The following is a 57,671-nucleotide window of genomic DNA, read 5'->3' as shown; positions in this document are numbered from 1 at the left end:
ACATTGTTTTATAAATCGATCAGCATTCGCTTTTTCTAAAAGAATACAACCTTGGTCAAGTAGATCTATAAGGCCGGCTTGCTGAAATAAAGGGAGTGATGATGCGACGTAACCAATAAACTTGTGATGATAGAATGCATCTACGATAAAATCGCGTGTTGAAGGAAATTGTAAAAGTGCATCGATGCCTTTCTTTGCAACAATTAAAACCACTGCATCATACAATACAGATGGTCCACCATTAATTTGTTGATTGACTTCAATTTCAGTACCATCACTTGCTCGTATGCCACTAATTTTTGGGGCAATCACTTCAAATGAAGCTTTAATTTTTTTAAGGACTTTTTTAATATCAGTTAAAACCTTGATATCCGCTCCTTCTGACACAAGAATGCCTAATTTTCTTCCTGTAAAGGTATGAGGGGCATTTGCAAGTATGCTAAGCGCAGGTGACTTTTTCAATTGGGTGTTAGTAACCCTTAAGCTTTGTGCAGGTTTCGGCAACTTTGCTAACCCTAAATTTTGTGCAACTGCTGTAGCAAGCTCATTATCTATATTCATTAAGTGAGACACCATGCGCTCGCGAATGATCGGTCTTTCAACTTTACTTAATTCGAACACCAGTGCATTGATAATGTGTTGTTGTTCCCGTGTCGTTTGGCTAATGAAAAATTGACGAGCTTGACTGTAGTGATCGGCAAATGTTTCAGAACGAATGCGTTGCTTTTCACCCTGCTCTTCGGCTGGATAAGAATGGAAACCTCGCAGAGGATTTTCACGCGGTCCGCCTTCTTTACCCCAAGAATTAGGTTCATAGTTTGCTCGACCTTTAGGGTTTGTCATTGCCATATGCCCATCTTGCTGAAAAAGGTGCATAGGACATTTGGGTGCATTAATGGGAATATGGGTAAAATTGGGGCTTCCCAATCGTTTTAATTGCGTATCAAGGTAAGAAAAGTTACGTCCCTGCAAGAGTGGATCGTTAGTAAAATCAATACCAGGAACAATATTTTGGGTACAAAAAGCAACTTGCTCGGTTTCTGCAAAAAAATTATCAACACGGCGATTTAAAACTAAACGCCCAACTTTACGAATGGGCACTTCTTCTTCAGGAATGAATTTCGTCGCATCTAAGACATCAAAAGCAAATCGTTTCGTAAAAGACTCATCAAATAATTGTAAGCCAAGTTCCCATTCGGGAAATTCCCCTTTAGCAATGGCATCCCAAAGATCACGACGATGAAAATCAGGATCAGCACCATTGATTTTTACCGCTTCATTCCATAAAACAGATTGCATACCTAAAAGTGGTTTCCAATGGAATTTGACGAAAGTCGATTTACCATTTTGATTAACAAAGCGAAAAGTGTGCACTCCAAAGCCTTCCATGAATCGAAAAGAACGAGGAATAGCACGGTCAGACATAATCCACATCACCATATTCATGCTTTCAGGCATCAATGAAATGAAATCCCAAAAATTATCATGCGCAGTTTGAGCTTGTGGAAAATCAGAATCAGGCTCTGCTTTTGCTGCATGGATGAGATCAGGAAATTTCATCGCATCTTGGATGAAAAAAACAGGTATATTGTTTCCAACTAAATCCCAATTTCCTTCTTTGGTATAAAATTTTACGGCAAAACCACGGACATCGCGCGCAAGATCAGGCGATCCTTTATTGCCAGCTACAGTTGAGAAACGCACGAATACTGGTGTTTTTTCATTTTTTCTTTGGAAGAGATCAGCGGCTGTAATATCAGTAAGGGAATCATACGTTTGAAAATATCCATGCGCACCATACCCCCGCGCATGGACGACACGTTCAGGAATACGCTCATGATCAAAGTGAAATATTTTTTCGCGGAAATGAAAATCTTCTAATGTGCTTGGACCTCGGGAACCGATTTTAAGGGTATTTTGATCATCGGAAACCGGCACACCTTGTTGTGTCGTGAGTGTAGGAATGCCAGATTGAACAATTTGATGGGTTTCATCTCCTTCCCCAACCTGAACGACTTGATCCACAAATTGAAGTGTTTTATTATTTTTTGTTGGTTTGGTTAAGACTCTGGATTTAGCTGATTGTGATTTTTTCTTCATGACTTATCCCTATTTCTGGTATTCAATAAAGCAGCTCTTCCGGAGCCTAAGTAGTGTAAATTTTAACATAATTAAACAGAGAATAGCGACCGGACAAATAGGGCCTCACTGTTTATGGAAGCGGTTAATGTTATTGAGTGAGGATCACCTTCATTAACCCTCACTATGCGCCTAAACGGTTCACTTCCTTATGTGAACCTTATTTATTTAAAACAAAAGCTTGTTTGAAAGATTCATCACTTGCAAACTTATCAAAATATTTTTCGGTAGACGTTTTATTAATGGAAAAATATTTTAAATTAGCAGTGATGCCTTTTAACTTTTCACTTTCCTGTTGACCGATTTTTTTAATTTGGTTAAGTGCTTCAGTATGTGATTTGGTTTTGTCAGAAACCTCAAAAATCTCATGAATTTGTTTCGATACACCTTGCGGAACGAAAAACACTTCTGAGCCTAACTTCATGTTAACACGGCTTTCAAACAAGCCAAATGACCACTGTGTTTTTTTGATTGCATCTTTAATATTTCTTAAAGCGCCTTTTGCTGCAAGGTCATCTGGAGTGAATATTAACTTTTCTAACGCTACTCTTTCGTCACTGTTTAATTGCGACTTAATGGTTCGCCAATAAGCAGAATAATTACTTCGCAATTCTTTTAATTGCCTTTCATTCAATATATCGGTAATAAATAAAAACCGGTCTTTCGGGGGTAACTGAGTAAGAACGTAAGAGACGTAGCATCCTGAAGCAGTGTCCATATCCTTATGTGAAACCAGATCATAAAAGGGCGTCGCCAAAGCAGGATTGTTAATTAAAACTTCAAACCAATGCGTAAGATTTTTCTCTTTAAGCAAAGCAATAGTTTGATAAAAATAATATGAATCGTTAAATGATGCATAGGCTTGCTTATCGAGCCGTCCGTTTTCATATAAAATGATAAAGCCTTGAAAGCGTTGTTGATTATTACCAAGCGCATATAACACAGCTCTAAGCGTGTCGTCAGCCAGCATTTCTTCAGTAAGTCCATCCTTAAATTTATAATTCATGATTTGTGACAGTTGATAAAAGAAAATATTATTTGATAAAATTTGGGTATAAAATTTTTCCATTTTCAGTGAATGTAATTGCAAAATGATATCACGCATCTCAGCATTAAATATAATTTTACCTAATTCCTTTTTATGATTGACGCCTGCTTTAAGCAAAATATTAATCGCCTTACATAAAACAGGGGAGGCAATTATCTCGGCTAATTTAAAATCATCCATATTGATGTGATAACAGTTAATAATTGCATCTGCACTATCGGGATAATCGATGAGAATCTTATAAGATAAATTATTATATAAAATTGATAATGTTGAAATAATAGTAACTGCTTCAACCAGTTTTTTACTTTCACAGACTTTCAGCAAATCATGGTAGGAATATGTATTTGACCGCACCAAGTCAATCAGCGTTTTAAGTGTATCTTGATTCTGGATGGTAGCAAGCGCAGAACATAAGATGGGGTTCATGATAAGCGACAAGTAATAGTTTTCTATATAATTGCTTTCTAAAAGTAAAGTCATTTTAACGAGACTTTCATTTTTATCATCAAGTAACGACAGGATGTATTCATTTAAATTCTGTGCGCCAAATATGGTAATTGCTTTCGCTAAAGAAGGATCTTTAATGACCCTTTGGTAATATTGTTCTAAATGTAAATCTTTCAGATAGAGCATGGCACACACCATCTCATGTGTAGAAGCTACTTTAATAACTGCCTTAAGCGCTTCATCATCTTTATAAGCATCCAACAAGAAAATTTTGTTTGTCGTATTAAGGGCTGCTATTAATTTAATGGCGTTAGTGTCGCGCAAATATTTTTCTATCTCCTTTTGTCGTCCGGCAAAATACAAAGCGGTGATTGCAAGTGTTATTTCTTTGTCATTTCGTATTTGCTCATATGACATACTAAGATTAAGTTTCGCTGCAATTAATAAGGCACAAAGCATGACCGCATTAGTTTCATCCGTGCTTGAGTCTGGTGGTGAATTAAGAATGGCATAGGTATTAATGTAGGGATCGAGTTTTGTCTTGATTAATTGCGCTTCAGTCAAGATACTTGCTGGCCTTAAAATTGCAGGTAAACGTATAAAACCACTTTTACAATAAAATGCTTCTGGCATGTATAATATACGCTTTAGGGCAATGATATCGTACTGCTCTAAAGTTAAGGGATGACCACTTATTTCATTTGCCACGTAGGCCGTCGCACCCGTTGCACTTTTCCCTAATTTTTTGGGAAATTTCTTAGAGAATCCAAAGTCAATGAGATGAACATGACCTGCTTCATCAATCGTTACATTATCTAACTTTAAATCCAAATGCGCATAAGGCGTATGCGTTACAGAGGCAAGTCCCGTATGTAATCGATAAAGTTGCCAACAGATTTGAATGGCTATTTCTAATCGTCGTTCAGCAGTTAAATTGTATGGATGAATATTAATAAATTGATTAATATTCGAGCCTAAATATTCAATAGTTGTGTAAAATTTCGAATCAAATAGTGAGTTATTGTCCCCACCGGTTGAAGACAAATTATATATTCGCTTATTCGCGCCTGCAGAAAGATATAAATCATTTAATATTTCTGCTTCGACCCGATCCTCGCTTTCCCGCTTACCCACTTTGATAATTAAAGATGTGTTATCTTCACTTTTTGCATACTTAACTTTTCCAATGCTACCAAAATGGATGGTTGAATCACTCCCCTGCGCTAGGGCATAAATAGTGCCGTTTATTTTAATAAAAGAATGCGTTGTTTGGTACGAAGTAGAAGGTATTGACTCCATTCTAGCGGTTAGGCTGTTATTTTTATCTTGATAAAATGAATAGGGTAATTTACTTCCATCTGGGCGATGGTCTAAATAACGGTGAGCGATCTTCCATTCATCAAGGGGCACATTAAATTGCAGCATTCGAATACTCCTGGTTTTAATTTTACAGCACAGGCATAAGATGAAATTGAATAGCGATTAATCAGCTTATCCAGTTCACACTTTTATATTTTTAAGTATTTTCTAACTACTATAACGTTTGAGTCAATGAACATCTAATAAAGATGTAGCTAAGCTTTCCGCAGCTTTTTAAATTTTTAAAAAGGTTATCCAGACTAAGTAATAAGCGTAAAATAATGTATTATTTGTCCCTTCAATTATTTTTGGTAAAGACTTTTATGTTAAAACCGGTTTTTTGCATAGGGGGGGCGACAATCGATTACAAATTGCAATCAAAGAATGATCTTGTTGCGTCGACTTCAAACCCCGTCAAGTCCTACGCCACGTTTGGCGGCGTTGCACGAAATGTAGCCGAAAATCTTGCTCGCTTTAGTCAACATGTTTATCTCCAGTGTGCTGTGGGAAATGATTTAGAAGGCCATCAACTTTTCGCATTAATGAGCAAATTAGGAGCCAATATCGAAAGCTCTATAATCCTCGAAAATACTAGTACTGCTCGCTACTATGCGATTTTAAATCCCAATGGACATTTGCATATTGCTCTTGCTGACATGGATATTTTTTCTCATCTATCCGTATCATTATTGGCGAAACACTGGACACAGTGGGATGCTCATACGCTTGTTTTTATCGATACCAATATGCCTTCTGAAGTCATCGAATTTGCTCTAACAAAGTGTCAAAATACAGGCGCTTTGTTATGCATCGATCCCGTATCCGTTGCTAAAACAACTAGATTGCCCAACTCTTTCAAAAATATTTTTCTCATTAAACCAAACCAAGATGAGGCAAGTGAACTTTCTGGCATACTGATTGAAACGCCAGAAGATGCGATTAAAGCAGGGAAATTATTGCTTAGACGCGGCGCTATGAATGTGGTTATTACCTTAGGTCACTTAGGTTACATCCTTGTTAATGAAGAAGTACAAATCCATTATAGCATTCAATTGCCAAAGCGAATTAAGGATGTAAGCGGTGCTGGAGATGCCTTTATGGCAGGCATTTTATTTGGTTTACAGCGCAACTTTAGCATGAGCCAAGCCTGTCGATTTGGTGAAGTAGCGGCTTACTATACTTTACAATCCACGCAAACCGTCTGCGAAAATATTACAGAAGCGTGTCTTCATCAACCCATTTATGAATATTGATTTCTTCTTATCGATAAGTTTTTTTTTATTTTTTAACGCCCGAATTTAATGCAATAAATTCTTTGATTCCCGAAAGGACAGCTTGAATGGCTGCAACCTCTTTATCTTCATGACGATAAATTAAACATAAATCATTACCATAAAAAGGTGCATCGTTTATTCGTTGCAAACTTTCCGCATAGAATGCTTGCGCAAAACACGAAGGTAAGATACCGACACCGTAGCCATTCATTACAAAATGGGCAATCGCTTCTAAGCTATTTGAATGACTTACATGGGCATAGCCATGATAATCTTTTTCTAATTTTTTTAACAAAGCTTTAGTTTGTAAGATAGTTGGATCGCAGATAATCACGGCTTGCCCTGATAATAGATTTTGCTGATTGGACGTGTTTGTACTTGACCAGAAAGACAAGTCTGTTGTACTAATTTTACGAATAATTAAATCAGGCTGTGCAACAGGATTTAAGACAATACCAATATCAACAGTTGCATCAGTCACCCACTCTGTAATTTTTTGCGATCTTTCATTTTGCATGTGAACTTCAAGAGCAGGAAATTGGCGTAATAAATTTGAAAAAATTGTTCCAACAAATGGAATGAGAGTTGCGTTACAACCAATCGTAACGCTACCTTTAATTTCCTGATGAGAAGAAACGACATGGGATCTAATATCTTCCCACTTATGTAGTAAATCTTTTACATATTGGAATAATTCAATACCAGCTCGGGTAAGGATTAAGCCCTGCTTTCGTCGATAAAATAATGTGGTGTTGAGGGTAGTTTCTAAGCGTTTGATAGCCATACTTAAAGAGGGCTGACTCGTATGAAGTTTGATTGCAGCACGAGAGAAATTAGCAACTTTTGCTACTTCATAAAAATAAGTTAATTCAGTTACAGGGGGAAGCACCATAATTTCTGTAGTCTCCTAATATTTACACTTTTGAGCAATTATTCAGTAAAGACATTCTTAATATTTTTATCGCATGCCTTTTTTATTGACACAATATTCATCCGAGTGATGTTGCTGATTTGTATGGGAATGTCGATCTTGCTTCCTATTAAAAAATTGTTTCCAGCGTAGTACACTTACGTTGACATTTTTATTTACCACAGATTGTTGTGTTGACACATTGGATGGAGTGATGACAGCAAAAATTTCTTTAGTTGAGCTCGCAAACATAGGATCACTAAAATTGTATTTTGCTAAGACACGCTCTAACGCATGCCTGCCTTGATATGCTTCAACTTGATCTTTTACTTTTGAAATGGGTAACATAATCATTGCAGCAACTGTAAGGCCGATCAATGCAACAGTTCCACCAATAATTCCTGCTGTAACTAAATGCATAAAACTAAATGCGATGCGACCCCGACTTAACCATGGTGAGCTTGCATCAAATTCAGAAATGGACTGGTATACCTCTCCTACTGTCCAACGCGCTATGTTTTTAAAACCGGTTTCAAACAATTTTTTAAATTCATCATAGGAAGGGATGTGGCAGACTGCCATGAACTTTTCCTTCAAGTCATCAGCTTGTCTTGGCATTGTCATTCCTTTGTTAAATAAATAATTTTTCGACTAAGTTAGTGAGAGAATAATATTTTAATTAATTTAATTTTTACGATGAACTACACTATCTTAATTGCGTATCTAAAGTAAGTTAATATCGACTAAAGTCAAGTCCCAGGGTATCCAACGATTAACTTCTCCATTCCCAATTTTATTGATAGCCTCCTTCCTTCGCATGACAATGAGGTAATGTAAAGCCATCAATATTAGTGTAGAAATTGGGTCTGCTTTTTAGGCAGCTTACTTGGTAGTAGATAAGAAGGTGGAGGTTAAGTGACCAAAGGGGGAATGTATATCTTTTCCTGGGTTACACGCTTTGCGTTCCACCCTGGGTACCGCTCCACACAGACTGCTACCGACAATGTGGAGCGTGTTAAGTGGGAACAACAGCTTACTCTGCTAAGGCTTATGATTGAGTAGGTGGAATGAGATAAATTTTTTTAACCATTAGTCTTGCAAATTTTTAAATTGTTTTATTTACTTTTACTTGTTTTTTTCTTTTTTGCACCACCACCGGTTTGCTTGTTTACAGTTGCCCACGCAATTCGCTTTGCGGTTTTGCTTGATCTACCTTCTTTTTTCTCAGAATCTTCGATATGTTTGGCTTGACGCTTTTGTTTCGAACTATAAGATGATTTATCTCCACGAGGCATCACTCATTCTCCTGAAATGATTTTATTCTGTATTTTATCGTATTTTTATAGATTTAAATCTTAGGAATTACCCCTAATCATACGCTCATGTGACAAGTTAATAAATTTTCCAATATTTGGCATTAGCTACTGAATATGGGTATTATAAAAACAATTTACCCCATTAATTTATTAACCAGTCGAGACATTTCTTGGATGAGGAAATTACAATGAAACATAGAATCATACCCATTTGGATGAGGCTAACTTTTGGCATTTTATTAATTATTTTGCTTACACTTTTTTGTCTTAATCAAATTAAGCAACTCGGTCCGGCCGCTCAAATCATGCGCGTTTCGGCTGAAGGCAAAATAATGTCTATCCCTGACTTGGCAACAGTAACGTTGGGTGTGGTTTCTCAAGGCGTTAATTCAATTGACATTAAAAATCAAAATAGTGAAAAAATAAATAAAATAATCGCGTTAATTAAGCAACAAGGCATTGATCCTCAATATATTAAAACTAGCGGATTTTATGCTTCTCCTACCTATAATACGATTAACGGTCAAAATACAATAACGGGATATCAAGTCGATCAAACTATCACTATACAGGTTTATAATATTGATAAGTCCCAAGAAAGATTAGAAAAAATTCTCGATAGTTCTGTCAATAATGGCGCAAATGAAATTCGCGGAATTTATTTTAGTTTTGCAGATGTTGATAAATTGAAAATATTAGCGAGAAAACAAGCCATCGCAAAAGCAAAAGAAAAAGCGCTTCAATTAACGAGTGAAGCGGGTCTTAAATTAGGACGAATTTTAAATGTGGTTGAATCATCTAATGAGTTTTCTCCTGCCCCCTATAGCGCTGTTGCAATGAGTGCACGGACTGGTTCAAACATAGCAAATATTGAACCGGGGAATAAAGAAGTAACAGATAATATAACTTTAATTTTTGAAGTCTATTAATAGAGAAACACCATTGGAAAATTCCCGACATGATTTACATTCGTAAAAGTAATGCGCGTGGCAGAAGCCAATTAACTTGGCTTGATAGTTTTCATACTTTTTCTTTTGGTGAATACTACGATGAAAGTTTTATGGGTTTCGGAAGTTTACGTGTCATCAATGAAGATACAGTTAAACCGAGCATGGGGTTTGGTAAACATCCGCACAATAATATGGAAATTATTTCATATGTTATTGAAGGTGCTTTAGAACATCAAGATAGCATGGGAACAGGTTCTGTTATCAAGCCCGGCGAAATTCAACGGATGTCAGCGGGGACTGGTGTTGAACATAGTGAATTTAATCATTCCAAATCAAATGCATTACATTTTTTACAAATTTGGATTATTCCAGAGAAGCAAGGATTAAAACCAAGTTATGAACAAATTACTATTCCTAAAGAAAATAATAAATTAATTCTAATTGGTTCGCGTCATGCACAAAATGGATCAATGACGATCAACCAAGACATAGCTCTATATGTTGCCTATCTTTCTCCCCCTCATCGTATTGACTACGAAATAAAGAAAAAACGTGGGGTGTGGATTCAACTTGTTAAAGGGGATCTTATTTTAAACGGACAATCCTTATCAGCCGGGGACGGCGCAACTGTTTTTGATGAAAATATGATAGAAATTGAAGCTTTGACCGATTCAGAATTATTGTTATTTGATCTAAAAATAATTAATGAAAGTGTTGATTAAAGTAACCACTAGCTTTTCGGCACCCTCTTCATACCGGTCTAGTTTAAACTTATTGCTAGTTAGCTTAATATACGCTCAGCTCATCTCCACCAGAATGTAACTTACTGGCGCAATTGTAATTTTATAATAATAATTAAGAGCTTACGGTGTAAATGATGAAAAAGGCCATTATTCTATTTTCAGGAGGGTTGGATTCTACAACCTGTTTAGCTTATGCAAAGTCGCAAGGTTTTAACTGTTATGCCTTAAGCTTCAATTATGGTCAACGCCATGCTGCCGAATTAAATGCAGCCAAACGAATTTGCACTCATATGGGTGTACAACACATCATCATTCCTTTACCGCTATCCCAAATGGGTGGGTCTGCTTTAACAGATGTGAAGATAGAGGTTCCAGATTTTAAAGGGGGTCAGCAAATCCCTGTAACATACGTACCTGCTAGAAATACAATTTTCTTATCATTTGCCTTAGGATGGGCTGAAGTACTGAAAGCTAAGGATATTTTTATTGGTGTCAGCGCCATAGATTATTCCAGTTACCCAGATTGCCGACCGGAATACATCCAAACTTTTCAAACGCTCGCCAACCTTGCCACTAAAATCGGCGTAGAAGAAGGAGAAGTCAGACTGCATGCCCCTCTCATTTACCTATCGAAAGCCGACACGATTAAGCTTGGCTTATCGCTAGGCATTGACTATCAAATGACAATTTCCTGTTACCAAGCAACCGATGACGGTCGAGCTTGCGGAAAATGTGATAGCTGTGTGTTAAGAATGAAAGGATTTAGAGAAGCACAAGTCAGCGATCTCACATGTTATGTGTAAATGGCTCCTGAGGTTTAAAAAATAAGTTTAGCAGTATTTCTAGATGGTCGATTACGCGATAATAGACCAATACCACACAGCCCAGCTGAGAAACCTCAACAAATATAAACCGCATCTTCTTCAACTTCGCTATAGTTACCACCCGCATCTCGACGACCGTTTATAATTCTACCGCACGATGTTCTAACATTGACAAACCTGTTTACCCATACCATTATGGTGAAATTTTAACCTCCTTATTCACCAGGGTTACGAAAAAGAAGTCAAGGATACCAACGCTTTAATTAAGGATGAATATAGAAATGATAAATAAATTTTCACGTGTGCAGCTATCTGCAAAACTATTGATTTCGGGAACCATCATGCTGCTTCCCTTCCCTCTTCTTGCAGCTTCCCATTCAACTTGCTCAACATGCATTCCGACTGAACGGGCTTATCAAGTCCAGGCGGAGCAACTTTGGACTGCAATAGCGGATTATGACCGAAGTAATACACCAAAGCACTCCGCACAAGCCAAACAAATGCGAGAACAAATCACTGCATTAAAATATAAAAGAGAAAGAGCATTAAAAAATTTGCGCCATTGTGAAATGCGATGCCAAGCACAGAAATCTTATAGCCCGCCAAGACAAGCGCAACCCATTACGGTACAACCTGTACAACCAACCATGATTTACACTCCCACTTATCGAAGTGCGGGTGGCTTGCATGGCTTTGCAGGTGCGGTTTACCAGCAGTTTACCGATAATTCAAGCATCACAACCCATACTAATTATCATACTGGCTACCAAGTTGGCCTGGGCTATAAAATTAAACAAAATGATGCCGACATTAATTTAATTTATACCAATCTGCGCGCCAACGATTCTAGAAACATCAATTCATCTGCGCTAAGCTTATTCCCCGGCGCACCTGGTTTGATTGATTTTGGGCAAAGTACGATAGGCTATACTTACGATTCCCTCGCTCTGACCTTAGGCCAAAAAACTAACCTTACTGATAAATTTAAATTGAATTTTTATGGGGGCGTAAACTTTACCGAATTTAGAAAAAATATCACGCTTAATGGAAATATTTCATCAATCATTTTCTTGAATGGCCAGATGAAAACTTCGTATCGCGGTGTAGGACCCACTTTGGGTCTTGATGGATATTACAGTCCCTTTGATACCATGCCCGGCTTTAGTCTCTATGGTAGCTTTGAACCCACCATGTTGTATGGAACGATGACTAATAATGTTAGCGTTAGTTTTAATGGGGTGACAGTCGCTGCAAGCGCACCCAATGAAAACTTAGTCGTTCCCGTACTCAGTTCAAAATTAGGTTTAATGTTTAGCACGCCTTATAAGAATGCGAATATTAATTTAAAATTAGGTTATCAAATTACGCAATTCTTTGGCATTACGCGTGACACAGTTTATAACAGTCCAACCAATGCAGGGTTACAAGGTGCTTATTTGATCGTTGGCGCAACTTGCTAAAAATACAAGACATTACACATCGCCCCGCAGAGCGGGGCTGATGGTTGCAACGGATAAACCTTTTCCTAAAATTTTATAATCTATTTTACCCTTCTAACATTCATTATCGCTGATGTTATTTCCATTTTATCATCTTTTATTTTATTCATTTCACTTAAAAATTTATTAGCATTTTTTTTGAATGAATAACTTATCGAGATTCAGAATATCTCCTCGACCTATTTGATTTAGCTTCCTATCACTTTCAAGGGTTGCGCTATTTTACGAAGACAAAGCATAAATTTCTAAGATCGGTTACACTGCATCCAAAGGATTACGCAGTATAACCGAAATCTTTTAACAATTAGGCCCGGTTCCCTGAACTTACAATCGAACGATTCGTGTTTTCATTCAACGTTGATTCGTTAACAGTTGTCGGAAGATTAAAGAGACGAATTTTATTCTGATAACCAATTTTAATCATTTCTTCCGGAACAAATCCCGTCATAACTTTTTCAATTTCTTCAGCTTTTTTGGGCAAATGTTTGCTGAGAACTTCGCATCCTTCAGGGGTTACCAAGACATTATCTTCAATACGGATACCAATGTTATGCCATCGTGGATCAACATCTGTGTGTTTGTCATTAATATAGATACCCGGCTCTACAGTAAGCGTCATGCCTGCTTCAAGTGGCGTTGCATGTGAGCCCACATCATGCACATCTAATCCTAGTGCATGGCCTATACCATGCATGTAAAAGGAACGATAAGCTTTCTTTTCAACTAATTCATCGAGCTCACCTTTGAGCAATCCAATATTGATTAAACCCAGCGTAATTTCTTTAGCTGCTAAGGTATTCATTTCCTTCCAAGTTACGCCAGGCTTGATTAATTTAATAACCGCTTCCTGAGCTTTTAAAACGATATCGTAAATTGTGCGTTGCTCAAGAGAATATTTTCCATTTGCAGGAAAAGTCCGTGTAATATCAGAGGAATAATTTTTATATTCAACACCAGCATCAATTAATACCAAGTCACCCTCTTTTACTTGTGAAGCATTTTTCCCATAATGTAGCGTACAACTATTAGCCCCAGCACCAACTACATTGGGGTAAGCAACTTCCTGACTTCCATGATCCATGAAGACATCGATAATTTTACGTGAGAGTTTCATTTCGTTTATACCGGGTTTGCAAATTTGCATCGCCTTTAAATGAGCTTGCTCAGAAATTTCGATGGCATGCTTAATCAAAGCCAATTCATTGGGATCTTTGATTGATCGCATTGAATGAATTATTGGATTTGAATCTAAAATCTTAATCGATTCTCTAACGCCATAATCAAATTCATCCCGTTGACTGCCTAAAATTTTTAGAATTTTCTTATCCAGCTCAAGCGATTTGTTTTGCGCTATCGGGTAATAGATTTTCGTAATGCCATCAAATAAATTTGGTAATTGCGTATCGAAATCTTCACGCGGATAAGATTCGTTTGCACCATAAATTTTCACGGCATTCTCTTGACCGATAAATTCACCCAAAAATGCTTCGGAAATAGGATCCGGTTTTTTATTAAATAAAATATATTCACCCTCTCTCCGTCCTGGAATAAAAACAGCTATCGCATCATCTTCTTCAATCCCCGTTAAATAATAAAAGCTGCTTTCTTGACGAAAAGAATATTCATTATCACGATTTCGGTTTTGTAATGATGCGCCCGGAATAATTACTAAACTATGAGGACCAATTTCTTGAATTAATTTTGTACGTCGTTGGGCGAAAACAGCCGGGTCTTGACTAGGTGCAACAGTTTCGTTTGGTTGATTTCTTAACATGAAATTCCTCTTCTTATTGAGCTTAACAAATTATGAGCAGATAATTGATCAAGTTTTATCATATCTAGAGCTTTAGGCCGCTCTTTCGACAACGCAGCATAGTATAACGACACAGGCTGCGTCTCAACATGACATTTTTAACTGATTTTCACTTCCCTTCAGGCGGAAAGGCTTTTAAATACTGCGCTATCAAGGGGTCTTTGAGTCATCATAAAGAAGAAATTTTCAAAAAATGCTTTCACTTATAAGTTTAAATTATAAAAATCACTTAGAAATTGAAAAACTAAGGCAATCCTTTTAAAGTTGCTGCGTGAAACACGCTTTGCGTTGTATCTAAATTTGATATGCATACATAACTACCGTCTTTTTCAGGAGAATTATGAAGACATCACCTTGGGCAATCACAATCGCTTTATTTATTTCAGCCACACCCGTACTTGCTGATATTCTTATTTCCAACAACACCAATGCTTATGGCACAGCTTTTATTCGAAATCGTCTCAAAACAAGTCCTTGCTCATCATCGCTAGGCAAGGGTGGTATCGCTAACCCGCATCAATCACTTAAAGTACCCGATTCTCTTCTTAATATGTTTTGTAAAGTTTTTGCCTGTGAAGCTCATATTTTTGCAACAAATCATTGTAATAAAAAAATTGCGATTGTAAAAATTAATACGAAAAAACACATTACATCGATTCGCAATTTGGACAGAAAACACTATTTAGTTACTGGCAGCGGCTCCACCATCCAAGTCAACCAACAAAATTAAATTTGGATAAGTTACTTAAGTCACTTAATTGTGCAACGCTGTAGATTCAATAATGATGCTAACAAATACCGCAAATTTGTTTTAAGGTAAGTAGTATTTTAATTTATAAGATGAATAAAACCTTACTTGTTTGACAAGTGACGATTGAATGATCGAAAATGAATTCCCTGTGTAGTGACTAACAAAAGGATTTTGCGATGAGTTACGTAACGGTTGGAAAAGAAAATTTCGAAAATATCACGCTGTACTATAAAGACTGGGGCAAAGGACAACCGATTGTTTTTAGCCATGGGTGGCCATTAAACGCGGATGCTTGGGAAGATCAAATGCTTTTCTTGTCATCCAAAGGCTATCGATGTATTGCACATGATCGCCGTGGGCATGGCCGCTCAAGTCAAACAAGAGAGGGAAATAATTTAGATACCTATGCCGATGATTTAGCCAAACTCGTGATAGAGCTTGATTTAAAAAATGTGATCCATGTCGGTCATTCAACAGGTGGTGGGGAAGTGGCACGTTACATTGGCCGTCATGGAACAACACGTGTAGGAGGCGCTGTTTTAATCGGTGCAATTGCGCCACTTATGTTGAAGACGGTTTCCAACCCAAAAGGCTTGCCGCTCGAAGTATTTGATAAATTACGCGCAAATGTGCTTGCTGATCGTTCTCAATTTATGAAAGATCTTAGCGAACCTTTCTATGGTGCAAATAGAACCGGCGCCAAAGTCTCTCAAGGTTTACGTGACTTTTTTTGGTTGCAAGCAATGCTTGCTAGCATGCCTGCAACTTACGAATGCATAAAAGCATTTTCTGAAACTGACCTCACTGAAGATTTAAAAAAGTTTAACGTACCAACACTAATCATTCACGGCGATGATGATCAGATTGTTCCTATAGAAGCATCTGCCCTACTTTCATCAAAACTTATTAAGAATGCCCAACTTAAAATTTATGAAGGTGCGCCGCACGGCTTAACCGCGACCCTCAAAGATCGCGTTAATAAAGATTTACTAAACTTCATTGAAATGAACGAGAAAGCTTTAAGTGACAGTGCATTAAGCTAATTCGTTAATTGTTAACTCGCATTATTACCTTGTTGCGATGATGCGAGTGAAGGAGACACCTCCTCTACTTACCTTTATTTGATACACCGAAAATTATAAATAAGAGTGATGTTTAGCATTAAGTAAGATTCCTAACTTGAAATGAAAGGCGAATAAAAAAGAATGAAGATTACTTAGAACCCTAACCCCCTAACAAATCAACCAGTATTTTTGATGGGTAAAATCTTGTCTTAAATGAACTTTCAAACCAGAGGCACTCTACTTGGATTAAAGGATAGATGGCCAAATTACATGGCCACCTTTTAAAGTTATTTATTTTAAGGATGGATAAAGTGACGGTGGTGGTATTTCTGTAGAGGCTTGAATATTTTGGTCTTCGACTTGAGATTGACCCGGAGTCGTACTCACCGGATGAAAAAATCGCATGGCATTAACTTTATCTTTGGTTAATTCAAAGAATTTCTGATGAATGTTTTTGTTTCTATCATTAACAACTTGCTCATTAATTTTTTCTTTAACTTTCTCTGGCGCTGATCTGAACTGATGATCTAAAACGAGCGAACATAGTTGAGTTAATAAACTGTCAAGTGCGCTAACCATGACGCTGGCGGCAAGAAAAATAGGGCTAATGCCAAAAATCAAAGTGGAAGATGCCAGAACCAAATCTATACAAATATAACTGCCTACTCGACTGACATAACTGTCATGATTAATTTGACACTGTTCCAGTATCCTTTGCTGCTCGCATTTAACTTCAATGTTATACCTTTGTTGCAAAGGGGGATAAAAAAGATGGGTCAAGCCATAGGTTGAATTAACATCTTTTTCCATCAGTGCAATATCATCAGCAGAAATTACTTTTAAATCGATGAGGGTTTGTTTGATTTGATTATAATCATCAAAATAAACGGCTAAAGGTGGGTTTAAATCACTATCCTTTAACTTCTTTTTTAAATCCGCAATGGCTTTTATTTGCTCATTCCATTGTTGATCGATTTGTTCTTGCGAAAGCTCGCTAACACTATTGTTATTATTTAAATTTCCCACAGTTATGTTCCTAACAGTTAATAAATTTAAGGGTATTAAAACATAAAAAAATTGGGTAATCAAAATGCCTTTGCGGCAAGCTGCTTAGGGTGTACAGCATTGCTACAAATGGCATAAATCTTGCTTAAGGACGATAAGTTTTTTCCTCTTCAGATTCATGCATTTCTGTGCATACAGCTTTATCAATTAAAGCATCTCGATACTGCAACCTTAAACTAAAAAAACCATCGTAACATTTGCCAATGCAATCATTATATTGATCTGGAGACAATTCAACATGGGTATAGATTTCATTATCGTCTATTTTTAAACTTTGAATAATTTCATTTTTATATCTTTCAAGCAGCTTATCTTTATTTTGCGCAACAAATTTTAAGGAAATTTCCACCTTATTACTAAGTTTATTAATCACACAGTTAATGTTATTTCTAACCATTTGATGCAATTTTTTAAATAATACATCTTCTAGCTCATTGTCTTTAAAGATAATGCGATTTAAAGCACTTTCATTTAAGCCGGCGCGATGTTCTTGCAATTTCTCCAATTTTTGCCTTAATTCATTTTCTAATTTAAAAAGATCATCATCTACACTAGCAACATTCTTGAGATACCCAATGTCTTCCTGAGATATAATAAACTGTGGTGCAACATTGCTACGAGGTTGATATTGTGCTACATATTCCTTCCAATTATTATTTTCTTCGGGATTATAAATTTTATTCAACCCCAAAAAATCGGCTAATTTGTTTGCTTCTTTATCTTCTATATACCAATTACCAAGGTGTTTCATAACTCGGGTTCTCAGAATCATGTGAACTTAATTTTTTAAATATTCTAGGTGAAGACATATTTTTCCTATTTATTGTTATCAGTAGACTAAGGTGATCATAATATATATGGTTTTTTATACCAGGAATAAAATGATAAATTTGAATGCAACTTAAACTACTGGAAAGGTTAAGATAATAGTAGTTCCTTTCTTTAATTTTGTTTCCAAACTAAGCTTGCCATTTAACTGCTCCATGTATTGTTTCGCCTGGGATAAACCAATACCACTACCTAGTGTTTTATAACTAGCGCCCCGAAGCACCTTTTCAATTTTGTCTGCGGGAATACCACCCCGCAATCCCTGATATAAAGTCTTAACTCTTTATTAAAAGAGGATAACTTGATACTGATATTACGTTTGTTATTTAAAGCTTCATATGCATTATTTAGCAAATTAGACAACATCCTTTTAATGTCAATCTCTGAAGCTTTAATATAACTTTGGTTATTTTTCTGATTAACAATAACTTTAATTTTACAAGGATTTCTCCACCACTCTAACTTTTTCTGCTCAACGACAGATATAATTATAGTAGGTAAAAATAAATGCTTTATCTCATTTGATTGGCGAGGAGGTATAGCTAACGCATGGGGATTTTTATATTTATCTAACAGTTTTCTAGCAATATCCCGCACATTATGTATGGATTCCTTTAAAAGCATACCTTCCTCTTTAGGAATATTTAGAGCACAGGATGCTAAGGCAATCTCCATAACTGCTAAGGGGGATCTAATATCATGCGCAACTTGAGCAGCTAAATCAATTTTTGATTTGATCCTTTCAATAGTGATTAATTCCTTCTGAGCTCGATTTAAACTTTTAATCATAGAATTAAAAGTGGTCGCGAGCTTATAAATTTCATCTCCCCCTGAAATGTTTACCTGCAATTCTAAATTGTTAGATTGAATGATATTATTAGCAATAGTGTTAATCCGATTTAAACGCGCGACCATCTTTCTAGCTAAAAAATTAGCTACAATAAAGTTCATCAGCATTGTGAAAATGAATATTGTAAGCATTGTGTACTTAATTTCTTGAACTTTAGACAAAAGATTAGTCAAAGAAACTTCTATAATAAAATTGTAAAAATACTTTCCATCTTTAGAGACGCCTTTCTGAATACACTCTGGACAGTCTTCCACCATTGTCGGAATTTTATGATTAAATATCATTTTATTTTCTGAGCAATAACTAGGTGATAAATTTTTAATGATATTTCGTCTCCCTTGGGAAAATTGTCCAGAAGAGGTTAAAGAACCTAATTCATAGCCGGTGGGAGTGTAAAGTCCTAACGATAAAATATTTTTATCATTAGCTATCATTTGATGTAGAATTTTGCTTATATATTCTAAATGAATGCTGGATTCTAAAATCAACGTTTTATTATAGTTAGGTATCATTGTAAGTTTGGCAGGTATATCGTAAGGATAGCTTGGAATTATTGGGGTTTTAGCAATTTTGCTGTTCCCTTCAAGTAATAAACGATAATCATTGTTATACGAGAAAAGTGAGTTTTTCTGTAAATGAATGGAAAGGTCTGAAGATCGAATAAACTTTCCTTTCTTATCTATTACGTAAAATCCACTTATACCAAGTTCTTTAGCCAATACACCTAATGCATCATCATTAGGGATTCCATTTGTTTCTTCGATTTTTGAAAGTAACAGTACAGCATTTTTATTAATAAGATCAGTCGCCACTTCTAATTGATGGAAAATACTTCCTATTGTTTCTCCATATGATTTATATTTACTAAAAAATTCTGTTTCAATTTCATTTTTAAAAAAAGAAAATACCTCTAGACTAATTCCCGCACATGCAATTACAGAAAGTAAAAATATTGCAGAGAAAATTTTGGTAGAAAAATTCATTTAGATACCAACGTGGCAGGTTAATCCACCATCAATAGGGATAATTGAGCCATTAATAAAAGCAGACTCATCTTTAATCAGATGAATTACTAAATCTGCTATTTCGTCAGGTAGGGCTATTCTGGCAAGTGGAGTTTTTGCAATAATTTTTTTCTCATGATCGGAAATACTATTTTGCACTCCCATTGAAGTATCGACGTATCCTGGACATACTGCATTACATGTTATTCCATATGCTCCCCATTCAGCAGCAATAGCTCTGGTATATCCAACAACACCATGTTTACTAGCCACGTAGGTCGAGGATAACGCTGCGCCTAGATAGCCTTGAGTCGAGGCAATATTAACAATTCTTCCATAATGCATTTCCTTCATTAAGGGAAGCAAAAATCTACATAAGTTAAATAATCCTTTTAGATTTGTATTGATAATTTTAATCCATTCTTTGTCAGTTACTTGATCGACACGATGAAAGGGTCCACCAATTCCTGCATTATTTATTAAAATATTAGGAATTCCGAACTTTTCGATTACAGCTTCTAACATTTTATTTACTTGTCTACTTGAACCAATATCACATTGTTTAATAATGATAGGTTTAGAAGACATTAAACTTATTTTTAATTCTGTCATAAGTTTTCTATCTAGATCGATCAAAATAAGACGATCTACATGAGCTATTATTTTCCTAGCAATAGCAGAGCCAATACCTCTTGCAGCTCCTGTGACAAGGCCTATACGTTGAATATTATTTCTCATAAAATTTATAGAACACCTTTTTCAGGGTAAATTTCCACGGAGTCTAGCCTTATATCAAGAGGCAACAAGGCAATGTTAATGATATGCTTTGCGACAATATTAGCATCTAACATTTCTGACTTAGAAAATTCAGGGCGTTCATCCCATATTTCTGTAGCCACAGCACCTAGCGTAACGTGTGTACATCTAATTTTATCAAATTTTCCTTCTTCATTTATGACACCCGATAGTCCTCTTAATCCCCATTTGGAAGCGCCATAAGCACCATTATTGGATAAAGGTATTTTATTTGCCACCGATCCAATATTTATTATTCTTCCTCCACCATCATCTTTCATTAAACTATAAGCCTCACGAGAACAAAGAAAAGCCCCATTTAAATTTGTGCTAATTACTAATTCCCATTCAGATAATGAAATCTTTGTAATGGGCTTAAAAATACCAATACCAGAATTATTAATTAATATAGATAATTTAATTTTATTTTTTTTTACCCACTCAAATAATTGAATTACAGACTCTTCATCAGTAACATCTAAATGATGTTTAACGAGACTTTCATTATTAAAATTAATATCTACACGAGAGTAAGTCCTTGAAGTAGCTATAACATTTACTCCACAGTTAATGAATTCATCACACATTACTTTTCCTAATCCTTGATTTGCACCTGTAATAAGAGCATATTTTGGCAGTGGATTCATAAGTTACCTTCTAATTTTAAAATTGCCCAGTAATAACATTCACGCCCTTCTAACAGCTGTGGCTTAAAGAAGAACTTAAACCACTCTCTAGGCTCAAATTTCCAACATTCTTCGCCAATTCCGAAGAATGGTATAAGGCTTTTTTGATCTACATGAAACAAGTATTCTTTAACTTCCGGCACATCATCATTAATCTCAATAAATAAATTAAGTGAATGATTTGTATGTACTATCAAACAAAAGTATTCGTTTTGATCATTAACAATAATTAAACTTCCACTTTTATCAATAAGGGAATAACTTTTAATTTGATATTGAACTATTAATGCATTAAAAAATTTTATAAAAACAGGATCAGTAAGAGGAGATTCAGTATCAACTGAAATATGAGATAACATAGGTTGGGTAAAATCATAATAAAATTTCTCAGCCATTTTACGTGTATAAAATTGAATCTCTTGGGCTAAGTTAGGACTATCTTTTTGAATAAAACAATCTATAACATTATCATTAAAAGCTGTAATAGCTTGGCTATGATCAGCTTGGCCAGTTAATAAGATTTTTTTAATTGGTAGATGTCGTAAAGTTTGACACAATTGAATTCCATTCATTTCCTGCATATGATAGTCAACAATTATAACGCTAATCTCATTTTCAATTTCTCGATGTTTGCTCAATTCATACAAACAGGGCAGATCAAAGTCTACTAACATGTGTTTAGATGTGGAATAAAAATCATAATCTGTGTAACTTTTCAAAAAATTAATCCGAGTCAAGGGAGAATGATAATTATTAAAAAAATTTAGCACTTCTTTAGGTTTGCAAAATTGTTGAAGAGTAAATTGCGGAAGCAATAGATTTAATGATTTTAAAAACAATAGGTCATCATCAATTGTTATAATAGTTGAGGGAAAGAAAAAAACTGGCATAGTTAACATCGACTGCACTCTTAATTAATATAACAAATTTATAATTTTGTTATTTATTATTTATTATTTTAAATTGTTTTCTCACTTCCATTACCACACCCAAAAATGTATGTTGGGCGGAAGCTGGAATAATTCGGTATCCTTCATTCATATGCTTCAAATAAATATGATCATCTTCATAAAATATTTGTCTTAATGTAGCCTCTTCTTGTCCGCACTTATAAACAATTACATAATCTTTATGTGAAATAGCAATAGTTGGGTCGACAATTAATATAGAATCTTTAGCAAATCCGCTCCAACTAACGTCTTCTATACAAAGAGCATAAGCTTGATCACTATAATGATGGTAAATTGGAATTAAAGGTGCATTAAAAAGAAGATCGCTTTTCCAATTAATTATTTGTTGCCATGTTAACTTAGGTAATTCTCTTTTTGGCAATAATGAGTCACTTCTACTTTTATATGAAATATTCAAGTCATTATCTCCAATCAATTGACTAACCGTGATTGAAAAAAAAGCAGCTAAAGGTAGAAGCGTACTAAGGGTTGGATTTGGATTATCACTGTTTCGTATTTTTTTGATAGTACTCGCCGGCAGACCTGTTCTACGTGCTAATTCGCTAGCGTTAACCCTAGCTTTAGCCATTAAGATGTTTAAGTTGTCACTTAACTTTTCGAACATAGGCTGTCCTTAAAAATTCATGGAATCTTAGCTCGTTATCACTTTCATGTCTATAAATTGTCGATATGTAGTCAATTAGTTATATTTACTTATCATAAGGGATAAAATATACACATTAACTTTTTATCAATCTTTCTTTCGACATTTTATTGACAAAAAATCAATATAATGACATATTTCCCAAAATTACTAAGGAATGATTTGAGGAGAGTTCTGCAATGGGCATGCAAAAAAAGCTTCGTCAGCAAATAATAATTTTTTATATTAAAAACACTTCTTTTAATACTTCACTATATATTCGTTACCATATGAAATCTTCAATACCTATTTTTTCTTCCACTCTCATAAAATAATTATTTTGTAGAGCTTACAATTCAAATTCACTACATTTAAAGGAGTCTAAATGTCTGCAACTCAACCTTTCTATACCCTCTTTAAAGATACTTACAGAAAATTTAATCGCATTGAAATTTTTATATTGGAAGCTGAAATTTTTATCAATATCTGTAAAGAGATTAACTTATTTTTTAAAAATGAATATAAAGAATATCTTTACGTAATGAAAACAATCCCAGAAAAAGAGGAATCTATGTTGAGTCATTTTCATATTTGCTTAATCATTAATGACATTCTTGCTTCTACGCATTATAACTTAATGGGAATAGCAGTTTATACTAATACACCCGAGGAAGTGATTACAGATATTATTATCGGTTGCAATACACAACCATCTGCCATCTTCTTACAACGTATTATAGATTTACACAGAACCATACGTGGCGAACTTTATCAATCTATTGCTGCTAGAATAATTCATTCTGCACCTTAGTCCAAAATGTGTATATATATAAACTATAACGACAGAATTATTTATTTTTTTATTCAGGCGGCTTAGTCTAGAAATTGTGAAAAAGAAGCGGTATTCAACCAATATCGCTTAATTCCGCTTAAACGATCAAAATATTTTTCAGTTAAGCTACTAACGTTTACTCATACAACAATGATTTATATTATCTGTTTAAAATTTATAATATTTATTTTATTAACAAAGTATCTTCCACGTGCACAAAATTTAATTTAAATAAGGATCAAAAGATATTTAATAACTAAATCTCTGCCTCATTCCAACACAGGGATAAATTTGGGGCAAGGCTATGCAAAGACCACTCGCCCAAATATTAGGGCTATGCGGACCATCAAGAATTTTCAACGGGATGTTGAAATCTTTTGCTAGTGTTTTTGTTGCTTGGGTTAATGGTTCTTTGCCTACGATTGGATGAATCGTGCCGGTTTCATTGCGGCCTACTTGGAGTAAAATTTCGATATTACCCTTTGGAACACTTTCTCCAGTGCGATAATCTTTTTGCGTGGCAAACATGTCGTAGATAAAACCTTCATAACTTTCTGCTTCCATTTTCATTTTTTGTTCATTTGACAATGAATTAAAATCAATATGAAACTTTTCATTTGGATCTTTTCGCCACGTGTCAGCATGATCATATTTAACATGGTATTTGTCGCCTGATAATGTGACTGGAGGCTCCCACCACAATGCAGGGGATTGAGCGATAACTTTGTCAAATACTTCGGGATACATGCGCGCTGTGTAGATTGCTTGAATTCCACCCATGCTGGCACCACTGATACCGGCTCCTTTGTCCATAACAGATAATCCTGCCTGTCCTACCGCATGCGGCAATTTAGCTAAGCGTAATGCAGTTTCTGCATTACAACCATACTCTCTAAGTCTCGGTGTACCTTGATCAGTTGGTGGTGTAGGTGCAGAGAATATGACGAGGGATGGCTCCATTTTTCCCTTTGCGATTAAGTTATCCAATATATTCGGAGTGGCCAGGCTATTGCCATATGCATCAGTTCCTATATGCATATCACCATCTAACATAACAATTACTGGATATTGATGTCTCGCAGTTGTACTCTTATCATATTCATGAGGAAGATAGATATGTACTATTTCTTCGCCTTCAGAAAGTTTCGGATTTTCATCTTCACCGAGTGGATCACTTAACACATTATCTCTTCTGTATATTCGTCGTTGTAAGGAGCCAGTTTTTTCTTTTTTTGAAAGTGTTGGGTTAGCGAAGACTTCAGCAACGATCTCGCCCTCAATGAGCGGAATTTGTGTTTTAAAATGGTCGGGGCCAGTAAAGTCTGGCGGGGCACTTAAGTTTCTCGGGTCTACTCTATGTATTCCAAGTTCGCTACTCTCATTTGGAAGCATTTGTCTAGTTGCGACCCAATTCCCCTTCTCCAATGGTTTCATTTCTATGATATTGCCAAAACCTTTGTCATCTCTATAGCTAAGATAAAGCGGTCCCTCTTCAACTAAATTTTTTTCTGGGAAGTAAATAATTTCTATAGAGACGTGACTTGGAATAGATTTTTCAGCGTTATCTTCTATCGGATAAACATTGATTTTGATCATACCGTTGTTTTGGAGCTTAACAGGAATTTCAATTGAATCCAGAAGTATTAATGAATTGTGTTTTGCATGCTCAGCGTTTGAATGTTGATTTGTAATAACGTTTGAATGTTTTGAATGGTCAGACTGGTTAATTAAATTAACTTCGACATCGGATGTTTGAATAGATAAACCATCCTGTATTTTTACCGTGCTAGATACTTTAGCCGCTTTATTTTTATCCTCCTTACCTCTATCACCATTCATACATTCACCTCATTTTCACGCTAACCCTCTTACTATTATAATAAAAAACGGGCTGATGTATTTCATTGTTTTTAATTAAAAAAATCTTAAGATCATAGTTTTAGCAGGGCTTAAATAATCTAAGCATCAGCAGTTAAGCTGGTGTAGGCACCCATCATGTGGAATCAGGAGATAATGCTGACCTGAAAGATTTCATTTATGGGAGTAATGCGGCAACGTTTTTATTATTTAAGCCACCGAGCTCATTTACCGAATGGAAAATCTACACCAAAATACACTGCTATTTATTCATTGATTGAGTTCTGCAAAGCCAACCACTATGCCGAACGAATAATTCATTCAATTGCTTCCTTACTTAATACACTGTCCCAAATCTCTTGATAGAGCTTGTCTTTTGTTCAGTATTTTCAATTGTTGATTGAAAATTTAATTTAGTTTTAAAATCCTGAAATTGATTTTGCATGATATTGACTTGTGAAAGTAATTTTTTTTGTTCCTCCTGTAGCTCTGCATTAGAACGTTCTAAATCATGACATTTAATTTCTAGAGCATTGATTTGTAATGGGGCTTTTCGTATTTGCAATTCATGCTCTTCTAAAATATCTTTGCGAAAATATAGACAATTGTCTAATGAAGTTCGACCAGCTTTATTTTTAGTATGAGGATTAGCACCATATAGCAGTAATAGTTTAATAAATTTTTCCGTACAATAGCTATTCTGTACTGCAATATGTAATGGGGTATCTCCATATTCTTTAGTTTGAGCATTAATATTTGCACCATTTTTTAATAAAAGTTCTACAATTTGTAGACGCCTTAATATCTCTTCCTCATTACGGTCGTCTTTTTTAAGTACATAATGTAATGGTGTAGCATTATCATAATCCTTACTATTTGGGTTTGCTCCCTTTGCCAGCAGATATTCCACAATAGCTGGACTATCGTAGATAGCCTCATGTAAAAAGCGTGCATCTGTATTATTCGGAGATATTTTCATGATTTGATTAAAATAATCCCAGGCGTAATTTAATTTATCTATTTCTTTAGGATCTCCTGCTCTCATGGCTTGCAACATTTGCTCATCCGTACAATGATCAAGTTTTTCATTTGTTAGTTTGAATTCTTTATTCCTAGACATGCTTTTCCCTTTTTGTATGATTATAAAAGTATATAAAGTTATATTAAATTTGATGTATCAGTAGGTTTATTTTTTGCGCTTCATTTAATCTAATCTTTTATTGTCGAGATAGCCTATCATTTTTCATCTTTTTAAAATCCACGTGTTTTGTGCTACGGTAAGGGTTAATATCTAGGCCCCCTCTTCTTGTATAACGACAATAAACCGTTAATTCCTTAGGCTGACAAAGACGTAAGATATCCATAAAGATGCGTTCGATGCATTGTTCGTGAAATTCATTGTGGTTTCTAAATGAAATTAAATAACGTAATAACCCTTCACGATTAATTTTTCGTCCTTTATAAGTGATTAATACACTACCCCAGTCAGGTTGATTGGTTACCAAGCAATTTGATTTTAATAAATTAGAATAGAGAGACTCTTCTACAAGCACTGTTTCGACCGTTAGAGAATGAGTGTTCACCGTGTAAGATGAAACCTCGATATCTAAATCATCAATGCAAATGCCTTCAAACCCTGAATAGAGTATTTCATTTCCCGCTAAGGGGAGTGGAAAAATACCCACATTGACAGCCCCACCAACACGCTTTGAAATATCATTTTCAATGGTTGTCTTTATCGCCTCTACATCTTTAAACTTTGAATAGTTGAAGGAATTAAAATAAAGCTTCATCGACTTTGATTCAATGATATTAGGTGTATTACAACCATAAATAATTTGGGCTAATGCAACAATGGGTTTGCCTTTTTCATTAAGCCATGACACTTCATAATGATTCCATAAATCAAAACCCGAGAATGGCAATGGATTGGGCACACCAATTTCATTGCGTTTATTTTTTCTTGGCAGCGGTAAAAGCCTATCCGGATTATAAACGGCGTCATATTCAGATTTTTTGCCAAGTTCAGATATACAAGTGACTTCGAAATCGATCATTGTTATTTGTCGTTTTATTGTTATTTTAATTGACTATATTTTACTGGCAAATTAACAAGTGTAAACCTTAATCAATCGGGGAATGGAGATGGTTACACACAATATTAGATTTATTTCAATCATGATTATTCGAACTAATCACTTAGGTCCTTGATTATTTTGAAATTACTACTTGAAAAGGTGTTATCGACTGTATTTTCAAGGATTTGCGTGCATTCTGAGTTCGTCACCTGCAACTAAAATTAGGTAGGATTAACTTGTCGTTTTGTCTTATCATCCTATTGAATAATGTCGAAGGCTGATCATGATATGGAACAACCCATTCATAGTTTCAACTTTAAATCATTACAAGAGTCGGATTTAGATTTACTTTGTAGATGGCTTGATAATCCGCACGTGAAAGCATGGTGGAACGATGCGCTAACCCATGAGGCGATAAAGGAAAAATATCGGAAAAGAATTGGCGACAAGATCATTGTCCCTTTTATCGTGTATTTGAATAATCAACCAATTGGCTTTATTCAATATTATCTTGCCAACAAGGTAGGTGGCGGCTGGTGGCCGGACGAGAAAGAAGGCACCATTGGGATAGACCAATTTATTGGTGTGAACGAGTTAATTAACCAAGGCTATGGACAACAAATGATAGCAGCTTTTGCGCAGAAAATGTTTAGTAATGCTCATATAAAAAAAATCATCCTTGATGTTAATCCAAACAATGTTCGCGCTATTCGCTGTTATGAAAAAGCTGGCTTTCAATTTGTTAAAAAAATCCTGACCCCAGATGGACCAGCCTATCTCATGGAGCTAAAACGCCTTTAAAGTTTCAGCGGGTGAGGTTTGCAATCATTTGAAAAGGGTGCGTGTGCCCCCCGCAAATAGTTGAGATATTTTGGTCGGAAAACCATTTGATTTCAAACTTCGAAAATAATTTTTCAATCTGTCCTAAATAATGATCCCGGCATACACCACCTCCTTCTAACTCAAATATGCCGTAAGTACCGTACTTTGAATAGAACCCATCATACCGAGATTGATTGATTGGATCATCACTACAGGTCGGTCTTTCTTTAATGGCAAAAGTTTTTGAAAAAACGCGAAGCTTGATTGGAAATGATAATAAGAATGAAATTTTTGTTGCAGAGTGTGATGAAGTTGCGCGTTTCTTAAATAAAGAACCTCGCAAAGCATTGACCATGGATTTTTCTATTAGTAAAAGCAGCGAGAGACGAATTGACTTCTTGTTGACCCAACCTACTTTGCAAATAGAGGCAACAAATGAAATTAGTTTACCCAAAAGATTAGAATCAGTAAGTAAGGTGAGTAAAACGGGACTCTTTCCGCCGAATACTATTCCTAAGGTAGCTACGCCTGCTTCTGAAGTAAGTCTCAACCTGAACCACCGCTAGTAAAGATGGTTAAGTTTGAGAAATATTAATTGGTGTTAATCTAGTTCTGCATGATCATGTGCTGAGAGCGTCTGCCTGTTTATTATTTAAGTAAATTTTTGCACGATAAGTTATAACTCGTTCCGCAAAACACAAGTCCATTTAATTACAATTTAAATGGACTTAGTGCGTATGGACTAATTAGTTTAAACGATAAAACTTAAAAAATTATCCACGAATTGTAATTAAATCTGGATTGTTTAATATAATGACGGCCGCATCAAACATCGCAAGAAATTTCTTTAATTCTTTCGGCGCAGCGGGTGATCGAACTAAGGCCCATGGATCACGAGATCCCGTATCTTTAATGAGTTCTTCTGTATCATCCTCACCGATTTCATAAGCAATAACAGCTAATCGCCAATCATTAAATTGAGCATATAATAATTTTAAGTAATTAATTGCCGCTTGCGTAGATAATTGTGTATTCAATCGATCATCTTGTTTAGCATTTACTTTTAAATGAAAATGTTTAGCGGTACTAGGTATGAACTGCCAAATCCCAGCGGCATTCATTGGGCTTTTAGCTTGAACGTTGTAACCTGACTCAATCAACGGCAGAGCTAGCAAATTATTGGGAATGTCATTATTCTTTAATTGCGTTTCGATATAAAGCTTATATTTTTTCATGCGCTCTAAAGATGAAATTATATAATCTCGGGCTTGTTCGTTACCTCTTATATTATTTATTTCGCTAAGTACTTCAGGTGTTATCACCGTGTTAAGATTTGAATTTTTTACTATTTTCGTAAGTTCCAAAGTAGTAAGGGGTTGCTTTGCACCATGGCTAGTTAGAGCATAAGCTAAGGTGCCTGTGAAAAAAAAGCATGTCACGTACGCACAAATTAACGCGACTTTTTTATTTTGTAATTTTTTATAATCAAACAACATGGTAACTCTCCTATTTAATAGTAAATACTCTTTTTTGGACGATCCTATTATTCCCAAAACACCGCGAGGTAATGCTAACTCCGCCATTGTTGAAGCTGTATTAATTAGACATTGTGCATAGTCGGTGCATGAAGTGTTTTTATGTAATATAAGCGATTCATCACAAGCAAATTCCTGTCTTTCCTTAAACCATTTACACCATGATTTAAACAACGGGTTCCAAAAGCAGAAAAAATTCATGACTGCAAGTAAATGCAACCAATAGGTATCCTTTTGGCGTAAATGCTGCAATTCATGCCGGATTGCAAACTTTAGGTCGTCACTTTTTTGAAGAAACGAGTGCGGAAGGATGACAAAATGCGAGTTTAGAAATGACCAACAAAAAGGAATGGCAGCAGTTTCAGAAAATAAAATAGAAATATTGTTAATCTGACGATGGTGATGCGCTCTTTTTGATATTTTTTTTAAATTCAGGATATTGGCAAGGTATTGAGTGAGAGAAATGGAAAACCCAATTAAAAAAAATATAATCAATAGAATATTGATAGACGGTAGGATGGACGGTGATTGGATCACTTCGATCTGAGAACTAAGTACAGAATGTTTCTCCAAAAATTTCACCGAGGCATGCTTTAAAATGGGTGCGAACTGAAAATGAGTTGTTTCGAAAACCGGCAATCTGGCAAGGATGAAAGGTGTAAGAAAAAAAATTACAAGAGTTATAATGAGCGCTTTTCGGGCAAGTCGTAATTGCTGCAATTGGGTAAGCGCTGTACTGATAAATGACGACTTTAAAATGAGTCGGATAGTCAAATAACTAAGACCTATTGCGACATTTATCATTAAATAAGTATGTAAACTAATTAGACTACTCACTTTGATAACGCCTTTTTTTTGGAATCTAGTAATTGCTGCAAAGTATTAATTTCATCAATTGATAATCGATTTTTATCAACAAGATGAGCTACAAGTTGCGCTGAATTTCCAGAAAAAGCATGTTGCACAATCTTTTTGATTGAATGCGTCGCATATGTCTCTTGGCCTAGCAGAGGTTGGTAGATATGTTGACGACTAACTTTCTTTATACCAAGGACCTTTTTCTGCTGCAAAATGCGGAGCATAGTTGATACTGATGTATAAGCAAGGTCGCGATCTCCAGGTAAATTGGCAATAACATCATGCACCGTCCCCTCGCCTAACTTCCACAAGATTTCCATAATCTCAAGTTCAACAGGTGTTAAATAATATTTTTCATGCATGGGCGGCACCTTTAAAATTAATCTCGAGACATCTTTATAACTAAAATTTTAGTTTTTATCAACTAAATTCTTAGTTATATGAAATAAGGTTATTTTTAACATCTAAAGGAGGTTCAGTAGAACTTGGGATTCGTCCTGCCAATACCTCTTCTCAATAACAAATCTGATAAAGGGTCACATTAAATTATTAATGAGGCATCTTAATTGATCACTCATTATAAGCAGCAAAGGTGATCAGCAGAGCGAGTTCATGAATTACAATTTAAACGGTATTCAAGAACAAATAAATTAGAGTGTTAGTCTTGCGAAAAACTTTTTCACAATTTTGCATAGCAAAATCGCTCAAGCTGAATAAACTGAAAGTTCATTCACAATTTGATAATTTCAAATCTATTTGAGAAACTGAGTCGAAGTGCAAGTTTTTAATATTTAACCTATTGATTTAATCATTGCCAATTTTTACGCATAACTTTCCCCCTGTAGTTTGAATTAAGTCTTCTTCTTATACGGATGGTTTTTCAGCCAATATTCTGCAATCTCACCTCGGGTACAAATCCAAACGTTTTGATACTTTTGTATGTATTCAATAAAACGTCTAATTGATTCCGCACGTCCAGGTCGACCACATAGACGACCATGCATCGCGATAGTCATCATTTTGGGATAACGTTCTCCCTCACGATACAAGCAATCAAATCCTGCACATAGATAATGGAAAAAATCATCCCCTGACATCCATCCCGGATTCATAGAAAATTTAGCATCATTATTATCAAATGTATAAGGAACGACTAAATGTGGCTTTTCCTCTACAAGTGTCCAGAAAGGTAAATCATCTGAGTAATTATCAGAGTCATATAGAAGACCAGCTTCAACCACAAGGGAACGCGTGTTTTTGCTACATCTTCCAGTATACCAACCAATAGGTCGTTTACCTGTACAAGCCTCAATACTGTTAAGGGTTCGAAGAATATCTTGACGTTCAGCTTCCTTGCTTACATTGGCGTAATTAACCCATCGATAACCGTGACCAACGATTTCATGTTTTTTCTGTGCAAGAACGTTAGCCAAATCTGGATTTCGCTCTAATGCTAAACCGGTAGCAAAAATGCTGATGGGTAGATCGAAATCAGTAAATATATTGAGTAAACGCCAGATACCAGCACGACTACCATATTCAAAAATTGATTCCGTAAAAAAATTTCTTGTTCCGATCGATGAAGTTAATCCTGCAATTTCAGCAAGATAGGTTTCAGAGGCCTCATCACCGTCTAAAACATTAGCTTCTGAACCTTCTTCATAATTTACAACAAAATTGATAGCTATTTTGCTGTCTTGTGGCCATCTTGTTGTTGGCGGGAATGTACTATAGCCAATAATATCACGCATACTCATTCTCATTAATTTGTAAAATTGATTTCATAATATGTAGTTATTGGATGATTGTAATCATGTTTTTATGGATTTTTAAATTTTTTTTATTCAAAAATTCATTCAACTTATTTTAACTAATCCACATCCACCAAGTCCTGCGCCACCTGCTTTAGATAATGATGTTGGCAAACAATATGACAGTGACCAGGAAAACATATGTTTAAAAAAAGGATTGTCTCGCAAGTTTTCTAAAACGGAATTTTTTTATAACTTCAATAAACGGTTGCTGATTTGTCCCCTCAACAAAATAATTTAAAGCTTTCTATGCTGCGGTATTTAATCATCCTAATCTATTATTAAAAAAATTTTTATTAATTGATAAGAAATTCATAGAATAAGTTAACTAAATTATTAGTTAACTTATTCCTTAAAAATCAATAATAGAGATATTTATCGAAACTGACGCATAAATTGTTGATGTTCTTGTAAAGCGTCTCCATCTTGTTCATATTTTTTAAATGCATCAAAATTAAACTTTAATGCATAAAATTTATCGCCACAAGTCGCAGAATGTAAATAATTTTTATGATAAAAACCATTATGCTTATGACCATGAGGAATATGATCAAACTTTTTATCGGCCAATGGACTGTTGAGAGCCATTGTTAATAACATTTGGGCGCGATGTTCATCGATGGAAAAATAAGCATGATAAGCGATATTCATAATTGCTTCAGTGATTTTACGAGCTTTTGATTGTGCAAAACACTCGTCGATTTTATCTAAATTTTTAGGTTGATCGTTTTCAGAATAAAAATTCAATGTGGCTTGATTAAGACGCTTTCCATGCAAGAGTTCAAAATCCTGTTGGCGTTCTGATTTATCAAACCGGTAAGTAGTTGCGAGCAATTCACCGAGTTTTTTTACTTCATTATATAGCTCTTCAATTGTGTATTGTCTTGCTTGCATTCTGATCAAGTCCTTACTTAAAAATAATGATGGTAAAAGATGTAAATGAAATTGGATCAATTTAATATGCATTATAGTTGACCAATTCTTTCAAATCGTTAGTCACGGAATTACCCGTAACATCAGCTATTATTAACCAGAATTTATTATTACTAAAGATTTTGTTAGCCAAAAGCGCAACAATTCTCATAACCAACATAGGTAGTTCGAGTCAGTTGATCAAGGATACTAATATCAACCTGGGTCGAGTTTCTTGCATCATACTACTCACAAGATTCCCCATTACAAAATAGAAAGATCTTCTGTACCCAATGACCCTACTTGCCCTAACTCAAAATTGTAAAGCTCGCGTCAACGCCGTAGCACTGACTGTTCTCCTTGCTTTTGGTTTCAATTAAAAAAAGCTTTATTAATTCAGAATTAATTACGAGTCAATTTGCATTAGGGTCTTGGACTTAGTTCAACATGGTCGCTTTCCTTCGCTTCCGTGCGATTTAATATTTGCAATTGCTTATCGATTAGCGCAATGTTTTGCCCTCTATTTTCAACTGTTTCTAACCCCTCAAGACTTTGCAGGAGCCTTTTCATATCGGGTTCATTTTGAAAACGTTGCAAAATCAGACTCTTTATTTCATCTGATAATGGAAGATAATCCGCTCTAAATTTTTCGCGGTGGAGTGAGTCCAATTGGCTATAAGGCTTGAGGACAGTCTCCAAGGACTTTAAAGCATCATATTGATCCCAAAATGAATTGATTGCGTTAGGAGTTCTTAAATCACTGTGCCCTTCATGGACGAGGGATGATTTTAATAATGCAATATCATTTAATGATTGATGCTGTAATATAAGTTGCTGAAATTGATCCGTGTTGAGATGACTTAAAGCATTGTTAAAAATAATTCTTTCTTTATCGCTTAAAGTTGAATAACTTCGTTCCACCATGGCAGGGTTAGGATTACTTAAATATTGCCATTCTGTTATTCGGTTCTGTACCAGGGAAATTTCTTGTGCCAACTTTGGATTAGAGCGAGCATAAAGTTGATAGCTCACGTTAAGAACGTCAATAAACATCGCTCTATCGTCAAAAGTTTGATGTTGCAACATAATTTCTTTTTGATCTTCAATCGATAATTGAGAAAATTGCACCCTAAAGTTATTTTGTTCATCGCTATTTAAGGCTGTGAAATTAGCTACTAACAAAGACATACCGCGTCGTTGCAATTCTTGATCAACGTTCTCAAGCTTTTTAACATTATCAGCCATTTCCTTACTTAAAAAGAGTGTTGATGTTGATAAAGTCCTATCGATTTTTGCCAATTTTCTGGCATTTTTTAAGCTTTTTTCTAGAGGAACCGCTCGTTCTTTATTTATTGTCTTTGCTTTTGAAACAATATCCTTATCCGAACCATACTTATTTGTTGAAATTTTGTCATGTAATATAGTACCTGAAAAACTAGAGGCTGATAATGCGGTAATGGCTCCTACAGCTCCCGTGATGGCAACTAAGGCGATTGGCATCATGCCTGCAGTCAAGATTGATCCAGCAATAACTGTCAGGCCTATGATAATTGCAGCGGCCCCGAAAGCCATGATTTTCCAATTTTCTTTCCAAAATTGTGACATGGGCGAGGTAAAACGATTGATCGCTTTTAAAGTTTTTAAATCACCATTAATGGTTACACGATCTACAAGACTCTGTCCTTTCTCAGTTCTAGCATCAAGCTTGGGTTGAGTTATTCTATTAATGCTTTTCCATTGCGGAGTTTTACGTAACGGTTGAATGACTTTATCGGTAAGCAATTTGGATTGTGTTGCGGTTGCATTGATTCTTCCGGTTAATATTAATTGATCAGTCATGTTGGTTGCAAAAAGCGCGGTTCTAATTCCATCCCTTAATGTCTGTGTATCTTGATAAAATTTAATTGGGGGATCATTTGCATCTACTAACATCCAATTTTTTTTAACAGGATCAAAGCCGATGCTAATAGCATGCACATTAGCATCTAGACTAATTGATAATGGAGATGGATATTTATTTTTTTCAACGATGTTCTGCAATGTATCCAGCAATACTAGTAATTCATCTTTATTGTAAACACCGGTAAATTGGTCAGCGATGACGATGCCCCCTGCTTTAGCTAAAGATTCAGGTGTGACGATCGACATGGGTTTAGTTAGCTTATCTCTTGGAAGAGGCGTATTTTTTTCGTGTAAAGATTTATGTTGATGAACGTTTTGGTACATTTCAACACTATCTAGAAAGGGCTTAATTTCTAAATTTTCTACTTCATCTCGGGTCAATTGAATATTTACGTTATTTTCTAACCATAATTGTTGTTTTTTATTAAGTGGTAAGTTAATTTTTGATTGTTGATTAAGTCGTATTAAATCTTCATTGATCCTAGCTTCGCTTAAACCCTTTAACTTTTCTTTAGCTAGCTGTATAAGTAATACTTTTTTATCTTGCGCTTGATCAATTGATTTAACTAAAGTAGTAGGCGTATGATTTTTCATTCTAACGAGGCGATTGTTAAAATTATTTAATTCTGCGAGATTTCCATCCGCGTCTCTTTTTTCATTCAAGAGAGCATGGGCGGCTAGCATCCCCACCCCGTGACACCACCCTTGTGATTTGATTTCATAACCCAATGCGTTTAAAGAATCTTCTATCCAATCTTGCGTATGATTTTTATTTTTTGCGACAGGTAAGGGATCCAAATTCAAGTTGTAATCAACATCTTGTTGCTTCAATAAGGTGATGATTTTTACATAGGATGGATTTTGGGTATATTTTCTCTGTCTAAACGCAAGGTCAAGAAGGGTTATGCCATCATAGGTTTCATAAAGATTAATGCCCCTATCTTCTAACATTTTTAATAAAGTAAAGTTCCCTTGTTTAACTGCAAAATAAGCGGGTGAGAATCCAGCCTTCGTTCTTAACGTGACATCAATGATAGGATTAGCTAGTAAAGAGATTATTGCTTTATCGTCTTGATCCAAGATAGCGAGGCAAAGCTTTGCTGTAAGGATTTGTTTATCATCTGGCATAGAAAAGATATGCTCATGTTTGGATAAGATAAATTAAGTATAGTCGATTATTTTTCATGCAACTTTATGTTAAGTACATAATTACATTGGATTTTTATAATAGCGAAGACTCATAAAGGTAGGAAGTTTAATAGAAGGAACACAGATTCGGTTTACAGCTAGGATTTAATTTTATTAATAAACCAAATTATAAAGCGGTAGGATATGAGCGAAAGCCAAGCGAACTACGATCCAAAGTTACCAATCCTCTTGCCCCTATGAAAATAAACCAAAAACCTAAAGCCTGTAACAAATGATAGAGGGAATTATGATTCAAAAACGTAGGGTGAATATTAAATCCAGTCTGCTGAACTGCTGCAGCAAGAAAGCTAATTAAAATTCCAATCATTATCCAACGAAAAGAAGTTATGGTGGTTTGTATTAATTTATAAATCATCACGATGAGAAAGAATAGAATAGCTGGAAGATAGTTTAAAACAGCAAGGGAAAAATTTTGGGTATAAAAAATAACAGCACCTGCATAAATCAAAAACAAGCCACTCGAAAAAATAAGCCACTTCGAGAGTTGCTTAGGACCATGAAGAAAAAATCCGCCTAATAACCAACAACTCACCGCAGTGATGCCAATTGCAAGAAGAGTACCTACCCATAATAAGTGATAACCTAATGTCGATTTATCAACAAAAAATCCATGCACGGTGCCGCCGAGAAATGAAGCAACGGCGCCCGATAGATAGAATAAACAAAAGAGTAAGATAAGCATATTTTTCTTACCCACGCTTATATATATATTCCAGGCAAAGCCTAGAGAAATCATAGCAAGGACATAGTCGGTCAGCGCAACACTCGGTTCGTTCATCTAGGCCTTACCTCACTATTTTGTAGACCGATAATATATATAGAATGGCAGAAGCAAACCTGAAGCACAATTTGATTATTACTCATAAACTTTGCACTTAAGTTGGCATTCATTACGATAATCTAGCAAAACTAGCCTCGTAATGGGTATGTGGTGATTATCATTGGTAATGCATTGAATAACGTACATGTACGATCATAAAGATTAAGTAAGGTTTAAGCGGAAGACATTGCCAGAAGGTAAAAATTTTATTATCTTTTAACGGAATTCATTTTCTAAAATACAAAGGAATAATAATGTTCACACTCAATCAATTTTCATCTCTTTTCTTAGCCTGTATTGTAACCAGCGCTGCTTGTGCTCAACCTAACTTAGTTCGGGTTTGCTTAGATATTGACAATAACCAATCACAGGCTCATTTTCGGACTGGTTTTTACAGCACTGATTTTTTTGATGATGGCAGCGCAACGCGATATATACAAAATGGTAGAATATGCCAGGAACATTTGTATAAACATGGCCCCAAAAATCTTACGGTCTGGGTAAAAGGATCACAAGCCGGTTATGGTCAACCCACCACAATTACGTTAGATAAAACGTCGTGTGAAAATTTTTATACTATACATAACTCATCTGTATATAAAAGTTATCGCACCAGCAATACAAAGGAGTTTTGGAATTTTCGTTTGATCCAAACAGATTATTTAGTTTTTAACTTAATATGTGAACGCCAATCCTAACGGATAGAGACGCGACTTTGAATAAAATCAACGTCGCGTCAGATAATTTCGACGTTTCTTAGCAAGAAGGAAAAAAATAGTCAAAGAAAATCGTTACAATGCATTCTCTTCGTTAATACTTTTAAAACATTCTAGCCGATATTGTATTTGTAACACGGTGCCTGTAACTGTAATTCCTGCTTAGTACGCCGATTCAATTTTTCGGTTCGCCAGTCTCTAATCTATTCGCATAAGATCTTTTTTAAAAAATAACTTACATATTAGTATTTTTTATTTTGAGTAGTTAATTTTATTTCTTCATTTAATAGCTATAGCCTGGTCGCATGGTGGAAGATATTTTATTATCCGACGCATTAGTATCTTCTTGATTAATGACTGGATACAAGGGTATGTAACTTTGTTTATCTTGATCCTCGAGTGAATGAGTCTCTGTATTACGGTAAGGTGCTTGACCTATACCTAATTGCGGAATCAAATAAACTGTGCTGGAACTAGATATTGAAGAGGTAACTGGAATATGAGGGGAATAATACAAATATCCAATTCGAATCAAATCTTTTGATAACTTCTCAGGATGGTTTTTGATCATCTCTAGCAATTGCATTAATTCTTTCTTTTCTTCACTACTCGCAGTCTGTCGCAAAGGGTTAGTCCACCCCATTCGATGTTTGGTGCGATGGATAGCTCTAATCATTCTTTCAGCGACTTGAACATCAATTTGATTTTCCGTGAGATTGTTTTTTTGCTCCATGGAGAGTTGATACTTGCTGGGATTTGTCGGATTGATTTCATCTCGGTGCATTAAGTATGAAATTCCCCGACTAGAATATTTTGCAAGCGCTGTTGCGAGACCTGCCCCAACCCCCGCTCCTCCCATGGCGCCCAAAATCACGCCCAGCCCCGTGCCTATCCCGGGCACAATAGAGCCTAAGGCTGCACCTGCAGCCGCACCCGCAACCATGCCGCCATATCCTCCGACCAAAGCACTCCCTAGGCGAAATAGACTACGCATTGATTCATCCCCAATCTTGCGCAAGGAACGATACCCTTTCAAAGTCGCATAAGCAGCCCCAATTAAACCCGATAATACGAGCACTATGATGGCAAGAACCGCAGCAATAACTGCCGAGTTTTTGCCGTCACCATCCCTGATGCCGCTGCTAATCGAAGATGAATAACCCGAATTTGATGAATAGTAATTTCCCTTTGAACTCCCCCCTACGCAAGGATAAGTACACGACGCCGTGGGGTAATTAAAATGCGAATAAGATGGTGTAGCGTTTAGCATTAGATAATACCAAACCCAATTTGGGCCGGAATGCCTTGGGCCAATATCAAACCAGGCTCCGGATTCTTGCAATTTTGTTTTTTCTTTAGCGGGCAACCCCTGATAGATTTGAATAATTCGCTCTTTCTCTTCAAACGATTGATTATTCCACCAGGTTTGCATGGTTTTTGCAGTTTCCTCACGGACCGCTAACCACTGTGTTAACTGGAACTGTTCAGTGAGACGGACTGCCGCCTCTTCTAAACTTCGACGTAAATATTGCCGGATGGCATTTTTGTCTTCTTCAGTTAAACGCGGACCGACTGAAGTGTGGAAGAGCAAATCATAAATATTTTGTGGATCTTTTAACACTTCGGTTATTGCATATAAATTAGTTAAGTCTTGATCAGCAAGCTCGAGGACGTAATTACTCTCTGGATTGGCAAAATTATGTAATGTATTGATGAGGCCAATTAATTCCCGAGGTTCTATGCCTTTTTGAGTGCGACTCATCAAAGGTCTATCGTCGAGATAATCTCTAAGGATTAAATCTACAGCATCAGATATCTTATTTTTATATGGAGTGGATAAAATCATAAATTCCTCGGGGTTACGGAAGGACTTCAAACTGAGAAAGACATCAGCATTTTATCGGAAAGCGATGTAGCGTCAAGGCATATGCTTTGCACGGCTGATTATTAAATAAACTAGAAAAGAATTGATTTAAAAAGAAGCAGTCTGCGCATGGTAGCAAATGCACCAAATGCATCCTTTGAAGTGTAAACTTTTTATTGATAGGGTTTTAAGTCGATATCAATCTTTTGGTGATAGAAATCTGTCAATTTTCTTATTATCACCTCAAGTCAATTCTTCATTGTTTGGTTTGCAAACATATATTAAACACTTAAAAAGTTTGGGTACATTAAAATCCATAGGTCAATGGTAGGCAGCCATATAAAGCACCCATTTTTAATGGATGGAGTTGACACATTACTAGATGAATTTTTTCCATCCTTTTGCTAACATTCTCTTTCATTTCGAGATGGACAATTTCTATCTAATTAAGAATTGTCTATCAGGATTAAATATGTATGGAATTTATTACCTTTTTAAAAAGGATTTACGATGCGATGTATTATAAATATCTTTATTTTATTATTAGCCCTTACTTTTTCTTTCGATGTATTTGCTAAAGTCAATTGCCCGCCGACTGAAACTATTACCAATTTACATTTTGTGCGTGCAGATGGCGCTGCAGGTATTTGGGATTTATTTTCAGAAAAATTCCATCATGCTGATCGAATCTGGGAAGTAACTTATACCGTTTACTTACCTTCTGCAAAAAATAACGAAGAAGCGCTTCGATTGGGAGAAGAATTTTATAAAATGAACATTGACTTTTTTGATTCACCTCTAGGCAGAAGCGATGAAGATAAACAGGTATGTTATTATGCTCAACAAGAAGCAACCTATTTTGTAAGAGCAATTTCAATGTCATCCAAAAATTAACATCCTTAAGGGAGAAGCATGTTTTGCTATCAAACGCAGGTTTTTCCATAATTTAAAAGATGGATTTTAAATGTACGTGGTGTAGAAATATTTATTTTACCCTTTTTATTCAGGGTGAAATTGTCTATTCCCAAACGTTTTGAATATCGACATGTTGCATCGAAACATTGGTCATAAACGGTAGTCTCATGGCAGGCCTTAGCAGAAATTTTCCTGAACTGCTGGGGTATAAAATCATAGGAATTAGCTTTTGTACAATGAATGTGGGAAATAGAATGACTTGTAACTTTAACGTATCGCCCCTTTGTCTTAAATGGAGCACCTAGGTAATGCACACAATGGACGTTATTGACTTGATGGCACTGATGCGTACTGGCAAATACATTAGAAATATAAGTTAAAAGTAATAAGAGCGCTATGACTAAAATTTTCATTTAAAATGATTTCCTGGCTTTAATTACAACTATCTACCTTATAAAACAATCACTTTATCTTGAGCTCCATTACGGGTGATGAGTGCTTCAATTTACCATGATGCACGATCAGCGCGTGATACTCACTGTATATCTTTACATTGGGGGGCAAAGCTTCATAAAATAAATTTTGCAAATCATCATACTTCCATTTTTTTTCAATAATACCTAATTGTATTAATAAACGCTGAGTATAATTATCAATTATAAAAACAGGACGATGAAATACATACAATAAAATGACGTCCGCCGTTTCCCTGCCTATGCCATTAATATTTAAAAGCGCCTTACGCAAATAAGCTGTCTTATATTTCTTTAAACCCTCAAAACTCCCGCAGCTAAGATACCATTCGGTAAAATTTTTCAAATACCGCGCTTTTTGGTTATATAATCCCGATGGTTTAATATATAACGCTAATACTTCTAATGTTAATCCGTTTAGTTTCTGCGGCGTTAAGCAATTTTTTTCGTGAAGAATGGTGAGTGACTTATCGACGTTTATCCAATTTGTATTTTGAACTAAAATAGCACCAATTATAATTTCGAAAGGAGGCTTCGACACCCACCAATTTTGCCAACCATGCATTTTTAACAATTTCTGGTAAAGCACCCGTAACTGTTTACTCCTTAATTGATCGTCATCCTTAGATAACATTAATATCACGCCGTGTGAATGGAGATGCCCTATTTATCCATTACACTCTAGAGCCTGTCAAGATGGAATATTTATATAATAAAAATGACGTATATATTTTGAAATTACCTTTCATTGATGTATTTACAACTAATCAGAAGTCATAATTTGACAACTGAGTTTATATGCATGCTTATAATAATCGTCATCATTAGGGATTTGCGTTAAAAGAAAGATTGCTTTAACGTTTTTACCCACATATCTTTTCGGCAGGTCAGCTACCCATCCAGGACGCGTGTTATGAAACAATCTGCAGTTCGGTTCGCGAATAATTTTAATCGAATTATAGTCATGAGATACAATGCGAAATGACAAATCTTTAGAACCTTCACTATAGGTATGATTGACACACATTGTACCCTGCTTGATAAATTCCGAAAATTTTCCACGATCGCTATAATCCCTACTGATAAATCCAGTCTGGAAAGAATTCGTTGTAGGGTTACGATATATAGTGAGACAAGCTTGCACATTTTGTGCAATCTCGGCATGAGCGGTCGTTGTAATAATACTGAGGGCAAGAAATACAACTTTTCTTAGTTTCATACATATTTCCTTTAATTATTTCAAACTGCTTCTTAGCCTATTTTAAATCCATTTGGTTAGTGATGAGAATGTTAGCACCACCAAAATCCACACACAATTTTTCTATGGAATCACTAAGTAATAAAAGTTTTCCGTGTACATAAGTTGCGCTTTATATCCTGTCATCGGTATAAAACATTACGCTTTGCCTTAAAAAACTTTTTGCACGATATGAAAGGTGTTGTTAAGCCCCATGTAGTTTATTTTTTTAATCCAACGGTAGGACTTAATACCTGTTTAACAACCAAACTATTTCGGACAAGGCTATCACCCTTTTCAGCAAGAAAGGGATGATGCTGTAAGTTATATTTTTTATAGATAGCATGGATAAAAGCTTCGTAGTTATCACGATCTTCCTGGTTATCATACATATAACGTGGATGACTTGAACGTTCAAGTTTTAGGAGGAAAACTTCATTTTTACCTTGATTAGCAAGTGCTTGGGCAATCCTTTCTGTGTTAACACAGGGAACAACAGCATCTGTTTTTGAAGTAATAAAAACTACCGGCGTTCCTTCAGGAAAATTGCCGACACTTTTGAGTGGTGAAGGGCCGTCCGGGCTATACTGTATCAAATTCCATCGATTAAAAAATCGAAATCCTAGATTCAGAGCTGCAGTTACTTGGCGCGTCATATATTCTGATTTAAATACATTCGCAACTCTTCGCGGTAATACTTCGCTCACTGAATCTATTGCCCCCTCTAGAACTACCAACCGAACTGGAGGGTAGTGTTCCTTAGCATAAGCACAAAATGTGGCTGCCGTACCACGGGATACACCCCATAAAATAAGTCCTGCGGTTTTATCTTTTTTTTCTACCCAAGAATCATATTTTTTTCGATGAGATTGCATGTCAGTTTCTTGACCGATACTGACTTGGGAAAAAATTGGTGTATGAAATTTTACTGATTCAATGGTAGGTTGAGGTGCGTAAAATTGATATCCTGCGAAACAATTAATAGCCCATGTTAGTCCAGCGCTCACGATTTTGATCGGATTAAAAAAAGCTGCATAACTGTCAAAAGGATGTAGGTTAACATCAGCAATTTCTACACCAATATGGACTCTATAAATAACATTAAGGGGTGCAAAAGCATTACGCCCTGTCGACCACATTAATTCTCCAGTTGTCGCTACAATCTGCCGATCACCGATATAATTTAAAACTTGTGTTTGCGAGCTTCCATTCCCTTGATAAAATAGAACATCACATACCTCACCATTAACTTCATCGACATTTGCGGTTTGTTGCCGTGCATCCATACACTATCTCTCTATGTTTATTGTTTAAGTAGTTATGACATAGAAAAATAAATTTGACTAGCCTGTCAATACACAAATGCAATTACATTCCTTTCAAAATGTAGGCTTATGATGAGAGATTAATTTATTGAAAATGGACTATCAACTTTTAAATGAGGTTAAAGTCAAAATAGAGATCTTTGGGTAAACGTTAATGCATTTCCCAAGTTACTTTCTTCTTAAGTTAGCTAACATAGGGTAAGTAATACAATGTTTACGGCCTTCTACGAATCTGGTTCTCATTTTCCTTCATAAAATCATTTAATTTCAGAGGTGATACAACTTTTGTTTCAGCTTTAAAATTGAGAATGAATCGATGGTAATTATCGTTATAACCCAAATTAGCTATATCACTTTTACTTAAAGGAACTTCTTCTGTTGAATTTCCTTTCTTAATGCTTGCAAAAAACTGGTCTTTTGAAGATGAATATCTAAAAAGAAAAGTACCTTCTGGTTGGTCAGCTAATCTTTTAATTGCTTCGTTTCTATCTATTTCACCGTGAAAACTTTCATCAGGGAAAGACTTGGGAGATTCTTTTACTTGGGAGTCACGCTCATATTGTGCTGTTGAAAGAGGAAATATTTTTTTAAATGGGGTATCAATGGTAGCTATCAAGTTAATAGTAAATCTACTGTAATCGGAGTAATCCAGATTAGCAATATCACTCTGAGTTAATGGAATCTCGTCTGTTGAGTTTCCATTCTTAATACTTGCATAGTGTCGATTTTTAGTTGAAGAATATCTCACAATCAAAGTGCCATCTGGATAATTAGCTAACCTTTCAATAGCCTGATTTCTGTCTAATTCTCCATGATCAAGTGCACCTAAATTTCTTGGTTTCATCTACGATACCTCTATCTTCAATTATTCTTTAATTATAGAACAAAAAAATAAACGCAATCATATTTAATTTGAAATTAAACAATTATTTCAATAAAACCATTACTATAAAGTTGCCTTGAGCATCGTTCAAATACGAGTTAAATTCAACCCTTCTTTAACCTTATTACAATCGAAATATTACATCCCTTAAGCTCGAATAAATACATTAACAAATCTTTAGATCTTGCCTACGATTAAGTAAAAGTTTACCCAACCTTCAATAAATCATACTTTAAGCACCGAGACGGACTTCCTTAAGACTGACGTTCACATATTAAAGTAAAAATTAAGTAATCCTTTTGTTTTAACGTAAAATTCCAGAATTCATGTTTTTGATTTGTCCGATAACTTTTCAAGGCAACAATATCTTCGCGAACGTAAAAGTCATTACAGGTCGCTTTATCTAAGACAATGGTAGGAGTTTGAGCAGAAAACGAAGCTGCGCCAGCTACCCATACCGTAAGATTTTTGGGGCCATGCTTATACAAGTGCTGATGACATATCTTACCTCTCTGAATAAATTTAGTTGCATTTCCATCATCAAAAAAATCCGTGCTGTAAAATCCACTTTGGAAATAAACCGGTGTGTTGTTGTGAAGATTTAAACATACACGGACTAAGTTTGGTTCAGCCCAAGCCCCATTTGCTGCGAAACTTACTAATAAGAACAAAAAGAAACGTTTAATGTAAATAACTAAATTCCTTATTTAAATATTATGAGCAATCCGGTTTTCTCGGGTTGCTTGATAAGTATTAATATGTTGAATTATTTTTTTATAATCATCCATAAATGCAATATGGGGCGGGTTTGAAGGGAAACGATCATTGCTCTCAGGGTGAACGCTGGCTGATAAATTCATCTGTTGGAATAAATTACCAATCTCCACTAAATGCTCAAATGAAATTTGCGGATAAAAGTAAAGCCATCCTGAAGAATTAAATTGGCAGCCCTTTGTATTCAATAATTTTTGTATTGTAAGCGTTGCTTCATTTTTATCGGTGTTGATCAACCCCATTTTTTCTTTGAGGGCCTCAATACATTGATAAGCTGTACACAATTTTTTATTATAATAAGTTTCATTACGATCATCATAGTCTGTTGGATCCAAAACATCACCGGAAAGGTTGATCCCCAAAAAAAATGAATTAAAAGTAAGTAGTTTAAAGTTATTTTTTAAAAGTTCTGCTTTCAATTGTTGCACTTCAGCACCATATACGGGCTCTGGGTACGTCAAGTTACTATATAATCCAACGGCAACATCAATTTTATCGAGTTTACTGACATTAAGTATTTGTCCTTGGTGTGCAACACAGTCTTTTTTAGCAGTGTCAGCTGTGCCATTTTTATCTGCCTGACTGAGCAAACTGGCAATATCCCATGTACCTTGTGATCGCGCTCGATCTAAAGGTGTTTTATCTAACACCTTATGATGGATATCATCACCAGCAGCAATTAAAAGTTTCACACATTCAAGACTTTTAACTTGCACTGCTGAATGCAAATAACTACTAAGAAAATTGGCAAATGAACCAAGTTTTATATTTAAACCCAGTAAGATTTCTAGCATGTCTGATTGAGCTGTCTTCACGGCATGAAAAAGTGGGTCATCAATAAAATCATAATTATCATTAATTGTAGATAAATCAAAATTTTTACTTTTGACTATCGACACCAGTAAATTAAACATTTCTTTATCACGACACATGATCGCGATGCAAATTGCCAAGGTCATATCATGCAGCTTGAATAAATCCGCATCAAATCCTCGTTGAATAATTTTTTTAGATTGAAAAACAGTTGCGAGATAAATTAAGGACATCCCTTTATATGCCCGATCTATGGGATGTTCATCATCAAATAATTGTTGAAAATTTGCGTTAAAAATCATATCAACATTGTCTGCGTAAACAAGGAAGCATAGATAGGGAAAAATCAGTTTTAGAATTTTTCTTCGATCCAAGCTTATTTCCTGAGCTAAACACTCCCCGCCTTCTGTAAAAAGTTTAGTAGCACGATCAAAAAAAAGACTATAGATACCGTAATCTTTTCGATTGTTGAAAAGATCATATCGGGCTTCATCAGCCCATGCCTTAATGCCACTAAACTTATTTAGCGTTAACTCACCTAAACTAAATGGCGCGTCTGCTATTTGGGGTGATGTAAATATCTTTGTTAATGTATCTTTCTTATTAATATTGAATTGGGATAGCATGTCTTTTCCTAATGTCCCTATGGTCATAATTTTTGTATAGATGAGAATAAATATCAAAAATAATTTCATCTATTCGATTTGGCACATTTTACTTGGATATAAACCGGTTAACTACCAGAAATAAAATATTATTTGGTTTTATAATTAAGTTTCCAGGGAGTTAAATTTCTTATTTAATGGACTGATTAACGCAATTAATTTATTTTGCCAATTAATGTATTTAAAGCTTATGAGTTCATTATTAAGTATCTCATTAATAAATTTGTAAAAATAATGTGTATAATCGACGCATAAAATTTGCGTCCTTAAACAATAGGTCAAGTATGGTACAAAATATACTTAATACAGGTGAGACACTGAACTATCCTGCCAACCCACAAGGCGCTTGCGATGGTTATACCATTGGATGGATAGAAGCTATGCTTGCGAGTGAGGATTATTTATTCACCAACAGAATAAAAAAAATTCAACAAGATAAAAACATACTTAGAAGTTTAATTTCATCAGTTATATTCAAAGTCAAATCAAGAAAAGAATTAGTAGCCGAAGACCGCGCCTTGTTTGATATCCTTGGTTTTTATGAAAGATTAGAACTTTTTCATACGCCTGAAAAATATTACCCTGGCTTCTTTCCTAAACCTTTATCTCAGGGAAATATCGACGAAATTTCTTGTATTGCTTCCTCACAACCTATTATAGAAAAAGGCGGTTTACACACTGTTTATTCTGATTCTTTTATCTATAAACTAGAAGAGCTTGAAAAATATTTAGAGCATTTGTTGCAGATACTCTCATCTGTAGAATTTGATGATGATTTAAAAAATACTGGTATTCTAATCGCAAGTAACTTGCACATGGTGGGTATTATTTTTGATCATGTATTGAAGCAGTGGTCATGGTATTTGGACGCAAATGAAGGAGAAGCGGAGGCTGTACAAAATACACATGAATTAGTAAATAGTATGTTATCTTTTAAAAATGAATATGAACTTGTTGTAATTGATGGAAAATTCCAACCCGAGAAAGGTAAATTATATGTTACGAAAAGCGGTGGAAAACTTTGTTATGCGATTCTCAATTCACTGAATGATTTGATCATAGATAACATTGATGCAAAAGAATTAAAAAGTATTCCTAGTTTTCCCGTTAATTTACTACTCTCCACTTCGTCTCTTCATCATGAACAATTAAAACCCTATTTGTTACCGATTTTAAATATTGTATCAAGACGAGGACATACGCGAGATTCTCGCTACTTACCCTTGAATGTAAAAGTAATCACCGTTAAAAATAATAAACATTTGATGGAATGGCATCAGCGGTTTTCCGAGTTTAAAAATTATCAATCCATTACCCGCGAAATTGCGCATCGTTGCGCTACGGTTAATTTACTTTACATTGCCGCCCAACATGGAAATATTGAGGTTGTCAACAAGTTGCTGAGATATCCGGATTTACAAATAAACCACATTTTTGGTCAACAATTTTCGATACTCTACATTGCGGCTCAAAATGGCCATTATGATGTTGTGAATGCATTGCTTCAACATCCGAAGATTAAAGTCAATGAACAAATGCATGATGGCGCCACAGCATTGATGATTGCAGCCCAGCATGGTTATATTGATATTGTAAATGTGTTGCTAAACCACCCAGATATTGATTCCAAAAGACCACTTCATAATGGCGCCACTCCTCTTTTTATGGCAGCCCAAAATGGACATTGCGACGTTTTCAAAGCCTTACTCCCCTATTCGAACATTAATAAACGGTTTGATGGCGGTGCAACCGCGCTCTATATAGCTTCTCAAAATGGCCACTCAGACATCGTTGATATCTTGCTTAAAAGGCATGATATTAATATTAATAATGAATGTTTTAATGGAACAACACCACTTTATATTGCTGCATATAATGGACATTTGAATATTGTTGAGGCTTTACTTCAACATCCGCAAATAAAAGTGAACCATGCTATAAAAGATTCTAAGGCCACAGCGTTATTGATTGCTACTCAAAATGGTTACCTTGATATTGTCATTGCATTATTAAATCACCCTAACATTGATGTTAATGCAACCCTAAACAAGGGAACAACTGCACTTATCAGCGCTGTACAAAGAGGACATGTTGATATTGTGCGCGCCCTATTGGGCCGTCCTGATATAGAAATAGACAAACAATGTGATGATGGATTAACTGCACTTACCATTGCTGAAAAACTTGATAATAAGGAAATCGTTAATTTAATCAATCAGGCCAATATAACGAGACACACCACCGCTTCCTTTTTAAAGTAACGTATTTTGTTAAATCTAATAAAACCGGGATACTGTCTTTAAAAACAAGCAACCGTTTCATAGAAATTTAATGAATGATGCTTTTTTTTAAAGACAGTATCTACTGCTTGCTGAGTAAAATTATTAATGAATACAATTGTTGATCACCCGAAGATTATGTCATCAATTTTAAATTCTTTCATAAGCATCCGGTATCCTACGATATAATGAAAAGTGAGGCTCTAGCGAAGTTTTTAAAAATATTATTCCAATGCGTTTAAGATTGAACAGATAAACAAATATCAATTTTTAAAATAAAGCTTTGATGTGAATATTTTTTAATATTCAATAGGGAAAATTCCAAGCCAACTCGTATCCATCAATACTTGACCATAAAAGACATTTACGGTAAATATTCATTATAATAAGGTATAATTATGTTATCTATCTTTCAAGCTAATAAAAAAACTTTAACGTGTGAAGAGCTAATGAATCTTTCTGATGATAGGATCAGTGAGATTCTTAAAAGACTGAACGAAAATGAATTAAAAACTATTTATGATGAAAGCATTAAAATAGTAAATGAGTCCAAATTTCATATTAATGATAACTTCATTAAGACATTGGCTGATAAGTTTAACCGTGGTTTTTTAAGTATTCGCAGTACGTTAGAATTTCTACTTGACAATGAAAATAGTAATCTTGAAAGCGATGATATTGACCCGGAAACCGAATGTAACTTATCTCGCGAATGCCTTAACCATGTTATAGAAAAAGCTAATGAATTAAAACCAGAATATATATAAAACTAATCTATATCAAAAGGCAAATGATTTAAGAAGACTAATTGAAGTGGAACATCATAATCGACTCCACAATGAATGGAGTAATGCAATAAGTGAATCAATTAAAATACAGAGCAAACGTATTTAAGTTTTACTTTAAATAAAACATATTAACATTGATTTCAATTCTTGCTTCAATAGAACATAGCCATCTAGCAACCATACTTGCGAATACAGGCTTACGGTGAAGTTGGCCTAAAATACTGTTCGGTCTTACAGATAGTGGTGAGAAGGTCCTAATCTACATTACAGGTTTTGCGCCTTGCCTGGCTGCAAGATCACTTCTCCCATCCCAAGTGCCCTCAAGATTAAGCTCTTCAGCTTACGAATGTAGATACAAGCCTGAGTGCAACAAAGCGAAGCCAGAGAACCCCCTCAATAAACTTACGAATCACTCTCACAAAAATTTCTCTAAAAACTACTCGCCGATTTTTTAGTAACATTTCTGCTACGCTATTGAGGGGTACCGATTATAGAATTTTAATCCGCCCTATGCCGCTTTTGGTACTAGGATTACATGATTTTGGTTTTCAATATCGATTAACGGAAGATGAATAAATTTTTTTATTTTTTCAAAAACCTATAAGACTTATATGATAGGTGAATCACCTAGTCTACTAAATGTTTCGTGAGGGAAAATAAAAGTTTAGAAATGCACTCCGTGCTAGAAAGACAAAATATAAGAAGTTCTTGTCGGAAAAAAAGTTTAGATGTGCAAGTAAATACCATCATAATCTCAAACAAATTGTTCCAACTAGGATTATATAAAACCCTATTCAATGTTGACTAATTAATTAATTTGTTATAAATGTCTGTTTTAAAAATCTTATAATATAAAAAGGATAAACCATGCCCAAGTTTCAACCTAGCATAAACTCAGACCATTTTTCAGTATTTTTTGATAGTAACTCAAACGAACTAAGGATTCGCGAAGACGATGAGATTGTACAGAAATTACAATCAATTAATCAGGCTAATGATCTAGATTTCAATATTTGGGATGGTAATTTCAATTCAGCATTGTAGTTAGCAGCCGCTAATCATAAAAACAAATCTGTTGAATATTTGCTACAACATGGAGCAAAATCTTCCCTCGCAGTTAGTGATGGATTAACTCCATTACATATTGCCGCCCAGATTGGTAACCTGGATATTCTAAAGTTATTTTTAGAAACTCACCTTGGCTATATGACTACAACTAAACAAGATAATTTCGGGGAAACTCCACTTTTTCGTGCTATCGGAAACGCTCCAGACAATGTCTTAGCTAAAGTTGTTCAAATTCTATTAAAAAAAGACTCAAGCGCTGTGAATATCAATAATGAAGATAATACGAGCCCTTTAGAATTAGCACTATTACGCACTAATCCAGAAGTGATTAAATTATTAATTAATAATGGTGCAACCATCACAAACAAACTTGTTTCCGAAGCGGCGGAGCTTATGAAACAAAGTTCAAAACAACTTTGCAACAATATTTGGTTTTTAGATAAAAGAAGCCAAAGCAATAATAACTTAGCTGAATGTGCCAAGATAATAATTCAAACGAAGTCTCTTGATATAAGTGAATCGCCAAAAGCTCGCATGTAATGTTCAAAATACACAACTAAATCTGAATGAAATCCCTAAGCTTTTTATCCAGTTAGCGTACGCCCGGAAGACGCGTAGTACCCGGGCTATGTTATATTTTAAAACCAATAATTTTATTTAAACTATGTTTGCATCAAGCGATGCAATCAACTTTTTAATTGCCGATAATACAGTTTCTTTCGCCAACATTTTTCTATTCTCACTGCGATAAATCAAATACATTTCGCCTTGAAAAGCAGGCGCGTTAATTAATCGCTTCAATTTAGTTGCATATTCATAACTCACAAAACATGTAGGTAAAATCCCCATGCCAGCTCCGACTGTTGTAAGCTTGGCGACCATATCTAAATTATTGACTGAACAAATTCGATTTATATTTTGTTTTTTCTTTAGTTCTCTCAGTAAAAATTGTATTTGCGTGGATTGGTTATCACAAATGATGACTGATGGATCAAATTTTGCCTCAGCACTTATCCAATAAGTTATTTCAATATTTTTTATTTTATGCATGATTAAATCAGGATGCTTACTAGGGTCAAACACGACGCCTAAATCAAGGGAACCCTCGATGACTCCCTGCGTACTCTTAAAAGAAATATCGTTTAAAACTTGAATCTCTAATGATGGATAAGTGGCTAACAAGCTTGTGACGAGGACCGTGATATGGCTGATAAGTGCTGCGTGACAGCCAATAATAACTTTACCACTTACCTCCTCATTAAGTGCCTGAATACTTAATTCAGTCTTTCCCCATTTTTCTAATAATTCTCCCACATGAATAAATAATCGCCGACCGGGTTGTGTCAGTGTAACGCCTTGGCTATGCCGAATAAAAAGCGCAGCTTGTAGTGATTTTTCCAATCGGCTCATAGCCATACTTAGGGATGGCTGGCTCACACCCAATTTTTTAGCAGCGTGTGAAAAGTTTAATAAATTTGCAATCTCATAGAAATAAGTAAGATCAGTAAAAGATGGAGCCATAAAATTTACGAATACCTCATATAGTAGTCATTTATTTTTAAAATCCCTATTGATTGCATATCCTTGCCTCATTAAATATGAGGAACAATATGTTTCGTAATAACCGAAGATCATTTGATTTTTTTTCTGTGCAAAGCTTAGCTAAAAATAAAAACACTGTTATGTTTGCAGAAAAAATTACCCCACATCATGACATTCCTATTAGCAATACGATACAAAATACAGTAAATGGAGTCCGATCCAAATATAAAAAACTAAATCAATACAGTAAAGATGCTCTGAATTTGGTGTTTGCCACTACACAATGTTTATTAACGCCATCATTGATCGTTCCATTTTTCTGGGGACCGATTTACACTCATCTCCCCCATGTTCGATCTGGTAATCTTCTTGGGTATCTTGATTTCACAGGACGCGACGTCGATGTATTTACAAAAGCCGCTCAAAAAACTTCCAACGGTATAGCAACCTTTTGGGCCGGCCCCTTTCCTGTTCTCTATGTTACAAGTAATGATGCTAGACATGTTCTTGTTCGGGAGTCTCATGTTGGCATTGTGGATAAAGCCGCTAGTGAATATCTTGAGTGGCTTTCTGGTGGTAACAATGTTATGGGAACCTTTCCAGATTTTCGTCCAATTGACTCGGAAACCTACCAGAACCAACGTCGATTTTTGATGCGGCTTTTTCATAGTGGAACGAAGCTGCGGCTCCCCACAATAGAGAAGGTAACGAGCGACTTTCTGCAACATTATTGTGAAGAGCAAGGCAAAAGTCCGCACCCACTGCGGGAGCTCATCACGGCTTTGGTCTTGCGTACAAGTAGTCACTTACTTGGGATAACACAAGTTACGCTCGATAAACTATATTTCGAACAACCTGAGTTCGCCCAAGCTATTGACGCTGTAGCACATTATGGCATTTCCGAAAGAGCTAATTTTGCGCTTGAAGAAAAACTCTATGAAATATTTTTACACGTACTAAAAAAGAACTTCGACACCATTCTTGCTGAGACACAAGATACAAACTTAATTCGAAATATATTTGCTTCAATGGGTGTTGAATTCCCCAAAGTTTTTGAGGACTTCGATAAAATACCTATCGACATACAACATGCTCTAGCGATGAACTTTACCGCTACGGGTTTTGGTGCAATGGTCCATTCCACGGTGAATACACTGGATTGGGCTATTGCACGATTGCTCAACGATCAAAACCAGCTAAATGCACTCATAGAATTAATGGCAAAACATAAGGATCTCGACTTAACACAGGAAAACATTTTTGATAAAGGCGGCGTGCTCTTCCCATTGTGTGAATGGGTCCTTTATAATGTGTTTCTCTACCCACCTTTTTCTCACGAATTTTTTATCAATCGTAAATCGTTTAAGGCAACATTATCCGACCATTCAACAATAGATGTTCAAAGTGGTAGTTTCATTGTAGTAAATTATGTCCAGTGTAATCGATCTAATAAGCAAATGACTTCACCCGAAACATTTTCAGAATCATTGAAGGGAGAATCTACTGTAGGGCGATTTATAATCGATCCACAGGTTGCATCTTTTGGTGGCAGCATAAACAGCAAAGAAAATCGCATGAGTCGAATATGTCCCGGTGCCAAAACTTCCCTGTATGAGCAAATGATTATGATAGCAATTTTACTACGTGACTATTCCTTAGCACTTACTGATTCAAAAGAAATTTCTTACGAGGTAGATGCTAGCAAATATCCTCTGTGCACTCGATTAAATGAAGGCAATATTGTACTTACAAAAAATCAGCCCTCTGCTAATGATAATAAAAAGGTATTAGATCCAGCAATGTCTTCAACACAAACTGACATTCAAATACCACTCGATGAAAACGTGGCTATATCAAATGAGACGCATATTGCTAAACAAAAAAAGTATGGACATAATAAAAATGGTTTTTTTAATCGCGCAAAAACGGCGCTCTCACTATGTGATACAAATAAAGCTCAAAAAATTGTAGGTACAGCATTAACAATCGGAGCGGCATTCGCTGTCCATAAGCTGACGGTGTAATATTTTAGTTTACATTGAAGGGCTATACAACTCGCGCAGATGATTGTCCATCATGTTCTGCATGTGATGCGACTTCTTCGGTAATAATTATGGTGAATTAAGTAAGAGTGACATGAAAAAACGAAAGGCTTTCCTGGGTTACACGCGAAGCTGCAACCCAGGCTATTTGTTATTTCAGAAAAATTATACGAATTAAACTTAACATTGAGGGCTTGTGACTAGAATTTAATTTGAGTTATGCAGATCTATTATATTCCACTGCCGGTCTTTCTTTAATTATCTCTTCAAGCCTTTGTAACTCGTCGTTAAATTTGCTTGTTAATAATTCAATAAACATTGGAATATTCTGACGTATAGCCTCTCGCGTTGTTGAATATGCTTTTATTATATTTACATGGGTAGTTACACATGAAGAAAGGTCGCTAAGTAATGCTTTTGGATTTGCGAATGATTTTGTATCTGGGTGACAATTACGGTTTAAATATAATTTTAATATGCTTTCCTTGAGATGATCTAATATTTCTTCAGTTAATTTTATAGATGTAGCATAATATATGTTATTTGAATTAAAAGTTAAATGGACTTTCGATTCCTGATCAAAACTTATTGCAAACATTGATTCCTCAACAAAAGAATTTTCTTTTTTACAATAGCTAAATGATATGTTTAGCCCGTCATCATTTAAACCAATTATTAAATGTGCATGAAAATCTTGAGGGTCATAATCTAAAGCGGTCAATACCCCATTATATGCATGATATTTTCTTACTTCACTAGTTAGAGCTACCCCATTAAATAATTTAAACATAATACTCTCCTATCTTTAAATATTATTATTGTAGTGTTTATTTATCTACGCAGCACCTCTGCCACAATTAATGCGGTCGGAAGATTAAATCTAGCTATCACAGCTACCCCTCGAGCTTGTTAAATATGCATACAACTTAATACCTATTTTTAAAAAATCTTAAAATAATTTCTCAGGTGCGGGCAAAATAACAGAATGATAGTTGTAAGTACAGATGAGATTAAGGGGCATGACTTCCATCGCCATTTGGAAAAATAATTGAAAGAATTTTTTGCAAATTAATGTCTACATTTGGTTTAAGCCATTAGAGAAGTAAAAATATTGTTGTCTTAGCACGGCATTAAGAGCTTAGTTCTCTTTCAATCTAAAGTTGAAATTATTATTTTCATAGCACAGCTTTTTTCAATTAACTTATTTTAAACCGTATAACTTTGCCGTTTCGCTTAATTTATAAAATATATTTGGTCCCGACGGATTACCTCATGTCGAAACTCATAACCCCGCACTCAAATCATACGGGGTCATTTGAAAAGTTAATTCATATTGCGGTATTCACAAGAAACGCGCATCAGTTCACCCGTGGACTCATTTGTTATCACTAAACGACCAGAAGGGTCGGCTAATTGACCTTCAAAACGTTTATCATCCTGCAAGGTCACTGGCATCATACTTTTGTACGATACATCTTTATATATCCATTTAACAGAACTTAGGCCCCCGAAACCATTATCTGTACAAACCAACGTTTGTTGATGAGGATTAAAATTATAATCCACATGAATTCTACTTAAAGCTGATACTTCAACGTTATGAAATGGAACTTTATAAGGTGCATTGTCTATTGCAAAAGCGGTGGAACAACAAGCAAATGATAAAACAACAAGGCGTTCTAAAAATTTCATTTTTTATTTTCCTTAATTTTTTCCCTTTGAAGACATCATATTTACCATATCTATTTAGTTAAATCAAAAAATAAATTTGTCAGCAAGTATAACCTTGTTTAAGTCATAGTTTTACTTACAACGATATACATTAAATACTTCTCGAAAAATAGATGCACCGTCTAAACGCTAGGGTGTATAACTGCAGTATATTTTACTGAATGATATATCAATCAATAAAATGAAAATCCCATTGGGAACTTGCTCTCCACTTGAGGTTAAATAAAAAGTTAAAATTACCCGACATTGTACGTACATTTTTTAATGTCTCTGAAAATCTGCAACACAAAACTATTTCGCAATACGGAATAACAACAGGACATGCGGAAATTGATGTTTAAGTTAACCCGTAAATATCCTGCGCTAAGTTTATATTACAAAGTAGTTAACGTAATACCAAAATTATTATAGTTTGTTAGTACGTGTTGGCATCTTCCATTTGCTACACTTGTCACAAGTCTGTTTCATAAGACAACATAAACGACATACTGCTGACTCTTCCAGTGTAAGTCTGGACGTAGGATAAGTTTGCAGGCTTGATGTTTTAGCTCGACATAATTCGTAAAAAACCGGGCCAGCTAGCATCGTCCCACCGCCTGTACACACTCCCAACCACCAACCCCAACTATAAACAAAATGAGATTTACCCAGATCTGGAGAGAAAAATGGCGTTTTGCCTTCAACTAGCTTGCTACGATCAAGTTGCTTCTTTTCATATAAAACTTTATCAAAACCAACACATGCTGCTTGTGCTAGGCACGCAGGAAAATAACTTTCTATGCTGCCAATCACCTTGATCGCTGCTAAATTATTCTTGAAACTTTCAAAACCTCCAAAATCTTTATAATGACTATCGTAGAGCTCGAGCGCTTCGGTAAACAGTTTGTCGTTAAAATGATAACCTGCTTTAATAACCTCTATAGTTTGTTTTTTTAAGTAGTCGTGGAATTCATTAATAG

General features: G+C 35.3%; 50 protein-coding genes (2 of these 50 cut by a window edge). 16 read left to right on the top strand and 34 right to left on the bottom strand.

Annotated features, from left to right (window positions below; genetic code table 11):
- Positions 1-2,100, bottom strand: partial view of a catalase gene (locus H0W64_05260; protein ID MBA3661110.1) — the 5' portion only. It extends 30 nt beyond the left edge of the window; 2,100 of the gene's 2,130 nt are visible here — the first part of the coding sequence; its start codon is at positions 2,098-2,100; its stop codon lies off the left edge, out of view.
- Between the two features lie 199 nt (positions 2,101-2,299).
- Positions 2,300-5,062 carry a protein kinase family protein gene (locus H0W64_05255; GenBank protein MBA3661109.1) on the bottom strand — a complete coding sequence of 921 codons (2,763 nt, stop codon included), beginning with the start codon at positions 5,060-5,062 and terminating at the stop codon, positions 2,300-2,302.
- 257 nt (positions 5,063-5,319) lie between these two features.
- Between H0W64_05255 and H0W64_05250 the strand changes: the two genes are divergently transcribed.
- Positions 5,320-6,249, top strand: a complete 930-nt coding sequence (locus H0W64_05250) for a carbohydrate kinase family protein (GenBank protein ID MBA3661108.1) — start codon at positions 5,320-5,322, stop codon at positions 6,247-6,249.
- Positions 6,250-6,274: 25 nt separating this feature from the next.
- On the opposite strand, the gene H0W64_05245 is transcribed toward H0W64_05250, so the two are convergent.
- The 3 genes from H0W64_05245 to H0W64_05235 all read right to left on the bottom strand — a co-directional run bounded on the left by H0W64_05245 (position 6,275) and on the right by H0W64_05235 (position 8,475).
- Positions 6,275-7,162: a LysR family transcriptional regulator gene (locus H0W64_05245; GenBank protein MBA3661107.1), complete on the bottom strand. Its 888-nt coding sequence runs from the start codon at positions 7,160-7,162 to the stop codon at positions 6,275-6,277.
- 66 nt (positions 7,163-7,228) lie between these two features.
- On the bottom strand, positions 7,229-7,798 hold the full coding sequence (locus H0W64_05240) for a hypothetical protein (protein ID MBA3661106.1): 570 nt from the start codon (positions 7,796-7,798) through the stop codon (positions 7,229-7,231).
- Between the two features lie 497 nt (positions 7,799-8,295).
- The gene (locus tag H0W64_05235; GenBank protein MBA3661105.1) at positions 8,296-8,475 is read right to left on the bottom strand and encodes a hypothetical protein; all 180 of its coding nucleotides are present in this window, start codon (positions 8,473-8,475) and stop codon (positions 8,296-8,298) included.
- 209 nt (positions 8,476-8,684) lie between these two features.
- On the opposite strand from H0W64_05235, the gene H0W64_05230 reads away from it, so the two are divergent.
- From H0W64_05230 to H0W64_05215, 4 genes are all read left to right on the top strand, one after another.
- Positions 8,685-9,425, top strand: coding sequence for an SIMPL domain-containing protein (locus H0W64_05230; GenBank protein ID MBA3661104.1), 741 nt, complete (start codon positions 8,685-8,687; stop codon positions 9,423-9,425).
- A 29-nt stretch (positions 9,426-9,454) separates the two neighbouring features.
- On the top strand, positions 9,455-10,168 hold the full coding sequence (locus H0W64_05225; GenBank protein MBA3661103.1) for a pirin family protein: 714 nt from the start codon (positions 9,455-9,457) through the stop codon (positions 10,166-10,168).
- A gap of 155 nt (positions 10,169-10,323) precedes the next feature.
- Positions 10,324-10,992 carry a 7-cyano-7-deazaguanine synthase QueC gene (gene queC, locus H0W64_05220; protein ID MBA3661102.1) on the top strand — a complete coding sequence of 223 codons (669 nt, stop codon included), beginning with the start codon at positions 10,324-10,326 and terminating at the stop codon, positions 10,990-10,992.
- A gap of 302 nt (positions 10,993-11,294) precedes the next feature.
- Positions 11,295-12,473, top strand: coding sequence for a hypothetical protein (locus tag H0W64_05215; GenBank protein ID MBA3661101.1), 1,179 nt, complete (start codon positions 11,295-11,297; stop codon positions 12,471-12,473).
- 343 nt (positions 12,474-12,816) lie between these two features.
- Here the strand turns inward: H0W64_05215 and H0W64_05210 are convergent, their stop codons facing one another.
- Positions 12,817-14,286: an aminopeptidase P N-terminal domain-containing protein gene (locus H0W64_05210; protein ID MBA3661100.1), complete on the bottom strand. Its 1,470-nt coding sequence runs from the start codon at positions 14,284-14,286 to the stop codon at positions 12,817-12,819.
- A 379-nt stretch (positions 14,287-14,665) separates the two neighbouring features.
- Here H0W64_05210 and H0W64_05205 point away from each other — a divergent pair, with 379 nt between their 5' ends.
- Positions 14,666-15,055, top strand: coding sequence for a hypothetical protein (locus H0W64_05205; protein MBA3661099.1), 390 nt, complete (start codon positions 14,666-14,668; stop codon positions 15,053-15,055).
- 197 nt (positions 15,056-15,252) lie between these two features.
- Positions 15,253-16,119 (top strand): alpha/beta hydrolase, encoded by an 867-nt coding sequence (locus H0W64_05200; protein MBA3661098.1) that lies wholly within the window; start codon positions 15,253-15,255, stop codon positions 16,117-16,119.
- A 312-nt stretch (positions 16,120-16,431) separates the two neighbouring features.
- Here the strand turns inward: H0W64_05200 and H0W64_05195 are convergent, their stop codons facing one another.
- The 8 genes from H0W64_05195 to H0W64_05160 form a co-directional block, all read right to left on the bottom strand.
- Positions 16,432-17,166 carry a hypothetical protein gene (locus tag H0W64_05195; GenBank protein ID MBA3661097.1) on the bottom strand — a complete coding sequence of 245 codons (735 nt, stop codon included), beginning with the start codon at positions 17,164-17,166 and terminating at the stop codon, positions 16,432-16,434.
- 124 nt (positions 17,167-17,290) lie between these two features.
- Entirely contained in the window at positions 17,291-17,956 is a 666-nt protein-coding gene (locus tag H0W64_05190; GenBank protein MBA3661096.1) for a hypothetical protein, read from the bottom strand.
- Positions 17,957-18,106: 150 nt separating this feature from the next.
- Entirely contained in the window at positions 18,107-18,256 is a 150-nt protein-coding gene (locus tag H0W64_05185; protein MBA3661095.1) for an ATP-binding protein, read from the bottom strand.
- Entirely contained in the window at positions 18,226-19,866 is a 1,641-nt protein-coding gene (locus H0W64_05180) for a sensor histidine kinase (protein ID MBA3661094.1), read from the bottom strand. The genes H0W64_05185 and H0W64_05180 overlap by 31 nt, the downstream gene beginning before the upstream one ends.
- Positions 19,867-20,613 carry an SDR family oxidoreductase gene (locus H0W64_05175; GenBank protein MBA3661093.1) on the bottom strand — a complete coding sequence of 249 codons (747 nt, stop codon included), beginning with the start codon at positions 20,611-20,613 and terminating at the stop codon, positions 19,867-19,869. It lies immediately after the preceding gene.
- 17 nt (positions 20,614-20,630) lie between these two features.
- Entirely contained in the window at positions 20,631-21,329 is a 699-nt protein-coding gene (locus tag H0W64_05170) for an SDR family oxidoreductase (GenBank protein ID MBA3661092.1), read from the bottom strand.
- Positions 21,326-22,267: a hypothetical protein gene (locus H0W64_05165; GenBank protein ID MBA3661091.1), complete on the bottom strand. Its 942-nt coding sequence runs from the start codon at positions 22,265-22,267 to the stop codon at positions 21,326-21,328. The genes H0W64_05170 and H0W64_05165 overlap by 4 nt, the downstream gene beginning before the upstream one ends.
- A 40-nt stretch (positions 22,268-22,307) precedes the next feature.
- On the bottom strand, positions 22,308-22,943 hold the full coding sequence (locus H0W64_05160; GenBank protein ID MBA3661090.1) for a helix-turn-helix domain-containing protein: 636 nt from the start codon (positions 22,941-22,943) through the stop codon (positions 22,308-22,310).
- A gap of 403 nt (positions 22,944-23,346) precedes the next feature.
- Here H0W64_05160 and H0W64_05155 point away from each other — a divergent pair, with 403 nt between their 5' ends.
- The gene (locus H0W64_05155; GenBank protein MBA3661089.1) at positions 23,347-23,772 is read left to right on the top strand and encodes a hypothetical protein; all 426 of its coding nucleotides are present in this window, start codon (positions 23,347-23,349) and stop codon (positions 23,770-23,772) included.
- 270 nt (positions 23,773-24,042) lie between these two features.
- Here H0W64_05155 and H0W64_05150 read toward each other — a convergent pair whose 3' ends face one another.
- The 3 genes from H0W64_05150 to queF all read right to left on the bottom strand — a co-directional run bounded on the left by H0W64_05150 (position 24,043) and on the right by queF (position 27,707).
- On the bottom strand, positions 24,043-25,632 hold the full coding sequence (locus tag H0W64_05150) for an esterase family protein (protein MBA3661088.1): 1,590 nt from the start codon (positions 25,630-25,632) through the stop codon (positions 24,043-24,045).
- Between the two features lie 355 nt (positions 25,633-25,987).
- Complete coding sequence (locus tag H0W64_05145) at positions 25,988-26,770, bottom strand: ankyrin repeat domain-containing protein (GenBank protein ID MBA3661087.1); 783 nt, start codon at positions 26,768-26,770, stop codon at positions 25,988-25,990.
- Positions 26,771-26,867: 97 nt separating this feature from the next.
- Positions 26,868-27,707, bottom strand: coding sequence for an NADPH-dependent 7-cyano-7-deazaguanine reductase QueF (gene queF, locus H0W64_05140; GenBank protein MBA3661086.1), 840 nt, complete (start codon positions 27,705-27,707; stop codon positions 26,868-26,870).
- 309 nt (positions 27,708-28,016) lie between these two features.
- Between queF and H0W64_05135 the strand changes: the two genes are divergently transcribed.
- Together H0W64_05135 and H0W64_05130 are read left to right on the top strand one after the other, a co-directional pair.
- Positions 28,017-28,529: a GNAT family N-acetyltransferase gene (locus tag H0W64_05135; GenBank protein MBA3661085.1), complete on the top strand. Its 513-nt coding sequence runs from the start codon at positions 28,017-28,019 to the stop codon at positions 28,527-28,529.
- A gap of 251 nt (positions 28,530-28,780) precedes the next feature.
- Positions 28,781-29,116: a hypothetical protein gene (locus H0W64_05130; GenBank protein ID MBA3661084.1), complete on the top strand. Its 336-nt coding sequence runs from the start codon at positions 28,781-28,783 to the stop codon at positions 29,114-29,116.
- Between the two features lie 207 nt (positions 29,117-29,323).
- On the opposite strand, the gene H0W64_05125 is transcribed toward H0W64_05130, so the two are convergent.
- The 6 genes from H0W64_05125 to H0W64_05100 all read right to left on the bottom strand — a co-directional run bounded on the left by H0W64_05125 (position 29,324) and on the right by H0W64_05100 (position 37,555).
- Positions 29,324-30,922: a transglycosylase SLT domain-containing protein gene (locus H0W64_05125; GenBank protein ID MBA3661083.1), complete on the bottom strand. Its 1,599-nt coding sequence runs from the start codon at positions 30,920-30,922 to the stop codon at positions 29,324-29,326.
- Positions 30,919-31,305: a BlaI/MecI/CopY family transcriptional regulator gene (locus H0W64_05120; GenBank protein MBA3661082.1), complete on the bottom strand. Its 387-nt coding sequence runs from the start codon at positions 31,303-31,305 to the stop codon at positions 30,919-30,921. Before H0W64_05120 ends, H0W64_05125 begins: the two co-directional genes overlap by 4 nt.
- Before the next feature lie 489 nt (positions 31,306-31,794).
- On the bottom strand, positions 31,795-32,706 hold the full coding sequence (locus H0W64_05115) for an allantoinase PuuE (GenBank protein ID MBA3661081.1): 912 nt from the start codon (positions 32,704-32,706) through the stop codon (positions 31,795-31,797).
- 423 nt (positions 32,707-33,129) lie between these two features.
- The gene (locus H0W64_05110; GenBank protein ID MBA3661080.1) at positions 33,130-33,648 is read right to left on the bottom strand and encodes a hypothetical protein; all 519 of its coding nucleotides are present in this window, start codon (positions 33,646-33,648) and stop codon (positions 33,130-33,132) included.
- A 441-nt stretch (positions 33,649-34,089) separates the two neighbouring features.
- Positions 34,090-36,696, bottom strand: a complete 2,607-nt coding sequence (locus tag H0W64_05105) for a hypothetical protein (protein ID MBA3661079.1) — start codon at positions 36,694-36,696, stop codon at positions 34,090-34,092.
- A 187-nt stretch (positions 36,697-36,883) separates the two neighbouring features.
- Entirely contained in the window at positions 36,884-37,555 is a 672-nt protein-coding gene (locus H0W64_05100) for a hypothetical protein (protein ID MBA3661078.1), read from the bottom strand.
- Between the two features lie 296 nt (positions 37,556-37,851).
- Between H0W64_05100 and H0W64_05095 the strand changes: the two genes are divergently transcribed.
- The gene (locus H0W64_05095; protein ID MBA3661077.1) at positions 37,852-38,295 is read left to right on the top strand and encodes a hypothetical protein; all 444 of its coding nucleotides are present in this window, start codon (positions 37,852-37,854) and stop codon (positions 38,293-38,295) included.
- 301 nt (positions 38,296-38,596) lie between these two features.
- Here H0W64_05095 and H0W64_05090 read toward each other — a convergent pair whose 3' ends face one another.
- Entirely contained in the window at positions 38,597-40,159 is a 1,563-nt protein-coding gene (locus tag H0W64_05090; protein MBA3661076.1) for a hypothetical protein, read from the bottom strand.
- Between the two features lie 528 nt (positions 40,160-40,687).
- Here H0W64_05090 and H0W64_05085 point away from each other — a divergent pair.
- A complete protein-coding gene (locus H0W64_05085) occupies positions 40,688-41,071 on the top strand; it encodes a hypothetical protein (GenBank protein ID MBA3661075.1) in 384 nt (127 codons plus the stop codon).
- A 483-nt stretch (positions 41,072-41,554) separates the two neighbouring features.
- Here the strand turns inward: H0W64_05085 and H0W64_05080 are convergent, their stop codons facing one another.
- The 6 genes from H0W64_05080 to H0W64_05055 all read right to left on the bottom strand — a co-directional run bounded on the left by H0W64_05080 (position 41,555) and on the right by H0W64_05055 (position 47,223).
- The gene (locus H0W64_05080) at positions 41,555-42,199 is read right to left on the bottom strand and encodes an endonuclease (GenBank protein ID MBA3661074.1); all 645 of its coding nucleotides are present in this window, start codon (positions 42,197-42,199) and stop codon (positions 41,555-41,557) included.
- Between the two features lie 129 nt (positions 42,200-42,328).
- Positions 42,329-42,784, bottom strand: coding sequence for a hypothetical protein (locus tag H0W64_05075; protein MBA3661073.1), 456 nt, complete (start codon positions 42,782-42,784; stop codon positions 42,329-42,331).
- 239 nt (positions 42,785-43,023) lie between these two features.
- Complete coding sequence (locus tag H0W64_05070) at positions 43,024-44,088, bottom strand: hypothetical protein (GenBank protein ID MBA3661072.1); 1,065 nt, start codon at positions 44,086-44,088, stop codon at positions 43,024-43,026.
- Positions 44,089-44,341: 253 nt separating this feature from the next.
- A complete protein-coding gene (locus tag H0W64_05065) occupies positions 44,342-44,971 on the bottom strand; it encodes a hypothetical protein (protein ID MBA3661071.1) in 630 nt (209 codons plus the stop codon).
- A gap of 293 nt (positions 44,972-45,264) precedes the next feature.
- Positions 45,265-45,681: a hypothetical protein gene (locus H0W64_05060; protein ID MBA3661070.1), complete on the bottom strand. Its 417-nt coding sequence runs from the start codon at positions 45,679-45,681 to the stop codon at positions 45,265-45,267.
- 36 nt (positions 45,682-45,717) lie between these two features.
- Positions 45,718-47,223: a hypothetical protein gene (locus tag H0W64_05055; GenBank protein ID MBA3661069.1), complete on the bottom strand. Its 1,506-nt coding sequence runs from the start codon at positions 47,221-47,223 to the stop codon at positions 45,718-45,720.
- A 323-nt stretch (positions 47,224-47,546) separates the two neighbouring features.
- Between H0W64_05055 and H0W64_05050 the strand changes: the two genes are divergently transcribed.
- From H0W64_05050 to H0W64_05040, 3 genes are all read left to right on the top strand, one after another.
- Positions 47,547-49,523 carry an ankyrin repeat domain-containing protein gene (locus H0W64_05050; GenBank protein ID MBA3661068.1) on the top strand — a complete coding sequence of 659 codons (1,977 nt, stop codon included), beginning with the start codon at positions 47,547-47,549 and terminating at the stop codon, positions 49,521-49,523.
- Between the two features lie 416 nt (positions 49,524-49,939).
- A complete protein-coding gene (locus H0W64_05045) occupies positions 49,940-50,308 on the top strand; it encodes a hypothetical protein (protein MBA3661067.1) in 369 nt (122 codons plus the stop codon).
- A 1,104-nt stretch (positions 50,309-51,412) separates the two neighbouring features.
- Positions 51,413-51,937, top strand: a complete 525-nt coding sequence (locus tag H0W64_05040; GenBank protein MBA3661066.1) for an ankyrin repeat domain-containing protein — start codon at positions 51,413-51,415, stop codon at positions 51,935-51,937.
- Positions 51,938-52,054: 117 nt separating this feature from the next.
- Here H0W64_05040 and H0W64_05035 read toward each other — a convergent pair whose 3' ends face one another.
- Positions 52,055-52,918, bottom strand: a complete 864-nt coding sequence (locus tag H0W64_05035; protein ID MBA3661065.1) for a LysR family transcriptional regulator — start codon at positions 52,916-52,918, stop codon at positions 52,055-52,057.
- 89 nt (positions 52,919-53,007) lie between these two features.
- Between H0W64_05035 and H0W64_05030 the strand changes: the two genes are divergently transcribed.
- Positions 53,008-54,963, top strand: a complete 1,956-nt coding sequence (locus H0W64_05030; protein MBA3661064.1) for a hypothetical protein — start codon at positions 53,008-53,010, stop codon at positions 54,961-54,963.
- A gap of 235 nt (positions 54,964-55,198) precedes the next feature.
- Here the strand turns inward: H0W64_05030 and H0W64_05025 are convergent, their stop codons facing one another.
- The 3 genes from H0W64_05025 to H0W64_05015 all read right to left on the bottom strand — a co-directional run.
- Positions 55,199-55,771 (bottom strand): hypothetical protein, encoded by a 573-nt coding sequence (locus tag H0W64_05025; GenBank protein ID MBA3661063.1) that lies wholly within the window; start codon positions 55,769-55,771, stop codon positions 55,199-55,201.
- Positions 55,772-56,304: 533 nt separating this feature from the next.
- The gene (locus H0W64_05020) at positions 56,305-56,673 is read right to left on the bottom strand and encodes a hypothetical protein (GenBank protein ID MBA3661062.1); all 369 of its coding nucleotides are present in this window, start codon (positions 56,671-56,673) and stop codon (positions 56,305-56,307) included.
- Between the two features lie 444 nt (positions 56,674-57,117).
- Positions 57,118-57,671, bottom strand: the 3' portion of a protein-coding gene (locus H0W64_05015; GenBank protein MBA3661061.1) for a hypothetical protein. The gene runs 661 nt beyond the window's last position; only the last 554 of its 1,215 coding nucleotides appear in the window; its start codon lies off the right edge, out of view; the stop codon is at positions 57,118-57,120.

This window comes from Gammaproteobacteria bacterium, from assembly GCA_013816845.1.
In the GTDB taxonomy this organism is placed as follows: Bacteria; Pseudomonadota; Gammaproteobacteria; order DSM-16500; family DSM-16500; genus Aquicella.
This window is presented reverse-complemented; position numbering and strand designations above follow the sequence as displayed.

What these genes read in the sequence shown, in the direction of transcription:
- H0W64_05255 (MBA3661109.1), bottom strand. Translation starts at nt 5,062, where the DNA reads ATGCTGCAATTTAATGTGCCCCTTGATGAATGGAAGATCGCTCACCGT.
- H0W64_05250 (MBA3661108.1), top strand. Translation starts at nt 5,320, where the DNA reads ATGTTAAAACCGGTTTTTTGCATAGGGGGGGCGACAATCGATTACAAA.
- H0W64_05245 (MBA3661107.1), bottom strand. Translation starts at nt 7,162, where the DNA reads ATGGTGCTTCCCCCTGTAACTGAATTAACTTATTTTTATGAAGTAGCA.
- H0W64_05240 (MBA3661106.1), bottom strand. Translation starts at nt 7,798, where the DNA reads ATGCCAAGACAAGCTGATGACTTGAAGGAAAAGTTCATGGCAGTCTGC.
- H0W64_05235 (MBA3661105.1), bottom strand. Translation starts at nt 8,475, where the DNA reads ATGCCTCGTGGAGATAAATCATCTTATAGTTCGAAACAAAAGCGTCAA.
- H0W64_05230 (MBA3661104.1), top strand. Translation starts at nt 8,685, where the DNA reads ATGAAACATAGAATCATACCCATTTGGATGAGGCTAACTTTTGGCATT.
- H0W64_05225 (MBA3661103.1), top strand. Translation starts at nt 9,455, where the DNA reads ATGATTTACATTCGTAAAAGTAATGCGCGTGGCAGAAGCCAATTAACT.
- queC (MBA3661102.1), top strand. Translation starts at nt 10,324, where the DNA reads ATGAAAAAGGCCATTATTCTATTTTCAGGAGGGTTGGATTCTACAACC.
- H0W64_05215 (MBA3661101.1), top strand. Translation starts at nt 11,295, where the DNA reads ATGATAAATAAATTTTCACGTGTGCAGCTATCTGCAAAACTATTGATT.
- H0W64_05210 (MBA3661100.1), bottom strand. Translation starts at nt 14,286, where the DNA reads ATGTTAAGAAATCAACCAAACGAAACTGTTGCACCTAGTCAAGACCCG.
- H0W64_05205 (MBA3661099.1), top strand. Translation starts at nt 14,666, where the DNA reads ATGAAGACATCACCTTGGGCAATCACAATCGCTTTATTTATTTCAGCC.
- H0W64_05200 (MBA3661098.1), top strand. Translation starts at nt 15,253, where the DNA reads ATGAGTTACGTAACGGTTGGAAAAGAAAATTTCGAAAATATCACGCTG.
- H0W64_05190 (MBA3661096.1), bottom strand. Translation starts at nt 17,956, where the DNA reads ATGAAACACCTTGGTAATTGGTATATAGAAGATAAAGAAGCAAACAAA.
- H0W64_05180 (MBA3661094.1), bottom strand. Translation starts at nt 19,866, where the DNA reads ATGAATTTTTCTACCAAAATTTTCTCTGCAATATTTTTACTTTCTGTA.
- H0W64_05170 (MBA3661092.1), bottom strand. Translation starts at nt 21,329, where the DNA reads ATGAATCCACTGCCAAAATATGCTCTTATTACAGGTGCAAATCAAGGA.
- H0W64_05165 (MBA3661091.1), bottom strand. Translation starts at nt 22,267, where the DNA reads ATGTTAACTATGCCAGTTTTTTTCTTTCCCTCAACTATTATAACAATT.
- H0W64_05160 (MBA3661090.1), bottom strand. Translation starts at nt 22,943, where the DNA reads ATGTTCGAAAAGTTAAGTGACAACTTAAACATCTTAATGGCTAAAGCT.
- H0W64_05155 (MBA3661089.1), top strand. Translation starts at nt 23,347, where the DNA reads ATGTCTGCAACTCAACCTTTCTATACCCTCTTTAAAGATACTTACAGA.
- H0W64_05150 (MBA3661088.1), bottom strand. Translation starts at nt 25,632, where the DNA reads ATGAATGGTGATAGAGGTAAGGAGGATAAAAATAAAGCGGCTAAAGTA.
- H0W64_05145 (MBA3661087.1), bottom strand. Translation starts at nt 26,770, where the DNA reads ATGTCTAGGAATAAAGAATTCAAACTAACAAATGAAAAACTTGATCAT.
- queF (MBA3661086.1), bottom strand. Translation starts at nt 27,707, where the DNA reads ATGATCGATTTCGAAGTCACTTGTATATCTGAACTTGGCAAAAAATCT.
- H0W64_05135 (MBA3661085.1), top strand. Translation starts at nt 28,017, where the DNA reads ATGGAACAACCCATTCATAGTTTCAACTTTAAATCATTACAAGAGTCG.
- H0W64_05130 (MBA3661084.1), top strand. Translation starts at nt 28,781, where the DNA reads ATGGCAAAAGTTTTTGAAAAAACGCGAAGCTTGATTGGAAATGATAAT.
- H0W64_05120 (MBA3661082.1), bottom strand. Translation starts at nt 31,305, where the DNA reads ATGCATGAAAAATATTATTTAACACCTGTTGAACTTGAGATTATGGAA.
- H0W64_05115 (MBA3661081.1), bottom strand. Translation starts at nt 32,706, where the DNA reads ATGAGAATGAGTATGCGTGATATTATTGGCTATAGTACATTCCCGCCA.
- H0W64_05110 (MBA3661080.1), bottom strand. Translation starts at nt 33,648, where the DNA reads ATGCAAGCAAGACAATACACAATTGAAGAGCTATATAATGAAGTAAAA.
- H0W64_05105 (MBA3661079.1), bottom strand. Translation starts at nt 36,696, where the DNA reads ATGCCAGATGATAAACAAATCCTTACAGCAAAGCTTTGCCTCGCTATC.
- H0W64_05100 (MBA3661078.1), bottom strand. Translation starts at nt 37,555, where the DNA reads ATGAACGAACCGAGTGTTGCGCTGACCGACTATGTCCTTGCTATGATT.
- H0W64_05095 (MBA3661077.1), top strand. Translation starts at nt 37,852, where the DNA reads ATGTTCACACTCAATCAATTTTCATCTCTTTTCTTAGCCTGTATTGTA.
- H0W64_05090 (MBA3661076.1), bottom strand. Translation starts at nt 40,159, where the DNA reads ATGATTTTATCCACTCCATATAAAAATAAGATATCTGATGCTGTAGAT.
- H0W64_05085 (MBA3661075.1), top strand. Translation starts at nt 40,688, where the DNA reads ATGCGATGTATTATAAATATCTTTATTTTATTATTAGCCCTTACTTTT.
- H0W64_05080 (MBA3661074.1), bottom strand. Translation starts at nt 42,199, where the DNA reads ATGTTATCTAAGGATGACGATCAATTAAGGAGTAAACAGTTACGGGTG.
- H0W64_05075 (MBA3661073.1), bottom strand. Translation starts at nt 42,784, where the DNA reads ATGAAACTAAGAAAAGTTGTATTTCTTGCCCTCAGTATTATTACAACG.
- H0W64_05070 (MBA3661072.1), bottom strand. Translation starts at nt 44,088, where the DNA reads ATGGATGCACGGCAACAAACCGCAAATGTCGATGAAGTTAATGGTGAG.
- H0W64_05065 (MBA3661071.1), bottom strand. Translation starts at nt 44,971, where the DNA reads ATGAAACCAAGAAATTTAGGTGCACTTGATCATGGAGAATTAGACAGA.
- H0W64_05055 (MBA3661069.1), bottom strand. Translation starts at nt 47,223, where the DNA reads ATGCTATCCCAATTCAATATTAATAAGAAAGATACATTAACAAAGATA.
- H0W64_05050 (MBA3661068.1), top strand. Translation starts at nt 47,547, where the DNA reads ATGGTACAAAATATACTTAATACAGGTGAGACACTGAACTATCCTGCC.
- H0W64_05045 (MBA3661067.1), top strand. Translation starts at nt 49,940, where the DNA reads ATGTTATCTATCTTTCAAGCTAATAAAAAAACTTTAACGTGTGAAGAG.
- H0W64_05035 (MBA3661065.1), bottom strand. Translation starts at nt 52,918, where the DNA reads ATGGCTCCATCTTTTACTGATCTTACTTATTTCTATGAGATTGCAAAT.
- H0W64_05030 (MBA3661064.1), top strand. Translation starts at nt 53,008, where the DNA reads ATGTTTCGTAATAACCGAAGATCATTTGATTTTTTTTCTGTGCAAAGC.
- H0W64_05025 (MBA3661063.1), bottom strand. Translation starts at nt 55,771, where the DNA reads ATGTTTAAATTATTTAATGGGGTAGCTCTAACTAGTGAAGTAAGAAAA.
- H0W64_05020 (MBA3661062.1), bottom strand. Translation starts at nt 56,673, where the DNA reads ATGAAATTTTTAGAACGCCTTGTTGTTTTATCATTTGCTTGTTGTTCC.